Origin of the sequence: Haloarcula onubensis (assembly GCF_031624605.1) — an archaeon.
Classification (GTDB): Archaea; Halobacteriota; Halobacteria; order Halobacteriales; family Haloarculaceae; genus Haloarcula; species Haloarcula onubensis.
The window spans coordinates 109602-163972 of record NZ_JAMQOS010000002.1; the positions used below are offsets into that span (position 1 = coordinate 109602).

A 54371-nucleotide genomic window follows, 5' to 3' on the forward strand; every position below is an offset into this window, starting at 1 on the left:
ATCTCGCCTAAGCTCCGGGCGAACTTTTCGGGCCGACTGCAGGCCATGTGGGCCGTGTTCTCGATGTTCGCGTAGACGTTGTCGTGGCTGGCCATCGCGAAGACGGTCTCCTCGAGGAACGAGAAGCCGGCGTGGATGACCTCGAAGTTGAGTTCGGGGAAGGCCAGCGCCGCCTCCTCGACGTCGTCGATGCGGAAGTACTTCACCGGCGCCGTCGCGAAGGGGATGAACTTGTGGATGCCGACGGTCCCGACGTCTAAGTCGGCGGCCTTCTCCAGTACCGGCCGGACCGTGTCCTCGTTCAGTTGCAACGCGAGGTCACGGCCGTTCTGGTAGCGCGCCGGGTACAGTTTGATGCCGTCGACGTCCTTCTTCTTGGCGTAGTACTCGACCTGCTCGACGGCGTCGTCTTCGAGCGGGTTGATGTCGACTATCATCCCCATCCGGTTCGGGTTGCGCTCGCGCAGTTCGAACCCTTTCTCCCGGGAGACGTAGCCGTCCTTGAAGTAGTCGTCCAGCGGGAGCGAGTGGTACACCGAGTAGTCGATCTGACTCTCCAGGAAGAGCAGCCGTTCGAGCTCCTCTGGCTGGTGGTTCCGGTAGAAAATCTCTTCCGGGAACATGTACTCCTCTGGCATCAGCTGCTCGCCGAGCTCGTACGTCTCGTCGTCCCACCGCTGGGAGTGTGGGTGCAGGTGGTTGTCGTCTGCGTGGTTGAAGCAGTGTGACACTGCGTCTACAACCAGCTCGCCGTTCTCTAGCATACGGGTTGTTATTCAAAACTATAGCTATTAAACGTTCGGAATATGCGGGGGGTGTCGTCGTCCCGCAGTCGACTGTCGTCGCCGTCAGTCAGAGATGTCGAGACAGACGTTCTTTATCTGCGTGTAGTTGTGGATGGCCTGGGTGCCGTTCTCGCGGCCGACGCCACTGTCCTTGAAGCCCCCGAAGGGCGTCTCGTTGCCGCCGGCGAACCACTCGTTGACGTATATCTGTCCGGCGTCGACGTCCCGCGCGAACCGGTGGGCCTTCCCGAGGTCGGTCGTGACGACGCCCGCGACGAGCCCGTAGTCGACGTCGTTGGCCCGCCGGATGGCCTCGGCCTCGTCGGCGAACGTGCTCACGGTCAGCACCGGCCCGAAGACCTCCTCCTGGCAAATCCGGGCGTCCTGTGGGACGTCCGCGAACACCGTCGGCTCGACGTAGTAGCCGTCGCGGTCCAGCACGCGCCCGCCGGTCACCGGCTCGCCCAGTTCCTCGCGACCGATGTCGAAGTACTCGGCGACCTTCTCCATGTGTGTCGCCGAGGCGAGCGGCCCGACGTCGTGGTCGTCGACGCCGGGACCGATGGAGAGCTCCTCGACGGCGGCCACGAGTTTGTCGACGTAGGCGTCGCTCACGTCCTCGTGGACGACGACGCGCGAGGAGGCCGAACAGACCTGCCCGGTGTTGGTCGCGAAGATGCCCTTGATGGTCTCCGCGACGGCGACGTCGAGGTCACCGTCCTCGTAGACGACCAGCGGGCTCTTGCCGCCGAGTTCGAGGTGCGGTTCGGTCAGGTTGTCGATGGCGGCTTTCCCCACCGCACGCCCCGTGGCGGTCGACCCGGTGAAGGTGACGGACCCGATGTCGGGGTGGCCCGAGAGCGTCGCGCCGGCGGGGTCGCCCTCGCCGGGCACGACGTTGACGGCGGCCTCGGGCACGCCGTTCTCGTGTAACAGCTTCGTGAGTTCGAGCGCGCCGATGGGCGTCTCCTCCGCGGGCTTGACGACCGCCGCGTTCCCGGCCGCGAGTGCCGGTGCGACGCTTCGCGCGAACAGATAGGCCGGGACGTTCCAGGGGACGATGTGGCCCGTGACCCCCAGCGGTTCCCGAATCGTGTAGTCCACGTGGTCGTCGTCGAGCGGGATGCTCTCGCCCTCTACCTTGTCGGCGAGGCCGCCGTAGTACTCGAAGTGGCGGGCACAGCGCGCTATCTGCCCCCTCGCTTCGGAGATGGGCTTCCCGTTTTCCAGCGTCTCGATGCGGGCGAAGCGCTCTTTCTCGTCCCGGATGGCCCGGGCCACGTCGTTGAGGATGCGACACCGCTTTGCCGGGGTGTAGCCGCGCCAGGTCTCGAAGCCCTCCTGGGCCACGTCGACGGCCTCGTTCACGTCGTCCGCCGTCGCCGCCGCGACGGTGGTGAGCCGGTCGCCCGTCGCCGGGTCGAACACGTCGATTGTCTCGCCCGAAACGTCCCGTTCCGTGCCGTCTATCAGCACGCCGTACTGGTCGGCGATTGCTGCCTGCTGGTCGGTCTGCATTCTGTCTCGATTACTCTCACCAATGTGCATAATTCTTTGTGTCCGTCGGCGGCTACAGGTCGAGTCGCTCGACCGACTCGACGTGGAACTTGCGGATATCCCGCTCCGCGGTCAGGTACTCCGTAATCTCCGCTTCGAACGCCTGGACGTGGTCGGAGTAGAGGTGGTCCTCGAACAGCGACTCGTTCTCGTACACCTCACGGAAGTGGACGACAGTCGGGTCGAGGACGTCGACGGCGGCCTGGTAGGAGACGACGCCGCTGTCCTGTCGGGAGGCCTCGACGAGCGATTCGAGCAGCTCCAGGACGCGCTCGCGGTGCGCTGGCTCGACGTGCATGGTCGCGTGGAGTACGAGCATCACAGTGTACGCCTCACCGGTGAGGTATTAGAGTGTACTGGTAACGTGTATCACGGACGCCGACCCGGCGTTCAGGGCTCGACGAGTATCTTCACGTGGTCGCCGTCGTCGCCGAGCAGGGCCTCGAAGCCGCCGTCGACGATATCGTCGAGGGAGATGCGCCCGGTCACCAGCGCCCCGGGGTGGCAGTCGCCGGCGGCCAACCTGTCGACCACCGCCCCGAACTCCTCGCGGCCGCGCGGGCCGCTCAGATAGCCGTTCGAGCCGACGATGGACCGCTCGCGGACGGCGATGTCCTTCGGCACGACGTCCACCGGGGACTGTGCGATACCGACGGTGAGAATCTCGCCCCCGTGTCTCGTGCTCTCGATGGCGGCCGTGTACGTCGGCGTGACGCCGGCCGCTTCGAAGGCGACGTCGACGCCCCCGTCCGTCGCCTCGCGGACGGTCTCGACGGCGTCGCCCGCACGCGGGTCCAGCGTGACGTCCGCGCCCAGGTCCGCGGCCAGGGCGCGCCGTCCGGCCCGCGGTTCCGAGACGAATATCTCCCCGGCGCCGGCCACCCGCGCCATCTCCAGTATCGTGAGGCCGATGGGACCACAGCCGAAGACGGCGACGCTGTCCCCGGCGTCGAGCGCGGACCGGCGAACCGCGTGGAGCCCGACGGCGTACGGTTCGACGAGCGCGCCCAGTTCGACGGGGAGGTCGGGCGGGAGGCCGACGACGTTCCCCTCGGGCGCGACGACCGACTCCGCGAAGCCGCCGCTCTCCATGCCGAGGCCGATGTTGGCCACGTCCGGACAGAGATGGTGGTCGCCGGCACGACAGTACCGGCAGTCCTCGCAGACGACGGCCGGGTTGACCGTGACGGGGTCGCCGACGCTGACCGCGGTGACGTCCGCGCCGACCTCGGCGACGGTACCGCTGAACTCGTGGCCGAGCGGTACCGGCGGCGTGACGCCCGAGAGCGGGTGGGGGTCACCCGGCGCCGGGAGGAAGTCGGGGCCGTCGGCGTACTCGTGGAGGTCCGTCCCACAGATACCGGCGGCGGTCACGTCGATTCGGACCGCGTCGGCGTCGAGTGCCGGTTCGTCGACGTCGTCGACACGGACGTCGCGCTGCCCGTGCCATCGAGCGACTCTCATACCTCGGCCAACCGTCGCCGACCGCTTAACTCTGCCCACGCACTCGGCGCGGAGAGCCAGCGGCGTGTGCTCGCCGGGGTCTGGTCGGTGCGGACGGCGACCCGCCACAAATGTCAGGATTAATCATAAATACTTATTCGGTCACCCCGGGTATCGTCAGTCCGTCATGACAGCGCGATTCGACGGTCAGTCAGTACTAGTGACGGGTGCGGCATCGGGCAACGGACGCGCCATCGCTCGCAAGTTCGCCGAGGAAGGCGCCGGTGTCACCGTCAGTGACATCCAGGAAGAACCCCGAATGGGCGGCGACCCGACCCACGAGATAATCGCAGAGATGGGCCGCGAGGTACAGTTCGTCGAGTGTGACGTCAGCGACCCCGACGACCTCCACGCCGCCGTCGAGGCCCACGTGGACACCTTCGGGTCGTTGGACGTGATGGTCAACAACGCCGGCATCGACCGACAGATGCCGATTCTGGAGGCCGGGCCCGACGACTACGACATGCTCATGGACATCAACCTCCGGGGGGTGTACTTCGGCTGTCAGGCTGCGCTCGACGTCATGGCCGACCAGGACGACGGCGGGGCCATCGTCAACATGTCCTCTATCGCGGGCCTCAGGGGCATCGACAACTCCTCGCTGTACTGTACTTCCAAAGGCGGTGTGACGAACCTCACGCGGCAACTCGCGCTCGAACACGGCGAGAACGGTATCCGCGTAAACGCCATCAACCCGGGCGTCATCGAGACGGCGATGACGATGGAGGACGGCGACACCATCGACGGCCTCCTCGAAGAAACCCCGCTGGGCCGGGCCGGCCAACCGGAAGAGGTCGCCGACGGTGTGTTGTTCCTGGCCAGCGACGACGCCTCGTTCGTCACGGGGCACAATCTCGTCCTCGACGGCGGCTTCACCGTCTGAATCGTCGCTTCGTCACAGGCAGCACCCCAGCTTTTCGACGCGTCGGCTACGAGTCGAGCGGGTCGTGTCGAAACTGCCTCGCGTACGTCCGTTCTACCGCGTCGAGTCGCCGGTCGTCGCCGAAGACGGCCGGCAGTGAGTAGTCCGCCGGTTTCTCCGACCGTTCCCAGCCGAGCAACTCCGAGAGTTCGGCCTCCCGAATCGGCTGCATCGCTATCTGTGGGTCCCACTCGTCGCCGGCCTCGACGACGGACATCCTCTTCCAGTCGTAGGGCGTCTCCCCGTCGAACAGTTCGTGTTTGTACGTCTCGGCGTCGACGACCGGAACCCTGTCGACGACGTCACGCCACTTCGCGGGGTCTTTGACACACAGCGGCGCGTTGAACGTCATCATCCGCTCTCCGGGGTCGAGAGTGTGGCCGTTGCGGTAATCGTGGACCTTCGCGAGGGACCACGCTGCCTGCCACGGCGCCATGCCCGAGACCGTGGCCGTGATGTCGCCGTTGAGGACCCTCGCCAGCCCCTGTTCGCTCGCGTCGATGGTCGCGATGGGGACGTCGTGGCCGGCGTCCTTGAGCACCGAGAGGCCGCCTTCCGCCATGGAGAGGTTCTGGGCGAAGAAGCCGTCTATCTCGGGACCGTGTCTGCGAACCAGTTCCGTCATCACGTCGACTGCGGACTGTTTGACGAAGTGCCCCGCCCGGCGTTCGCCGAGCAGTTCGATGCCGGGATACTCACCCAGCGCGAGTTCGACGCCCCTGTTACGACCGAAGTTGACCGCCGTTCCGGGGTTCCCTTCGACGTGGACGAACCGCCCCTGCCCGCCCATCTCCTCGAAGAGGACCGTCGCGGCGGTGTAGGCGTGGTTGACGAAGTGCGGCGCGATGTACTGGACGTACTCCTCGCCGGCGTCGTGGGGCGTGTACCAGTCGGCGATGGTGACCCCGAGCACCGTCGGGACGCCCGCGTCGACGCACCGCTCGCTGAACTCGACCGACGACTCGTTCGTGTAGGTCTGCCCGACGATGGCGTCGACACCGCTCTCGATGGCCGCCTCGAACTGGCGGCGCTGCTTGGCTACGTCGCCGTCGTTGGCCTTGACGTCGGTCCGGTATCCGAACGCGTCCGCCGCGTTCCGGTACCCCTTCGCCCAGGAGAGCCAGTAGGAGTTGTCGAGGTCGGCCACCGTCCCCATCGCGATATCCGCGCTCCGGTCGGCCGAACTGCTCGATGCGTCGGTCTGTCGCTGCCTGGCTTCCTCGAGGGCGCGCTCTCTCGCCCGCGTCGAGATACTCTCGGCCGTCTCGTGTGCGTCGACCGCCGACTCGAGCATGTCGGCGTACTGCGTTAGCCGGGCCGAACTCTCGGTGACACTCTCCGTGGCGTCCGCCTGGGCCTCGACGGCGTCGGCCACGGAGGCGCTCTGCTCCTTGACGGCGTCGCTGAGGGCCGTCACGTCGTCGACGCTCGAGAAGATACGCTGGGCCGCGTCGGCCTGCTGTTTCGCGGCGCTGTCGATTTCCTGGATGCCGTGGTTGGTCTCCTCGATGTGGGTGGTGATGTCCGTGAGCGCCGCAAGCGCCGTCTCTATCGTCTCGGCTCCGGCCTCGACACTGCTTTGCATCCGGTCCATATCGCTCACCGCGTCGTCGGTCTGTGCCTCTATCTCGTCGACCATCTCGGCGATTCGGTCGGCCGCCGTCATCGCCTCCTCCGAGAGTTCCTGGACGTTGTTGGCGACGACGGCGAACCCCGCGCCGGCCTCACCGGCCCGTGCGGCCTCGATTTTGGCGTTCAGCGCGAGCAAGTTGGTCTGGTCCGCGACGTCCGAGATGAGGTCGACGATGTCGCCGACCTTCTGGACCTGCCCTTCGAGTTCGGCCGTCTTCGCAGCGGTCGCGTCTGTGGTCTCGCGTATCCGGTCGACCTCTTCGAGCGCCTCTTTGGCCGCGCTCTGGCCCTCCGTGCCGCGCTGGAGCGTCTCCGCTGCGGTGTCGGCTACCGTGGTCGCCGAGGCGGATATCTCCTCGATACTGGCCGACAGGGCCTCCATCTCGACGGCGACCGTCTCCAGGCGCTGTTTCTGTTCGGCGGTGTTGACGGCGATGTCTTCGGTCTGTCCACCAGCGGTGGCGCTGGCGTCTCTGACCGTCTCGGCACCGGCCGCGACGTCCGCACTCGCCTCCGTGAGGACGGTCGCCAGCCCCTGTACCTGTCCGGTCTGTCGCTCTACTTCGTCCAGCATCTCGTTGAACGACGCCGCGAGTGCAGCGATGGCTTCGTCGTCGCCCTCCACCGCGACTCGCCGCGTGAAATCACCGTTCGCACAGGCGTCCATCACCGTTCGAAGTTCGTCGAGTTCCGGGGGAAGGTCGTCGGTATCGGCGTCACGCGCTCCGACGGCACTCTCCCCTCCTGGATCGTCTGTCTCGCCGACCATACGCACAGTATTAACACTATTGTTTAAACATTTACTGCAGGTTATCGAATCTGGAAATCGGTCGGCCCGCCCGCTCACAGCGCGAACTGCCGGGGCGTCGGAAACGGAGAAACAGTGAAGGCCGATTACTTCACGACGTCTATCTTGTCGCGGTCGATAGACAGCGCGACGGCCGCGACGACCACGAGGCCGAGGATTATCTCCTGGACGAAGGAGTCGACGGCGAGCAGGTTCATCCCGTTGTTCAGGACAGCGATGACGAGCACGCCGAGGATGGTCCGGTGCGGGCCGCCCACCCCGCCGGTCAGTGCCGTCCCGCCCATGACGATGGCGGCGATACTCGGCAGCAGGTTCCCGCTCCCGATGTTCGGCGAGGCCGAGGAAATCCGGAGCGTGAGCAGGACGCCCGCGATGCCACAGAGCAGTCCCGACAGCACGAACGGGTATATCTTGTACCGGTCGACCTTCGCGCCGGCGAGTTCGACGACGCGCTCGTTCTCGCCGAGCGCGAAGCAGTACCGCCCGAACTTCGTGCGGAAGGCCAGGACGATGGTGGCGGCGTATATCAGCAGGCCCCAGAGCACGAGGTTGGGGATGCCGAAGACGTTCCCGGTGGCGATGGCGCGGATGGAGTCGTTCCGGAACGTGATGGTCGACCCGCCGGTGATTATCTTCCCGACCCCGGCCAGCACGGACAGCGTCCCCAGCGTGACGAGGAACGACGGGACCTTGAGCTTCGTGAACACCAGCCCGTTGAACAGGCCCGCGAGCATCCCGACGCCGATGGCGATGGGAATCGCCAGCAGCCCCAGTCCGTACTCGGCGATGAGGACGACCGTGGTGACGCCGGTCAGCAAGACGACCGACTCGACCGAGAGGTCGATGCTCTGCTGGAGAATGGGGAACGTTCCCGCGAGCGCGATCAGCAGCAAGGTCACGGCGTTTTTCGCGACGTTGTCTATCAGGTTGGCCTCGGTGAAAAAGCGCTCCGTCGTCACGGTGAAGATGACCACAAGGCCAAACAGCATGACGAAGGGCCCGAGGTCCTGAATCCAGTCCTGGAGGGTGCGTTGCTCTCGTTGGCTGTTTATCCACTCGCTGACACTGCTTGTACTCATCGTTATATCATCTCCTGTATCAGGTCTTCTTCCGTTGGTTTGTTGCCAGGTGAGGCGTCGAACGGTTCGGCGACGAACTGGCCCTTGGCCATCACGCCGATACGGTTCGACATCCCGATGACCTCCGGTAGTTCGTCACCGATGAAGACTATCGAGACGCCCCGCTCGGTCAGTTCTCGGCACAGTCGATACACCTCCTCTTTCGCACCCACGTCGATGCCCCGCGTGACGTTGTCCATCACGAGGACGGGCGTGTCCTGGGCGAGCCACCTGGCGATGACCACTTTCTGCTGGTTGCCGCCGCTGAGCCCGTGGACGAGCGCGTTCGGTCCCGGCGTCTTTATCGAGAGCTCCTCGATGGCGTCCGCTGTCGCCGCCTGCTCGGCGTCGAGGTCCAGCATCGGCATGCTGCCGTTCATGTCGCGAATCATCGCCAGCGACGTGTTCACCAGCACCGACTGGTACAGGAGCAGGCCCTCGGACTTCCGGTCTTTCGGGATGTAGCCGACACCGGCGTCGACCATGTCCGAGACCGACGGATTGTCGAGGTCGGTCCCGTCGACGGTAACTGTGCCCTCGGTCATCTCCAGGTCGCCGGCCAGCAGGCGACCGAACCGTTGCTTGCCCGACCCTTCGACGCCGACGATGCCGAATATCTCTCCCTCGCGCAGGGTGAACGACGCCGGGCCCACCTCGTCGCCGTGGGCGACGCTATCGACTGCCATCGCGACGTCGCCAAGCTGGGACTCCCGGCGCTGGTCCGGCACGCGGTAGTACTCGTCGGCCGTCTCCCGGCCGACCATCGCTCGCTGCAGCGAGTCCGTCGTCGCGTCCTCGACGTCTGTCACGCCGACCTGCTCGCCGTCTTTCAGCACGTAGATGCGGTCGGATATCTCCAGTACCTCGTCGAGTTCGTGCGAGACGAACACGAAGGTCGCCCGGTCCCGGAGGTCGTTGACGAGGTCGAAGAGAATCTCGCGGCCGCTCTCCTCGAGCCCGGCGGTCGGTTCGTCGAGCAGGATGACCGGGTTGTCGGACTTCTGGGAGACGTGGAACGCCTTGGCTATCTCCAGCATCTGGCGCTCGTTGAACGTGTAGTCCCGGACCAGGTCGTTGACGTCGATATCGATACCGAGGTCGTCGACGAAGGCCTGGGCGCTCTCGCGCATCTCCTCTTTCTCGAGTACGCCGAAGCGCTCTTTCTCCCGGCCGAGATAGAGGTTCTCGTACCCCCGAAGCGTGGTGATGACGTCCTGTTCCTGGTGGACCAGAGAGACACCGTAGTTGGCTGCTTCACGCGGGTTCGTGAACGTGACCGAGTCACCGTCCACGTAGAGCTGTCCCTCGTCCGCCTCGAGGACCCCCGTGAGGATGTTCAGGAGGGTGCTTTTGCCGGCCCCGTTCTCCCCGACGAGGCCGATGACCTCGCCGTGGTTGACTTCCAGTGAGACGTCCTTGAGCGCCTGGACGTGTCGGAACGATTTCGAGATACCGTCGACGCGGAAACTGTACGAGTCGCCGGCTGGCGAGTTCCTCGCCTCGTCCATCGTGCCTGTGTGTGTCTCTGAGGACATTGTTTACGTTCGGGGTTAGTTCAGTGGGTTATTCTGGAACTGGTCCTGGTAGAGCTTGGTGGCCTCTTCCTGGGCCGCGCTGTCGGTGTAGACCTCGGGCAGACTGTACCCCGATGGCTTGTCCGCGTCCTTCCAGTCGAGGACCTCCTTCATGTCCTCGAGGTTCATCGGCGCCATATCTATCTGTGGGTCCCACGAGTCCTCGCCGGCCTCGACGACGGACATCTTCTTCCAGTCGTAGGGCGTCTCGCCGTCGAAGATGGCCGAGTTGTACTCGGCGGCGTCGACGACGGGCAACCGGTCGATAGCGTCCGTCCACTGGCTCGGGTCCTTGACACAGACCGGCGCGTTGAACGACATCATCTTCTCGGCCGCGCTCAGCGTGTGGCCGTTGATGTAGTCGTGACACTTCGCGACGGACCAGCCGGCCTGCCACGGCCCCATCCCGGAGACCGTCCCGGTCATGCGGTCGTTGGCGATGGCCGCCAGCCCCGGTTCGCTGGCGTCGATACCGACGACGGGCACGTCGATGTCGTTCTCTTCGAGGATGGTGAGCCCACCCAGCGCGACGGCGTCGTTCTGCCCGAAGAACCCGTCGATGTCGTCACCGAACTGGGACACTTTGTCGTTCATGACCGACCGGGCGTCCGAGCGGATGAAGTTACCCGGCTGGCGCGCCCCGGCCATCTCGATGTCGGGGTACTCCTCCAGCGCGAGGTCCACGCCCTTGTTTCGGCCGATGTTCGGCGCGGTCCCGCGGTTCCCCTCGATGTGGACGAACTTCCCGCTGCCGCCCATCGCCTCGAACAGCATCTTCGCGCCGGTGTAGGCGTGGTTGACGAAGTGTGGCGTGAAGAACGTCACGTACTCCTCGCCGGCGTCCTGCGGGACGAACCAGTCGGCGATGGTCACTGCGAGGACGCCCGGGGTCTGGTTCTGGGCCAACGTCTCCGCCAGCGTGATGGCGGCGGCGTTGGTGTAGGTCTGTCCGACGATGAACTCCGCGCCGTTCGAGACTGCGGTGTCGAACTGCTGTTTCTGTGTCGAGACTTCCCCGTTGTTGGTCTGGACGTTGGTGTCGTAGCCGAACGCCTTGGCCGCCTCGAGGTAGCCTTTCTCCCAGCTCAGCCAGTAGGAGTTGTTTCGGTTGGCTATCGAGGCCATCGACGGCCCGCCGTCGCTGCCCGACCCGCCGGAATCGCCACCACAGCCCGCGAGCGAGCCCATGATACCGACGCCGGTCGCGCCAGCGACACGAGTCATAAACGACCGTCTGGAGTCTGAAGACTGCTGCCCTGACATGCACTTGCACATACCTATAGTCCCTATATATATGTTTTGTTAATGATGGACTTTCCGACAGATGAACTGGCGTGGCCGCCACTCGGCGACCGGCGTCCGCGGCCGATTGGGGGCCGTCTGTGTCCGATTGGGGCCCGTGTCGTGTGTTCGGTCGCGCGCTGGACTCCGCTCGCGCGTCTCCGTCAGTACATGACCTTGCCGGCGGAGACGTTGATGTCCTGGCCCGTTATCCGCTCTGCCTGCTCGGAACAGAGGTAGCCGACGAGGTCGGCGACGTCCTCGCGGTCGACGAGTTCGCCGCGGGCGGCCTCGCGTTCGACCTCACCGCGGACCTCCTCGTAGGTCTGGCCGGTCTCCTCGGCCTGGCGCTCGAAGACCCGCCTGATTCGTGGCCCGTCGACCGACCCGGGACAGACCGCGTTGACGTTGATGTTCGCGTCCCCCACCTCCGCGGCGAGGGTCCGCGTGAACCCGATGACGCCCATCTTGCTGGTCGCGTAGGGCGTCCGGTTCGGCAGGGGGCGTTTCCCCGTCACCGACGCGATGTTGACGATTCGGCCGAACGACGCGGCTCTCATGTGGGGAATGACCTCGCGGCACATCTGGAACGGGCCCTTGAGGTTGACCGCGAGTGTCTGTTCCCACTCCTCGGTGGAGACGCCCTCACAGGGTGCCGTCGGCCCGGCGATGCCGGCGTTGTTGACCAGGCATTCGATGGACCCGAACTCCTCGAGGACCCATTCGACCGTCTCCTGGACGCTCTCGCTGGAGGCGACGTTCGTTTCGAGGACCTCACAGCGCTGGCCGGTCTCTTCGACCAGTTCCGCCGTCTCCGCCATCTCCTCGCTGTCGAGGTCGGCGACGACGACTCGGGCCCCCCGGCGGGCGAGTTCTACACAGATCGACTGTCCGATACCGCGGGCGCCACCGGTGACGATCGCGGTACTATCGGGACGCATAGCGCAGAAGAGTTACACGCAGAATATAAAACTTTGCGTGACAGGCCGTCACAGGGGTGGGAAAGCCCCCTTCCACCACAAGGTCTAAATAATCGTTCCGAGTCGAATCCGACTATGCCTTACAGCGGGTACGACGACTACTTCGAGAAGAAGCTCATCATCAGCGTGGCGACGACCGGTGGCCACCACGGCAAGGACGCCAATCCGAATCTCCCCGAACAGCCCGTCGAAGTCGCACAGGACCTGGCGGCGTGTGAGGAAGCCGGTGCCTCCATCGTCCACCTCCACGCGAGAGACGAGAACGGCGAGAAGACGAAGTCCGTCGCGCGATACCAGGAGCTGCTCGACACCATCGACGAGTACTGCGACGACATCATCGTCAACTTCACCACGGGTGGTGGGGGCATCTTCTCTCGCGAGGAACGCATCGCGCCGGCGCTTGAGACCGACCCCCGCCCCGAGATGGCGACGATGGACCTCGGGCCGATGAACTTCGGACAGACCAGGACGGCCGTGAACACCCGTGAGCAAAACGAGGAGTACGCAGAACGGCTGCGGGACGCGGGCGTGAAACCCGAACTTGAGGTCTTCAACCCCGGTCACTACCCCGAGATGGAGCATCTCATCGACGAGGGACTCCTCGATACCCCGTACTGGTGTACCCTCATTCTCGGGATGCAGACCGGCACGCCGGCCCAGCCGCGCAATCTGATAAACCTCGTGGACAACCTCCCCGAGCCCGCCGAGTGGCAGGCGCTCGCGGTCGGTCGACACCAGCTCCCGCTCACGACGATGGCTATCACCATGGGCGGCCACGTTCGGGTCGGGATGGAGGACAACATCTACTACCGAAAGGGCGAACTCGCCGAGAGCAACGCCCAGTTCGTCGAACGGGCGGCCCGTATCGCCGACGAACTGAACCGACCTATCGCCGACACCGACGAGACCCGCGAGATGCTGGGTCTCTGACCGGGCCGCACTGCCACCTCGTTCTCGCTCGCGACCGCGTCGGTGAGCTGCGGTGCTGGTCGCCCAATCTATAACGATTTATCGTCCGCAAATCCTCGCCTCGCGAATCGCCCCCTCGAACCCTCGGGCTGACTGTTCTCTCGGCGGAGATTATCGTGAATATATCGAGATAAACAGACAGTCGAACGGTTTTCCTGCGGTTCTTCATGCAAACAGTCACGCTCTCGGCACTGTCCCCGAGCGCAGTACTTTATATGCTATTTCCGTATTCGGGCGGCTCTGGGTATCTACGGTTGCTTCACATCTCTCCAGTCGAGTCCGGGTCCGGGACCACGCAACTCAGACCCGTGCGTGAGACGACTTCACACACTATCTGTCCCCCAGCGGTGGATTTTATATACTGTCCATGTGGAGTGTACGCATGACCAACGACACACAGACACGAACCCTGCAGACGACGCGGACGACCCTGGAAATCGTGCGGGCGCTAGAGGAGCACGGGCCGGTGCGGGTGACCGAACTCGCCGACCGACTCGACATGGCGTCCAGTACGGTCCACAGCCATCTCGCCACGCTGGTCGGGGAAGAGTTCGTCACCAAGGACGGCGACTTCTACCGGCTGAGTCTCGAGTTCCTGCGTCTCGGCATCCACGCTCGCAACCTCCGGGACGAACACCAGGTCGTCCAGTCGTACACCGAACAACTGGCCGAGGAGACCGACTGCCGGGCCGTCTTCCTCGTCGAGGAGCACGGTCGCGGCGTCTACCTCTACACCAACTCCGGGAAACACGCCGTGTGGAGCTACTCGACGGTCGGCAAGCAGGCGCCGCTGCACGTCACGGCGAGCGGGAAGGCGATACTCGCATCGCTTCCGCGCCAGCGTGTCGACGAGATTATCGACCGGCGCGGGCTCGCGCCCGAGACCGACCAGTCGATCACCGACCGCGACGAACTGTACGCGGAACTCGACGAGATACGGGACCGCGGCTTCGCGTTCAACCGCGAGGAGCAACTCGACGGTATCAAAGCCGTCGGCGTGCCAGTCAGCGGCCCCGACGACCGCGTCATCGGGTCGTTCAGCGCCGCGAGTCCCGCAAAGCGCATGGACGACGAGTGGTTCGAGACCGAACTCCCGAACCAGGTTCTGGGCATCGCCAACGAGTTCGAACTCGAGATATCGATGCCGTGAGCGGGCGGTGACGTGACGGCCGGTTGGCGTTCTCTCACCGCCCGTCCCCAGTGCGATACCCCGAGACGACGCCCGCAAGCGTCGCTTTCGCTCTGCGGACGTACCCGCTGCGGGCACACGGACCACGGATAGTCGCTCCGGCCGCGAACACCCCGCCGTGACCTCCCTCTCTGGGACGCCACTATACCTGTCCCAGCTTGGCGGCGGGCATCTCGTCTGCCCCCTCTCAGGTTGAGACGCCCTATATCCGTCCCAGCGTGGCCTTCGACGGCGAGTCCATCGCGGTAATCATAACGCTTACCAACGGGCAATCCACAATGACAAAGTCAATGGCACCGACGCACTGCTGTAAAGTCGACCGGGTTCGCGCCGAACACGGTATCACGCCACCGGCCCGATTCGACGGGGGCCTCGATTCGTATCTCGTCGCCAGATGGACCGGCGAGGGCGAGACGGACCCGGTCGGCCTGCGGACGCTCTCGGAGTGGTTCAACAAGCAGGTGCTCAAGACGGTCTATCGCGACCACGGGCGCTCCGAATCGAGTGTCCGCCTCGATTCGGACTACGAGGCGCTCCGGGGGAACGACATCCCGGAGCACAAACTGGCGGAACTCCACTCGGAACTCGCCGACGACGGCATCGACGGCGAGGCGTTGACCGGGCAGTTCATCGGCAAGAGCACGCTCTCGCGGCACCTGAAAGACTGTCTCGACGCGACCAAGGACACGCCCGCGTCGGAAACGGAGTGGGAGATAGACCGGGTGCGCGTCGCGACCAACACGTACCGCACGCATCTGGAGTCGGCGCTGCAGTCGCTCGGGAACAAGGACCGTATCAGCGACGTCGAGGCGGCGGAGTTACAGGTTCAGTCGTACCTCTCCTGTCCGGAGTGCCCGACCCGCGTCACCGTCGAACAGGCCTACGAGCAGGGATACGTCTGTGCCGACCACCGTGACGACTAACCGCACGCCGAGACGGTCCGGTGTTTGGCGACCGATTTAAGTCACAGCCGACCAGTAATAATGTATATGTGGGAACTCGAGGTTTCAAACATCGCCGGTATTCGCGACGGCGAACCGACCGTCGAGCCCGGCATCAACGCCGTGCAGGCGAGCAACTGGCAGGGTAAGACGTCGCTCGTAACCGCGCTCAGGACAGTGCTGGGGGGCTCAGTCACGTCATCGACGCTCACCGACGGCGTAGATGCGGGTCACGTACGGCTACGGACGCCCGACGAGGAGTACGAGCGCCGCCTCCGGCGGACCGGCGGGACTGTCACGGCGGACGGTCGGCCGTATCTTACCGACGAGCGCGAGCAGGCCGTCGCCGAACTGTTCGCCTTTCTGGACGAGCGCAACCGGGTTCGGACCGCGGTCCGCGAGGGCGAGGACCTCACTCCACATCTCGTCGAACCGCTGGAACGAGAGGACATCGAAGGCCAGATTGCGCGACTGAAAGCGGAGCGAGAGACGGTCGAAGCCGAACTCGAACGCGCCCAGCAGGCGGCGGAGAAACTGCCGGCGAAGACGGACACTATCAACAGTCTCGAATCCGAACTCGCGGAGCTAGAGGCCGAGGCCGACGACCTCGAGGGGACGGCCGACGAGAGCGGTGCGCAGGCCGAACTGCGGACGGAACTCACACAGGCGCGCCGCGAACGCGAGCAGGCCAGTCAGCGCGTCAACCGGCTCGAAGGAAAAACCGAGTCGCTGGAATCGCAGATAGCGGACAAGGAGCGCGAACTGGACGCGCTGACAGTCTCCACGGCTCCCGACCTCCCCGAGACGCTGGCGGAGAAACAGTCGGCGCTCCGGGAACTCGACGGGGAAATCGAGACGCTGGAAGCGCTGTACAACGCCACGAAGCAGGTACTCGACCAGGGTCATCTCGACGTCGTCGCGGACGTCGAGCGCCGCATCGACAGCGACCATCTCACCTGCTGGGTCTGTGGCAGCGACACCACCCGCGACGACATCGAAGAGCAGATGGACGGGCTGAGCGACGCCATCTCCGACCGTCGGGAGCGACGCTCGGAGCTCCAGTCGACGGTGTCCGAACTCGAGGACAGACAGCGCGAGATAGAGCAACAGCGCCGGCGGAAACAGTCACTCGAAGACGGACTGGACGAACTCCGGACGAACCTGGCGGACTCGCGGGACGAACTCTCGGACGCGAGAGACGAACTGGCGTCGTCCAGCGAGCGCGTCGAGACGCTGGAAGCGCGAGTGCAGGAAACCGACGACCGACGACAGTCACTCGACCAGGAGATAGCGCGGACCGAGACGAAACTGGAGCGCCACCGCGAGGACCGGGACCAACTGGAGACGCAGGCCCAGCAGCGCGAACAGCTACAAGAGCGCCTCGACTCGCTCTCCGGAGAGATAGAGGACCTCCGCTCGCGGCGCGAGCGGGTAATCAGGACGGCGCGCACCGCGTTCGACGAGGCCCTCGAAGACGTCGTCGACAGGTTCAATCCGAGCTTCGAGAGCGCGCGACTGCGACACCACGTCGACCCCGACTCGGGCCGCACCGAGCAACTGGAACTGCTCATCGCCCGGGACGGGCGTGAGATATCCGTCGACGCCCTCTCGGAGGGGGAGGTCGAACTCATCGGCCTCATCGCTGCACTCGCCGGGCACGAGGCGTTCGACGTCGCCGAGCAGGTCCCGTGTATCATCCTCGACGACCTCGGTGGACTGGCCAGCGAGCACATCCACACGCTCGTCCACTATCTCAGTGCCAGAACGGAGTACCTCGTCACGACCGCCTATCCGGAGGCCGGCGAGTTCGACGGGCACGTACTCTCACCGGACGACTGGGACGTCGTCTCGGACCACGCCGACCAGCCGGCGTGACTGCGAGGGGCGGGCCGCCACCTGCCCGTCTCGGCTGTCGCTTATCAGATCCCACACTGGTGCCGCTTTCGGCGCGCTCAGCCTCGTGGCCTGCCCTCGACAGCAGGCGACGAATCCCATAACCCTCAAAATCACAGATATAATAAATATATTATGATTTCTCGAACAGACTCCGCGAAAGGCCCCCGAAGAGAGGATGCCGACAGTCGGGGTCCGCCGGACGCGTCGCGACCATTTGTCTCTACGTCCACACGCGACTGTCAGCACAGACGTTCCCCGATTATCACGCCTCAGACGGCTCCTCTCGGTGTCGTAACCTGGGAGGGCGCGACTGTCCCGGACTTTGACGTGTTACCGGTCCAGCCACCGAGTGCAACACTGCCTGATACGCAGACGTGATGCGGGTAAGCCGGCATCTCGGGCCGCGAGCGCGATGCCGACCGCCTCGGTTCGACGACTCACGGACGAACGCCCCATCGCTGTCCAGCGATGGGCGATAGAGACTCGGCCACGATAGTGTATAATAATATCTACAATACGACAGAAGTATAGGATTTTTAGAATAAGAATCCATCCCCGGACGCGGTCCTGCGTCGCGAGTTGTCTCCGAGAGAGGTGACGCCGACCGGATGTCTGCCGACGCTGCGTGAGACGTGCGGGCTGTTCTCACATCGAGTACCGGCACGGCGACACGGACAGAGCGCTGAGAGTGTCCGGAGACCGAGGATTCCAGAGATATGTCGGTTGGCGTCTCGAAGCGCTACCGCGATGCTCGCGCTCGGCGTCCGCGGCGACTGGACGGGGGCCTTCGCCGAGGCGCTACGCGGGGAGTGCGGTCCTGGGCGACACCACCTAGTCCTGTTCTTTCAGCCACTCGTCCAGCAGGTCCCTGATAGCGGCGTCGCGGTTGTCGCGGTGGTCCGCGAAGGCCTTGTCGTCGACCGCCTCCAGCAACGCCTCGTCCAGTTCGACGTCGACTTCCTCGAGGTCGAGGAACGCTTCGTCCATGGGTTTTGAGCAGGTGCTGGCCGGATAAATACCCTCGTCAGACGACCGTCTGGCGCCCGTGTGACGCCGTCGAAACGCACTCCTCGTCGGCGCCCCACCGCTCGATATGGAGCGTACACACCTCGACTTCGAGCGCTACTTCGAGGTCGTCATGGAGACCGACGAGGCCCAGGCCGCAGAGATGACAGTCGACCCCGGCCGGACTGTCGGCGGCCCGGAGAACTACCACGAAGCGAGCGACCAGTGGCTGTTCGTCGTCTCGGGGACCGGCGTCGCCACGGTCGACGGCGAGGCCGAGCGCATCGCGGCCGGTGACCTGCTGCGCATCGACGCCGGCGAGCGCCACGGTATCGAGAACGACGGCGACGAACCGCTGGAAACGGTGAACTTCTACACGCCGCCCCGATAGCGGCGGCCGACGCGGTGTCGCCGGCTCAGAGCCTGCTTCGGATACCGCCGAAGAAGACGTTGATGACGAGCACCTTCAGCAGACCGGCGGCCCCGCCACAGACCAGCGGATAGAGGATACCGGCCAGCAGTATCGCCGGCAGTAGCTGGACCGAGACGGTGCTCCCGGCGCCGGACACCGTGGCGAAGAGGGCGCCGACGACCACCAGCGGGAGATACCCCATCACGACGCTGCTCCCCGAGAAGAACCCGCCGAGGAAGCCGTCGGCCCGCTTGAACAGCGCGACCAGCCCGCCCAGACAGAACAGCAGCGCCGCCGGGATGAGCGCGTAGACGAGCGTCGAGTCGGCAAACAGTACGAGCAAGCTGAGCCCGCCCTCGGTACCGACACTGAGTTTCACCCCGTGGGCGTTGTAGAAAATCCACCCCAGTAGCCGTAGCGCGCCCGACCCGCCCTCTGGGTTCGCGTCCCGGACGATAGTCAGGAACGCGAGCAGTACCTCCCGCTTGCTCTCGTCTGCCAGCATGTCCACGGCGACCGCCTCGTTGACCGCGACGTTCTGTTGCTCCTCGGTCGCGAGGAACAGCCCCGAGATGCTCGCGAACGCGAGGACGTACGCGAGGCCGCCCAGGACGATACCGCCGACGAAACTGAGGTTCCCCCGGACGCCGTCGGTTAGCACGCGGTCGAGGACGCCCCCGCCGGTGTCGGTCGACTCCCCATACGACTCGGTTGTCGTCCCACCGTCGCCTTCTATATCAGGCACACTCTCTGATGGACGTGTTATTGTATATAATAGTAGTGGCGGCTGACAGTATTTGCTGCCTCTACGCCTCCCGATGGTCGCCGTCGTCGGGCGGCACCGCCCCGACTGCCCGCGGGACCGACGGTCCCGCTCCGTTCCGCTTCGAGGGACTTCGCTTCGCTCAGTCCCTCGCTACTGCTCGCGGGTCGTCTCCCCGCTCGCACTTCGAGACGCCTCCCTGCGGTCGGCGTCTCGCTACGCCACCCCCGCCCGCTCGTCCATCGGGTCGCGGATGTCACCGACCACCGCTTCCAGGGCGTCGGTGATAGTGAGCAGCCCGACCACGTCCCCCTCGGCGTGGACGACCGCCAGTTCCTGGCTCTCGGCCTGGAACCGGTCGATGGCGTCGCTGACGTTCGTGTCCGCGGAGACGGTCATCGGCGGCGCCGCCACGGCTTCGAGGTCGACGCCGGCGAGCAGCGCGTCGCCGGGCGGCCCCTCGCGGGCCGCTCGCAGCAGTTCGGGGACGTAGACGATACCGAGTAGCTCGTCGCTGTCGGCGCCTATCAGTGGGTAGCGGGTGTGTGGTGTCTCGGCGACCTTGCGGGCGTTCTCGGCGTCGCCATCAGCCGTCGACAGCGCGGTCACGCGCTCGGCGGGGACCATCACGTCCCGGACCTGCTGGTCGCCCGCGTGCAGCGCCGCCAGCACCTCCTCGCGGCGCTCCTCCGAGAGGTCCCCCTCCTCCAGCGTCGCGTGGAGCTTGTTGCGCAGGTCCCCGCGGCTCTCGATGACGTCCTCCTCTGTCTCGAGCCACGCGCCGGACATCTCCACGCCGAACAGCGCGAGCGTCCACTTCGCGACGCGGTCGCCGACCGCGATGAGCGGCGAGATGAGCTTCGCGAAGTAGTACAGCGGCGTCGCCCCGTAGCGACAGACGAACCGGGCGCGTTCGACGCCCAGGTACGTCGGCGTCTGCTCGCCGTGGGTGAGGTGGACGAGGTTGATGATGGCGAAGGCGATGGCGGCTCCCAGGCCGATGCCCGCCAGCCGCGACCCGGCGAAGGCGGGTTCGAACAGCGCCGCGAGCGCGGGCTCGGCGACGATACCGACGGCGATGGAGGAGGCCGTGATACCCACCTGACAGCTCGTCAGGTAGATTTCGAGGTCGCTGGTCATCTCCCAGGCCCGCTCCAGCGCCGGGTGGCCGCCGCTGACGAACTCCGATTCGGTGAACTGACGCGCGCGGGTCAGCGCGAACTCGATGGCGACGAAGAAGCCGTTGGCGAGGATGAGCGCGACCCCGGCCAGCAGCCGCAGCGCTATCTCGACCGGTTGCATAGGGTGGTGGGACTTCTGTGTCCCCACGTGAAAACCTGATGATTCGGCGACTGGACCGCGTGACAACCTGGCGATTCGGCTACTCGCAGTCGTACTCGACGCCGGTCAGCTCCTCGGAGACGGCCCAGAGTCGCTCGGCGTCGGCCTCGTCGTTCGAGGCGGCGTTCGAACGCTGGAACTCGGGCGACCCGCGCATCCGCATGAAGCCGCCGGGACCGACGTACTCGCCGCCCGTGACCTCGGGGCTGGTCGCGGCGTACAGCATCGGGAGGGCCCCGCGCTCGGCCGACTGGCCGAACAGTTTGTTGGCGACTTTCATCATCCCCATTCGCACGCTCGACCCCATCTCCCGGGGGCCGCGGAACTGCAGGTCGGTGTCGGCGTACCCCGGGTGGCAGGCGACGCTGGTGACGTCCGCGTCGGCCTCGCGGAGTCGGCGCTGGAGTTCGTAGGCAAAGAGGAGGTTCGCGAGCTTCGAGCGGCCGTAGGCGGACCACTTGCCGTACTCGCGCTCGGACTGCAAATCGTCGAAGTCCATCTCGCCGGCGGTGTGGGCCTGCGAGGACTGCGTGACGACGCGGCTCTCCCCCTCGCTCGCGCGGAGTTCGGGCAGCAGGTGGCCCGTCAGCGCGAAGTGGCCCAGGTGGTTGACGCCGAGTTGCATCTCGAAGCCGTCGGCCGTCTCCCCGCGGGGAATCGCCATCACGCCGGCGTTGTTACAGAGCACGTCGATGCCGTCGGCCTCCTCGCGCAGGCCCGCGGCGAAGGCGGCGACGCTGTCGAGGTCCGCGAGGTCACAGACGCGCACCTCCAGGTGCCCGCCCCTGACGGTCCGGCGGATATCCGTGGCGGCTTCCTCGCCGCGGGCCTCGCTACGGCAGGCCATCACCACCGTCGCGCCGGCGTCGGCGAAGGCCTTGCTCCCCTCGTAGCCCAGCCCGCTGTTGGCCCCGGTGACGACCACCGTCTCTCCGTCCATCGCCGGCATCTCGTCGACCGTCCAGCCTGACATACCCGGACGTTACACCCCACGTACAGAAAAGCCTCGCAATCTGTAGACCTTTGAGGGTCGGGCGACTACGACCCGACGATGAGCGACGTCTCGGTCACCGTCTACACCCGCGAGGACTGCCATCTCTGTGCGGAAGCCATCGACACAATCGAAGAAGTCGCCGACGAGGAGGGCGTCGCGGTCGATATGGCCCTCGTGGACGTGGACACGGACGAGGAGTTGCGCGCGGAGTACGGCGACCGGGTCCCCTACGTCCTGCTCGACGGCTCGCCGGCGTTCAAATACCGGGTGGACGAAGCCCGCTTGCGGCGGAAGCTGACTGGCTGAGAGCGGTCTACGACCGGTCGCGCTTGCCCCGCTCGACGGCCTCTCGTAGCGCCGCCGCCGCCGCCGCGGGGTCCTCGGCCTGCGTAATCGCGGTTATCACGCCCACGCCGTCAGCGCCCGCTCCCGTCACTGCGGCGGCGTTCTCGGCCGTGATGCCGCCGATTCCCACGAGAGGGAGCTCCACCGCGTCGGCTATCTCGGCCACGCGCTCGGGCCCGACGCCGTGTTCGTCCTCTGGGATGTCGTCTTTCGACCCCGTGCGGTAGACGGTCCCGACGCCCAGGTAGTCCGCGCCGGCGGCCTCGGCGGCCTCGGCGGCCGCGACGGTCGACACCGACCGGCCGACGACGGCGTCGGCGCCCAGCAGTTCCCGGGCGACCGACACCGGTAGGTCGTCGTCGCCCAGGTGGACGCCGTCGGCGTCGAGCGCCCCAGCCAGGTCCACGCGGTCGTTGACGACGAAGGCCACACCGGCCTCGCGACAGCGTTCCCGTATCTCTCGGCCCATCTCGTAGCGCTCCCGGACGGTGCGGTCCTTCTCGCGCAACTGCACGACGCCGACACCGCCCGCGATAGCGTCGTCGACGATTTCGCGGGTGGACCGTCCCGCCGACAGCGACTCGCCGGTCACCAGATACACGTCCCAGTCGGGCATGGAGGTGCTGGGGGCGGTGCGGTCCTGATTCTTGCGTTTGCTCCGAGCCGAAGCTATTACTCGGGGCGTGTCCTTTCCCCCCACGTGCGAAACTTCCAGGTCACGACAATCTGGGGCATCCCTATCAAGATCAACATCTCGCTGCTCGTCTTTCTGCCGGTGCTGGCGTGGCTCATCGGCAGCGGGACCCAAATAGAGACCTACGCGGGCATCGTCGGTGCCCTCGCCGGCACCGAACTGGACCTGTCGGTCCTGCGGGCCGGGACGACGCCGTGGCTCATCGGCACGCTCGCGGCGGTAGGGCTGTTCGTCAGCGTCACGCTGCACGAACTGGGCCACGCGTGGGCGGCGATGCGCTACGACCTCGAAGTGGAGTCCATCACGCTGTGGATTCTGGGCGGGCTGGCGAGTTTCAAGCAACTGCCCCGGGAGTGGAACCGGGAGTTCACCATCGCCGTCGCGGGGCCGATAACCAGCATCCTCACCGGCGTGGTCTGTTACGCCGGGCTGTTCGTCCTGCCCGACAGCGCGGCCGTCGCGCTGTTCGTCGTCGGCTGGCTCGCCGTCACCAACATCGTACTGGCGGTGTTCAACATGCTGCCGGCGTTCCCGATGGACGGGGGACGCGTGCTGCGGGCGCTGCTGGCCCGCTCGCGACCGTACGCCTCGGCGACCCGCATCGCCGCCCGCGTCGGGACGTACTTCGCTATCCTGTTTGCCGTCTTCGGCGTCCTCTCTTTCTCGCCACTCCTGCTCCTGCTGGCGCTGTTCATCTACGGCGCGGCCAGCGGCGAGTCACGTACCGTTGCGCTCGCGGACCTGCTTTCGGGCCTGACCGTCGGCGACATCGCCCGGTCGACGCGACTCACGGTCGAGGCCGACGCCACCGTCGAGGAACTGGTCGACCGGATGTTCGTCGAGCGGGCGACGGAGTTCACCGTCACGCGGGGCGGCGAGGTGGTCGGCGTCGTCACCGTCGCGGACTTCAAGACGCTCTCGAAGGCCCAGCGCGAGGCCGATACGGTCGCGGACCTGATGGTGACGGACCTCCCCCGACTGGCCGCCGACATGTCCGCGTTCGACGCGCTGGTCGAACTCGACACCGGCCGGGCCAGCGCCGCCCTCGTCGAGAGCCCCGACGGGACCCACGTGGTCTCCCGGGAGGACTTCTCGGCCGCGATGGAGATGCGCCGACTGACCGAGGCCGACGGCCCGTTCTGACGCCGCTACTGTTCGAACTGACACCCCACTTCGGTCGAGAACGGGGGCGATATCGGAGCCAGATATCGTCCCAACAGACATACCAGACGGATACGTCTCGACCGATACATGGAGTACGTCTATGCGGCCCTCTTGCTCGATGCGGCAGGAGACGACATCACGGAGCGGACGGTGACGGATACGCTGGAGCGTGTCGGTGTCGATGTCAACCCGGCACGGGTCGTGGCAGTGACCTCGGCGTTGCAGACCATCGACGTACCGGCGGTCGTCGACACCCTCGCGGCGGATTTCCCCGCGGACGACGGCGACGGTGTCCCTGCGTACGTCTATGCCGTCCTCCTCCTCGACGAGCAGGGGACCGAAGTCACGGGACGACGGGTGGCAGAGACGCTCGAAAGTGTCGGTGTCGACTCGGAACGGGTCGAGACGCTCGATTCAGCGGCCGAGACAATACTGGCCGACAGCCCGGCCGAGGCGACCACAGACCGCCCGACAGCGACGATTCGGTATGTGCAGACCGAACAGGAGTTCGAAATCGAATCCGGCGACACCGTCGGACGGGCCGGTGCCGACGGGCTGACGGCCACAATCACTGTCCGTGATACCGGGGAGCACATCGCAGCGATACAGATGCGGTTCGAGAAAGACGGTGACGCGTGGTATCTTATCGACTATAGTCTAAACGGGACATACGTGCAAAAGGGAGACGGATGGCAGCGAGTCCTCTGTGATGCGGGCCGGGAGCGGCTCAGCGAGCGGGACGCGGATTACACCGACCTGAACGGTGAGGCCCCGCCGGAGCTCATCCGACTGCGGGAGGGCGACTTGATTGCGCCAGTTCATCCCACGTACGGCGTCGTATTCGAGTTTCAGCCGGCGGACGGTCGTCCCTGATGGGTGGCCGAGCGCGATTTACCGCCACTCCGCGACGATGTTCCAAAGCGCCGGCTGATCGTCGGGTCGGGCGCCGCCACAACTCTGCCGGCCACGCGGAGCGGTAGCTACAACTCCCCGGCCGACACACCACGGGACGATGCAGTCGGGACTCACCGAGACGGTTTCGTCGGTCGGCGGCACGGACCCGCTGGTGCTCGGCCTGCTCGGCGGGCTGGTCATCGCCGCGATGAACCTCTTTGGCGCGTCGCTGGTGCTCGTCTGGCGGGACCCCTCCGAGCGGGCGCTCGACACGGCGCTTGGCTTCGCCGCGGGCGTGATGCTCGCCGCCGCCTTTACCAGCCTCATCCTCCCCGGTATCGAGGAGTACTCCGGCGGGAACCCGGTCCCGACGCTCGTCGGCGTCGGGCTGGGCGCGCTCTTTCTCGACCAGGCCGACCGCTTTCTCCCCCACGCCCACTACCTGCTGACCGGCAGCAAGCGCGAGGACGCCGCCGGCCCCAGCGAGTCGCTGCCGGTCGACGAGGAACGGCTCGCCGGCGTGGTCCTCTTTATCCTCGCCATCACGCTGCACAACATGCCCGAGGGGCTGGCGGTCGGCGTCGGCTTCGGCGCGGCCGCGAGCGACCCCAGCCAGCTCGGCGGCGCCATCTCGCTGATGCTCGCCATCGGCATCCAGAACGTCCCAGAGGGGCTGGCGGTGTCGGTCGCCGCCATCAACGCGGGGCTGGACCGCCGGCTGTACGCCGTCGTCACGGGGCTGCGTTCGGGGCTCGTCGAGGTGCCACTGGCCGTCCTGGGCGCGGTGGCCGTCGCGACCGTCGAGCCCCTGCTGCCGTACGCGATGGGATTTGCCGCCGGCGCGATGCTCTTTGTCATCTCCGACGAGATTATCCCCGAGACCCACGAGGGCGGCTACGAGCGGGTGGCGACGCTCGGGCTGATGGGCGGCGCCATCGTCATGCTGTATCTGGATATCGCGCTGGCGGGATAGACGGCACTCGCGTGTAGAACATCGCTCTTCCGTCGGCGTCGTAAGAGACCTGGTTACTGCCGCTTCGTTGCTCGTGGTTCACTCGTCGTCGAGGCTCACACTGGTCCCGGCCTCGGCCGACCGATAGATGCCATCGATGACGCGCTGGACGGTAAGCGCCCGCTCGACGGTGTTCTCTTCGGGCGGCTCACCGCTGACGACCGCGTCGAGGAACCGCTCGTCGCTGCCCGTCCAGCCAGTCGCCTCGAGGGAGCCCTGAATCAGTTCCGACTGCATGACGTGGTCGGTGCCCCGTTGGCTGGACTCGATCAGGTGCAGTTCCTCGCCACCCAGGTCGAGGCGCGCGCCGCCGTCGGTCCCCCGGACGAGGAACTCCTGGGTCTCGACCTGGTTGGCCGCCCAGGCGACCTCTAACGATATCGTCCGGTCGTCCGCACAGCGGATTATCGCCGTCGCGGAGTCCTCGACGTCGAAGACGGCCTCCTCGGTCGCGTCGTACCAGTCGCCGGGGTCGGCGTAGTCCTCCCGGTTACCGAACTCCGTGCGGGTGACGGCGAACACGTCCTCGACCCGCGGGAAGTCAAGCAGGTAGAGCGCGAAGTCGATGGCGTGGACGCCGATGTCGACCACTGCGCCACCACCCGAGAGCTCTTCGTTCGTGAACCACGAGCCGACGCCGGGGATGCCCCGTGAGCGGACGTAGTTCGCCTGGACGTGGGTCACGTCGCCAAAGCGGCCCGCCTCTCGGTGGCCCGTGAACACCTCCGCGGCCGTGGCGACCCGGTTGTGAAAGTTCACCGCGACGAACCCGTCGGCGTCTCGAGCGGCCCCAGCGATACGCTCCGCCGCGGCGAGGTCGTCGGCGAGCGGTTTCTCGCAGAGCACGTCGTAGCCGTGTTCGAGCGCACCGACGACCGCTTGCTCGTGGACGGCGTTAGGCGTCGAGACGACGACAGCGTCCAGGTCCTCGGCGGCGTACATCTCGGCGGCGTCCTCGTAGACCGCCGTGCCGTACGTCCGGGCGAACTCGTCGCGGCTGTCAGCGACCACGTCGGCGCCGGCGACGACTTCGTGGCCGAGTTCGGTGGCGTTCGAGGCGTGGGTCTGTCCCATGAAGCCGAGCCCGACGATACCGAGTCGGACGGCGTCGCGGTGTTCACTCATCACGCTTCCGCTGACGGAGAAGCACCCCTTCAAGTTAGTTCCCACTTTCGTTCACGTGACTGCTTTTCCACACCCTGTCACCCGACTGCCGTCACGTCCCACCAATCGGTCCGCAGTTCCTGGGCCGTCGGAGAGCCCCCGACAGCACGGTCAAGAGCAACGAGCAACTCGGAGGAGACGGTGACGGACATCTGGAGCCGTCACTTGGACAGCGGACGAGCGCCGGTGAAGCGGATTTCGGTACCGCGGCTTACAGAAACGTCGTTCTGCGAACAGTAAGGTGGCAGTCGGCCCTCAACTCACCTATGTCATCGCCCCCGTCCCGACCGCTGGTCGTCGGCGTCGTCGGGAGCCTGAACGACGGTAGCGTCACGCGCAAAGCGACCCGACACGCGCTGGCGGCCGCCCGAGAGCGCGGCGCCAACACCGAGTTGCTAGACCTGCGAGAGTACGACTTGCCCGCGTTCGACCCGAACGCCGAGCCACCGGCCGACGCCGACCGGTTGACCGACCGAATCGAGGCCGCCGACGCCGTCCTGCTGGGGACGCCGATGTACCACGGTTCCTACAGTTCCGTGCTGAAGACGGCGCTGGACTACTGTGGGTTCGACGAGTTCGAAGACACCACCGTCGGCCTGCTGGCCGTCGCCGGCGGCGGGTTCCCGCTGCCCGCGCTCTCGCATCTGCGGGAGGTCTGCCGGGCGCTGGAGGCGTGGGTACTCCCGACGCAGGCCGCCGTCACCGACTCTCACGCCATCGCGGACGACCTCCCCGAGAGCGACCGCGAGCGACTGGCGGAACTCGGCGAGGGGGCCGTCGGCTACGCCGCGCTCACGGAGCGACCGCCCGCCGGGGCCTGTGTCGTCCCCGCGGACGACTAGTCGAACGCCGTGACCGTTCCCGTCTCGTCCAGCACCGCGACCCGCTCGGCGTCGCCGGGGGCGACCGTCACCGCGAGTTCCCAGGGGTCGTCCTGCCGGACCGAGACGGCGTCGGGGTCGACGACGAAGGGGAGTTCCCACAGCCGCCGCGCCCGCACGTCGACGCCGTTGTCGGCGCAAAAGCCCTGTACTTCAGGGTGGTCGAGCAACACCGCGCCGGGCGGAACGTTGGCGTGGTAGTTGCACTGGCCGCAGTCGAAGCCGACAGTGGTGGGGTGGCCCCGGACCGCGACCGCCTTTTCGGGTGCGTCCGCCCTGACCCACGCGTCGACGCGGCCCGAGCAGACGGGACAGACGTCCGCCCCGGCCTGGCGCCAGTTCGCCCGCGCGACCCGGTCGAACGCCCGGCCCAGCTCCGCGCCCTCGCGGTCGACCAGCCCGCCGGGGTCGAACGGGTGGCGCAGGTAACGGTGCTCGCAGTCCACGCAGGCGACCCGGCCCCCCGCTATCGTCTCGTAGCTGAACGCCAGGTCGGCACCGCAGTCCAGACACGACCCCGACACCGGTTCGCGGTCGACGCCCGCCTGCTGGTGGAAGGCGCCGTCGTGGACGGCATCGACGACGCGATAGCCGGGGTAGGTCAGGGCGTACCCCCCGCTGTCGGTCTTGGCGACGAACCGGCCCTCCAACTTCGAGAGGTGGTAGTTGAACTTCCCGCTGTCGCGCTCGCCGACCCGCTCGCGCAGGGTCGAAAACGACAGCCGCCGCTCGTCCGCGCCGCCCAGTTCGCGCAGGATGGCGATGCGGAGTCCGTGGCCCACCAGTCCGAAGGCGTCCTCCGGCGAGATGTCCGACCGCTCCCTGTCGCTCATACCCGCTGTGTGTGTCGGCAGGCTAATAGCTGCTGTCGTGTCGGGTCAGTTGTAAGCCGGTCGTTCGCTGGGCGTTCCGGCGAGTAGTTACGACGGACCTTCTCAGCGGTCGTAGGGCCAGTTCGGGTCCCGGTCGAAGCTGTCGGGGTCGAGGCAGGTCTCGGCCTCCTCGGGCGCGCAGGCGCCGTACTCGCGGAAGTTCTCCCGCGCCGTCGACAGGGAGACGTGGTTGCTATCCCCGACGTAGTCGCTGTCGCCGAACTGCGTCGGGTCGTCGAGCCAGTGACAGACCGGACAGACCTCGTACGAGCCCGGTTGCCCCTCCGGCAGCGTCCGATAGCCACAACACGGGCAGTACCCCAACTCCCGCGCCGCGGGGTTGCCGGGCGTGTCGGTCGACATACCCCGTGGTATGGCACGACACATCAAAGAACTATCGGGTCGTTCAATTCTCGCGTCGCCCGACTGCGCTCACTCGGACTGGGCCGCCTCGACCTCGTCGGCGTGTTTCTCCAGTTCGGCGGCCATCTCGCGTGCCTGGTCGGCGGTCAGGGTCACCTTGTCCGCGTGGGGCTCGACGTTGTCGAGTTGCGTGTTGTCCATCTCCAGTTGCACGGAGACGTGGTCCGGGTTCTTCTTCGGCGAGGTGACGTTCAACACGGCCATCGCCTCCTCCTCGAAGCCGTGGCCTTCGACTTCGCCGTCGAGCAGGTCGAAGGTCGTGTACGCCGTGACCCGCATGATTCGGTCTACCATACCCTCGCTTTCGCCGCTCGGGCCCTAATCTCCTGCGTTCGCGTCGACACTGTCGAAGCCGACGCGGTCGGCGTCGGCGGCCGCTCGCTCGATGGCCGCGTCGAGGTCGAACTCGCGGACGAGTTCGCCGTCACGGAGCAGGGGTTCCATCAGCGACTCGGCGTCGTCGGGCCCCTCCCGGTCGGCCAGGCCGATGTGATGACCGCCGTCGGCGGTCCGGTACACCGCCTTCGTCCCGGTGAGTTTCCCGCGCTTGGCGGCCGGGTCCCCGTCGACTTCGACGAGGTCGAGCGCGAAGTCCAGCGGGTCGGCGTTCGAGACGTAACTGCCGACGCCGAAGCCGTCGGCCACGTCCCGCAGCCCTCGCAACTCGGCGGGCCCGAGTCCGCCCGAACAGAAGATGTCGACGTCCTCGTGGCCGTAGGCGTCGAGCGTCCAGCGGACCTCGCGGACGATGTGTCGGAAGTCCCCGCGGCGGGACCCGGTCGTGTCCAGGCGGACGCCGTCGAGGTCCTCGACAGCCTCGGCCGCCCGCAGCGCCTCGTCGACCTCGTCGGAGTAGGTGTCGACCAGCGCGATGCGCGGGGTCGACTCGGGGACGGCCTCGTCGAAGGCCTGCCACGCCGCCTCCTGCTCGCCGCGGCCGAAGCATATCACGAGCGCGTGGGGCATCGTCCCGCCCGCCTCGCGGCCGATGACGTCGCCGGCCGCGACGTTCGAGAAGCCGTCCATGCCGCCCAGCAGGGCCGACCGCTCGACCATCGCGCCCAGCGACGGGTGGACGTGCCGGGAGCCGAAAGACAACACCGTCGACTCGGGGGCCGCCCGCCGCGCTTCGAGCGCGCGCGTCGCTATCCCCGTCGGATGGGAGAGGAAGCCAAGCAGCGCGGTTTCGAGCCGGCAGAACTCCCGATACGGGCCCTCGATGCGCAGGACCGGGCCGCCGTCGAACAGCGTCCCCTCGGGCAGGGCGTCGGCGTCGAGCGGGCGCCCCTCCAGCAGGGCCGCGGCGTCTTGCAGCCCGGCCAGCAGGTGCCACTCGCCGGTCGGGAACTGGTCGGCCGTCACCTCCGCGACCACGTCGGGGTTCCGGCCGGCGTGGTCGAGCGACTCGACAGTGCGGTCGAAGTACGCGTCGGTCGCCCGCCCCGAGTCGATGGCCTCGGGCGGGACGATGTCGAACTCGTCGGTCATTACCGCGGCGTTCGCGCGCCGGTAGAAAAAACGAGTCGGTCGGTGGCGGCGACACTGCCGGCCGCTCGACCGGCGGAAAATTTTCCACGACACACACCGATGTTGACATATGCCGAGTCCGCCGCGCGCGTTCGGGCTCATCGTCGGCCTGACGCTGCTGGTCTCCGGCGGCGTGCTGGCCGCGGGCCAGGTCTACCGACTCAACGAGTACGAGTCGACGACCGCCACGATGGAGACGGCTCGAATCGAGACCATCGCCGCCGACGCGGCGTACTCCCCCGACGTCACGTACAGCTACACGGTCGACGGTCAACGCTACTACGGCGAGAACGTCGCCGCCGGGACGGGCATCGTCACGGGCAACCGCGAGAAACTCGACGCCGTCCTCCCGCCGTCGGCCGGGACTGTGACGGTCTACTACAACCCCGGCAGCCCCGACGACGCCTACCTGCTCCGGCGGTACAACTTCTTCCCGGGCGGGGTCTTGCTGGTCTTTGGCCTGTTCGTCCTGACGGACACGCTCACGCCGAACCTGCGCGTCGTCCGCTTTCTCAGCTCCCTGTTCCCCATCGACCTGCTCGAACGGATGCCCGGCGTCGAGCCCCGGACCGTCGCCCACGCCCCCGACGACCCGACCGCCATCCTGGAGAACCGGCAGACCTGGACCGGTCAGGGGCGAGCGCCGATTCGGGGCGGGGCCGTCCCCGCCGTCTGGCTGCTCTGTTACCTCTTGATGGCCGACCTCACCATCGCCTACTTCTGGTTCTCGGGCTGGCCGTACGACCTCTGGGGCGTCCTGACCCCGTTCGTCGTCGCCGCCGGCGTGTTGCGACTGGGCTTTGCGCGCCTGCTGGACTAGACGGTGACGCCCGTCTCCAGCGTCCGGAGTGTCTCCAGAACGGACGGGTAACGGTCGTGCGAGCGACGCACAGTGGCGGAAAATTTTCCACGATAGGCGTCTACGATGACATATGCCGAGTCAGCCGCGCATGCTCGGTCTCGTAGTCGCGCTGACGCTGCTGGTCTCCGGCGGCGTGCTGGCTACGGGCCAGTACTACCGACTCAGCGGGTACGAGTCGACGACCGCCACGGTGGAGCGGGCGCAGGTGCAACCGCAGTACGCCGACGGGGTCGACTCGGCCGACGTCGCCACGACCGCCGACCAGGGGGTCCAACAGCCCGAGTTCGGCCTCCGGGACGTGGTCTATCGGCCGAACGTCACGTACACCTACAGCGTCGACGGCGAGCGCTACACGGGCGAGAACGTCGCCTCCGGGACCGACATCGTCACCGACAACCGGTCGGACGCGGCCGCCTTCCTCCCCGTGGGCCGGGCCGGAGCGACGACGACCGTCTACTACGACCCCGCAGAGCCCGCCGACGCCCACCTGCTCCGGCGCTATAGCTTCTTCCCCGGTGGACTCTTGCTGGTCGCCGGGCTGCTCGTCCTGACGGACACGCTCACGCCGAGCCTCCGCGTCGTCCGCTTTCTCACCGAGAAGGTCCCGTTCGCCACGCTCGAACGGGTGCCCGCCGTCGAGCGGACGGCGCTGACCGACCCGTCGGACGACCCGACCGCCGTCCTCGACAGCCTGCGGACCTGGGAGGGCCGGGAGCCGCCGATTCGGGGCGGGGCCAGCCCCGCCGTCTGGGTGCTCTGTTACCTGCTCATCGCCGACCTCGCCATCGTCTACTTCGCGCTGTCGAGTCGGCCCTACGACCTCTGGGCCCTGGTCCCCGTCGTCGCCGTCGCCACGGGGTTCATGCGACTGGCGTTCCAGCGGCTGGAGCCGTAGCTCAGCCGACAGAACGGTGAATCCCGTCCAGGTCGTCGACCGTCGGGCCGTTGACGACCCGCACTGTCCGCCCCTCGCGGACGACACGGAAGGCGTCGGCGAAGGGGCCGTCGGGGACGACGTAGACGGCCGCACGCGGATTGCGGGCGTCGTGTGCCTCGACGAGCGCGCCGCGGTAGGCGACCGCGAACTCCCTGGCGTCGCGCTCGGTGTCCCAGCGGCTCTCCCAGACGTAGCCGCCGCCACCCGAGCCGTCCCGATAGGGGACCACGCGGTCCCCGGCCCACCCCTCAGAGGGCGTGCTGCGGTAGCTGTAGCGGTCGGCGTCGGTCTGGCCGTTGTGATACATCGTCGCGAAGATGGAAGCCTCGCCGACCGTGTCGCCGACGGGGTCGCGGTCGAAGCGGTCCCACTCGGCGTTCGAGCGGTCGGCGACTGTCACCGAGACGGGCCGTTCGTCCGGATAGCGCTCGGGGTGGATGACCTGCTCGGTGCTGGCGGGGTAGTCCTCGTGGAGCGCGTCGACGGCGTCCCAGCCGCCCTCGTCGTAGACGCTGTCGACGAAGGCCGGCCCGCTGACGTAGGGCTGGACGATGACGGTGAACACGCCGGGATTCCCGCCACCGCCCCCGCCGCCCCCACCGCCCCCGTCGTCGGGCGTCGAAATGCAACTCCAGCGGTTCTCGCAGCGCTGCTCGTAGGTGTTCTGGACGAGGTTCGCTTCGCCCTCGATGACGCCGTCGTGGGACAGTTGCGTGTCCTGTGTCTCGGGCGACCCGTCGAGGCCGAACTGCTGGTCCTGGAGCGCGTGGACGAGTTCGTGGGCCAGCGTCCCCCGGTCGACGACCGGCGTCTCGCTCTCGCTGACGACGACGATGCGGTCCCGGGTCGAGGAGTAGTACCCCAGCACCGAGTCGCTTCGCGTGTCGCTGATGGCCTCGTCGCTGCCCTCTGACTCGCCGACGAGCAACAGCGACTCCCACACCTGGTCGTTCCAGGGGTTCCCGCCGGGGCCGACGCTGCCGTTCGAGCGCGAGCGGTTGCGGTACTCGGCCCGCGAGATGACCTCGACGGGAACGGTCGCGGTGAACTCCCGGTCGCGGATGCGCTCGATACGGGCCATCGTCCGGGCGGTGACGGCCTCACGCTCGCTCTCGTTGAGGCCGTCGCTCGTCGTCACGTCGACGGGGTCGTCGTACCAGTAGCCGTTCTCCCAGCCGATAGTGTCGCCGCCGGGCGGTTCCTCGGGATGACCAAGGAAGGGGAGCGAACAGCCCGCGAGGGCGGCCACCAGGACCAGCGCGACCGCGAGCAGGTGGCGCCTACGCATCGTAGAGTTCGGACAGCTCGGCCTCCGTCGGGGCGTTGACCACGGTGACGGTGTCGCCTTCCACGTGGACGGCGACGGCGTCGGTGAACGGGCTCTCCTCGGCGATGACCCAGTTGCCGCCGGCGGTGCGCTCGCCGCCCCAGTGTCGGACGACTTGCTCCCACGCGGCCGCGAACCGCTCGGCCGACCGCTCGTCCGTCCAGACGGTTCGCCAGACGTAGCCCGTCTCACCGTCCTTCGCGTAGACGTGCAGCCGGCCGCCGTCCCAGCCGCTCGTCCCCGGCAGGTCGTAGTTGTACGGGTCCGCGCGGTCGGGTCGGACCCCGTCGTAGTTGAACAGCCGGGCGGGAGTGACCACGCTCGACTCGTTGTAGTCGTCGAACACCGTGTAGGCCATCCCCGCGGCGATAGCCGACGGGCCGACGGTGGCGTAGTCGGGCCGCCCGCGGTCGGCCGAGGGGCGCACCCGCTCCCAGTCGTCGCTCGGCGGGGCCGGTATCGTCACGCTGTGGGGCTCCCACTCGGGGTAGTCGGCCGGGGTGATGACCTCGCGTGTACCCTCCGGCACGTCGCCGTAGGCGTCGTTGACCGCGTCCCACCCGCCCCGGTCGCGGAGGTCGGCGACGAACGCCGTCCCGTCGGTGTAGGGGAAGTACTGCAGGTAGAAGACCCCGAGATGCAGGTCGCCGCCCCCACCGCCGCCACCGCCCGACTGCCCGGCCGTGACACACGACCAGTTCGCGCCACAGCGGTCGACGTAGGCCAGTTCGGTGGTGCGCGCGTCGCCCTCGAACAGGGCGTTGCGCCCCTGGACACCGTCGCGCGTGCTGGCGTCGCTCTCGATGTCGAACGTCTGGTCCTGGAGCGCGTGGACGAGTTCGTGACCCAGCGTCCGCTCCCCGATGCGGGGCGTCTCCGAGTTCGTGACGATGACGATTTCGTCTCTCGCCGGGCTGTAGTAGCCGAGGACGCTGTCGCCGCGCGCGCGCTCCTGTGTCTCGATGGAGCCGTTGCCCTCGCCGACGAGGAACAGCGCCTCGAACTTCGCGTTGTCGAAGGTCCGGAGCGCGTCGCCGTAGTTGCCGTTTCCGCTCCGGTCCCGGTAGGCCGCCCGCGAGACGGTCGAGACGGGGACGCTCGACTCGAACTCCAGCCCGCGGACGTACTCGACGCGGGCCATCGACCGGTTGACGACGGCCGATAGCTCGGTGTCGTTCAGCCCGTCGCCGTTGTCCACGGCCAGGGACTCGTTGTGCCAGTAGCCGTTCTCCCAGCCGAGACAGTCACTCGCCGGGTCCGGACGGTCGCCGGACGCCCCCTCGGGGACGACGCAGTCGGTCCCCGCGTCGGCGTTCGCCTGCCGGAGTTCCAGCGTGGTGACTTCGCCGGGCGTGTCGGTCCCGGACGGTGGCGTCCCCTCAGTCCCCACGCCCAATCCCTGACAGCCCGCGAGCAGGAGCACCACGGCACAGCAGACGACCGCGAACTCACGTCGCATTAGCGGACTCTGGGGGGGCACGGTGAAAAGTCGAACGCCCAAACGTTCGTAGGCGTCGCGGTCGAAGGTTCAGATATGCAGCTGGACCCGACACAGACGGCCCTCGTGGTCGTCGATATGCAGAACGGTTTCTGCCACCCGGAGGGGAGCCTCCACGCGCCGGAGAGCGAGGCCGTCATCGAGGCCGTCACCGACCTGGTCGAGCGGGCCCGCGACGCCGGCGCGAGCGTCGTCTACACCCGCGACGTCCACCCGCCCGAACAGTTCGACGACGCCCACTACTACGACGAGTTCGACCGCTGGGGCGAACACGTCGTCGAGGGCTCCTGGGAGGCCGAACTCGTCGACGAACTCGACCCCCGCGAGGACGAACTCGTCGTCGAGAAACACACCTACGACGCCTTCCACGAGACGCAACTCGACGGCTGGCTCTCCGCCCGCGGTATCAAGGACCTCCTCGTCTGCGGGACGCTCGCGAACGTCTGCGTGTTGCATACGGCCTCCAGCGCGGGGCTACGCGACTACCGTCCCATACTCGTCGCGGACGCCATCGGCTACATCGAGGAGGCCCACCACGAGTACGCGCTCGACCACGCCGACTGGCTGTTCGGCGAGGTGGCCACGCGCGAGGACATCCAGTTCGACTGAGTCACGACCGTTAGTCGCGGCTGACACTCACCGTCACCGACTCGCCGACCGCGAGGTCGACCCCCTCGCCGACCAGTTTCACGCCGGCCTCGTCCCGGGAACAGAACAGCGCCACGCCGGTGACGGGGTCGCCGTTCGCCAGGACCGTCACGTCGTCCCACGCGACTGTGCGGCCATCGGCCACGCCGACCCGGCGCCCCGCCAGCCGCGCCGTCCCGCTCTCGCCCCCGAGCAGCCCGCCCCAGTCGTAGTGGGGGAGCCCGCCGTCGAGGACGCCCGCCCCGGCTACCGACTCGCCCCCGCCGTCGCCCGCCGCCAGCCCGACGAACCGCTCGCCCGGCGCGGGATGGGTCGGGCTGTCAAGCCGCGCCCACGTCTCGCCCGTGTCGACGACCGTGCCCGTGCCGTCCCACGCCAGCGGTTCGACCTCGACACCCGCCTCGACGGGCAGGGAGCCGGCCGCCCGGTAGGGGTTGGCGTCGGGCGCGCGAAAGCCCAGGTGGATGTGGTTCGGGACCCACGGCGCGAAAAAGCCCGCCCGGACGAGTGCCCCGAGGTCGTCGCCGACGGCGACGCGCTCCCCGGCCTCGACGGCCGGTTTCACGTGGAGCAGGCGGGCGACGTGGTCGCCGGTGTCGACCAGCATCAGGTAGTCGTGCTCGGCGGCGTAGGCTTTCGGCGGCGCTCGCACCGTCTTCGTGTCGAGTACTTCGCCGGCGACCGGCGCGGGTGCGCGGTCGCCCTCGGGGTAGAGGTCGATGGCACACCCCTCGTCGTGGGCCGCGAAGGGGGAGTTGTACAGCGAGAACCGGTAGTACTGCGCCAGGACTCCCCGCGGGACGGTGACGGCCATTGCCGCCGCTTGGGACCCGGCGACGATGTGCCTGTCGTCCGAGGGTTCACAAGCGGTGCCGGGACCAGGGCCGCGTATGACCTGAGCAACACCGCGACGGGGACAGCGGGAGCGCGACACCCCCCGTCGCGAATCGTCGTGTCGCCTGTTCGCCCCGACACGCCCACCGGTCACGCCGTCCGCCACAGCGCGACGACACCGGCCACCAGCGCCACGCTTCCGCCGACGAGCAGCGCCGGCCGGTAGCCCACGCGACTGCCGGCGGCGGCGAACGCGACCGGCCCCACAGTCGCGCCCAGCGAGACGACGCTCGTCCGCAGGCCGAACACGCCGGCGCGGTAGCGCGCGGGCGCCATCGCGCTGACGAGGCCGTCGATGGCCGGCAACACCGCGCCCTGGCCGGCCCCGACGATGAGCGACCCCGCGGCGACGACCAGCGGCCCCGGGGCCAGCCACACTGTCAGGAGTCCGACGCCGTAGGCGCAGTAGCCGGCGGCGACGAGTCGGGCCGGCGCGAGCCGCGCCGCCAGCCGACCGCCGGCGAGCGCGACGGCGGCCGTCGACAGCGCCGCGGCCGAGAGGATGACCCCGATGGCAAGCGACGACTGCCCGAACGTCTCGGCGAGCAGGAACGGGACGGCGGTGAGCACGCCGCCGAACAGGAGAACGTAGGCGGTAAAGGTGGCGCCGAAGACGGCCGTCGCGGTCCGACCGGGGAGCGTCCCGACGCTGTTGCGGAGGTACGACAGCCCGTTCTCGCGGTCGGCGGGGGCGGACGCCCCGAGCCCGTACAGCGCCCACAGCGCCACCGGAATCCCCACCGCGTACAGGAGAAAGGGCGTCTGCCAGGAGCGCGCCCCCAGTGTCCCGCCCAGCAGCGGATACACCGCCGCGCCGATGGAGATGGCCGCGGCGTTGGCCCCGAGCGCGGCGGTCCGTTCGGCGCCCTCGAAGGCGTCGCCCAGCAGCGTCACGCTGAGGCTGAAGACGCCGCTGGCGGCGACGCCCTGCATGGCCCGCAAGAGTAGTATCGACTCGAATGTCGTCACCGCGGCCACCGCCGTGCCACACAGCGCGTACAGCGCGAGGCTCCCGACCAGGACGGGGCGCCGGCCGTAGCGGTCGGCCAGCGCCCCGGCGACCGGCGAGAGCGCGATGCCCGGCAGCGTGTACGCCGTGATGACGAGGCTGGCGCCTTCGTCGCCGACACCGACCACCTCGGCGATGGCCGGCAACAGCGGGCTGACGAGCGTGACCCCGAGGACGCCGACGAGCGTGCTCGCGAGCGCGATTCGGAGCACTGTCGAGCCCCACGGCACGCGGCCGGTCGCTGTCGTCGTCACGGGTCGACCCTCGCCCGGGGCGGGGAAACCGCTACCGCTCTGGCACAGCGGCTATGTCCGCTCGCGCCCTACGCCGGCTATGCGACTCCTCCGGGGGCGGGCGAGCGACCACGAACGCGACCACGAGCGGACGCGTCAGATGGTCGAACGGGTCGCCGACGACGCCGAGCCCGCCCTCCGGGTCTGGACCCCACACCGGCAGGTCGCGTTTGGCCGCCGGGACCGGCGCGCCGAGGGCTACGACCGAGCCCGCGCGGCGGCCAGCGAGCGGGGCTATGTCGTCCTCGAACGCGAGGTCGGCGGCCGCGCCGTCGCCTACACCGGCTCGACGGTGGCGTTCGCGCTCGCTGAGCCGACGACCGACGAGGATATCGGCGACCGGTACGACCGCGTGAGCGGCGCGGTCCGGCGCGCACTCGCCGCCGTCGGCGTCGCCGCCCGCGACGGCGAACCGCCCGACTCGTTCTGTCCCGGCGCCCACTCGCTGCAGGCCGACGGGAAACTCGTCGGCATCGCGCAGCGCGTTCACCGGGACGCCGCCCTGACCGCCGGTGTCGTCGTCGTGCGGGACCACGACGCCATCGGCGACGTGCTCGCGCCGGTGTACGAGGCACTCGCCGTCCCGTTCGACCCGGCCTCCGTGGGGAGTGTGGCCCGGGCCGGCGGGGACACGGCGGGGCTGGTCGACGCGCTGGCGACCGAACTCGTCGGCTCCCGACCCGTCACCGCCCGCGACCGTATCCGGGACACTTAGGAGTTCGCCCGGCCGATGGTGGGTATGCTCATCCGCAACGCCACACTCCCCGACGGCCGGCAACGGGACGTCCGGGTGCGCGGCGAGACCATCGCCCAGGTCGGCCGGGACCTCGCGGCGGACGAGGCGGCGACTATCGACGTCACCGGGAAACGGCTGTTCCCGGGGATGATAGACGCACACGTCCACTTCCGCCAGCCGGGCTACCCCCACAAGGAGACGTGGGCGACGGGCTCCCGCGCAGCGGCCGCGGGCGGCGTGACCTGCGTCGTCGACCAGCCAAACACCGACCCGCCGACCGTCGACGGCGCGGCCTTCGACGCGAAGGCCGACTTCGCCGCCGACTCTGTCGTCGACTGGGGTATCAACGGCGGCGTCACGGCCGACTGGGACCCGGAGAGCCTCTTCGAGCGGCGGCTGTTCGCACTCGGCGAGGTGTTCCTGGCGGACTCGACCGGCGATATGGGTATCGAGCGCGACCTGTTCGAGGACGCGCTCGCGGCGGCCACCGACGCCGGTGTCACGGTGACGGTCCACGCCGAGGACGCCGACTACTTCAACGAGGACGCGACGGTCCGCGAGGACGCCGACGCCTGGAGCGCCTACCGCACCGCCGAGGCCGAAGCGCGCGCCGTCCGTCGCGCCTGCGAGGCCGCCGGACAGGTCGGTGCCCGCATCCACATTGCCCACACCTCGACGCCGGAGGGCATCGACATCGCCGCCGACGCGGGGATGACGACGGAGGTTACGCCCCATCACCTCCTGCTCTCGCGCCGGGACCTGCGGGACCTGGACACCTACGGCCGGATGAACCCGCCCTTGCGCCGCGAGAAGCGCCGTCGCGAGGTCTACGAGCGGGTCGCCGACGGCACCGTCGACATGATTGCGACCGACCACGCGCCCCACACCGTCGCGGAGAAGGACGCGAGCATCTGGGACGCTCCCTCGGGGGTGCCGGGCGTCGAGACGGCGCTGCCGCTCTTGCTCGCGGAGGCGGCCGACCCCGACACCGACCTCGGCTACGAGCGGGTGCGGGACCTGACTGCGACGAATCCGGCAGCCGTCTTCGGCATCCCCCAGAAAGGCGCCATCGAACCGGGCAAGGACGCCGACCTCGTGCTGGTCGACACCACCGAGACGACCGGGATTCGGGCCGACGACCGCCACACCGACTGCGGCTGGACGCCCTTCGAGGGGTTCGACGCCGTCTTCCCCGAGTGGACGATGGTCCGTGGGACCACTGTCTTCGAACGTGACCCCGACGGAGACGTCTTCTACGACCATGCGGGCGAGAACGTCCGCGACGCCGACGGCGAACTGGTCGAGTGACCCAGCGACGGCTGGCGGTCGGCGGCCGTGATGTGCTCGGCGTTCGCTGACGCTTACTCGGGCTCGACCGTCTCTTCCGGTTCCTCGTCTTTCTCCAGCCGGTACGCCGGAACCGGGAGGAGAACGCCGAAAACGAGTCGGTAGACGGCGACCCCGACGCCGCCGCCGGTCAGCGCCGCGGCGCCGATGACGCTGGTCGGGGCCGACAACACGAAGACGAAGCCGGCGCCGACGGCGACGGTCGCGAGGAAGGCCGCCACCGTGGCGACTTCGGGGTAGACGCCCGGCACCACGTCGTGTTCCGCGAGCGACACTGCGGCGGCGATGAGCGCGCCGATAGTTCCGGCGACAACGGGGACCGCCAGCACAGCTTCGAGCCCCCCGCTGAACAGGCCGGTCCCGAGCATGATGGCCGCCAGGAACAGGTCGGATTTCAGGACTGGGACGTCCTCACTTCTCATCGACACCGAACTCGTGGCCACACTCGGGGCAACACACCTCGTCGTGGCGCAGCGCCGCCGAGTGTTCGCGCACTTCGCGCATCACGGTCGAGATGCGGTCCTCGGCCTCCATCTCGTCCTCGACGGCGAGGTCGACACCCTCGACCTCAAGCAGGAACTTCGCGACCTCCGTCGACTCGTACATCACGTCGTCGAGTTCCTCGGCGGTGAAGAAATCGGACATCGCGCCATAGAGGAATGTCGCACCGGCCTTGCGGACCTTCTCCTCGAAGGACGCGCGGGCCTGGTTGACCGCCTGGGGGGTGTAGGTGTCGGTCATGAACGGCACGAGTTCCGGGAGGTTCTCGCCGATTTTCGTCATCTCGACGCCGGTCTCGGTCCGGAAGTCGGCACAGAGGCGGGCGATGGCCCACTCGCGGGCGGTGATGTAGCTCCGCTCGCGCAGGAACTCGTTGGCCCGGTCGTAGGTCCCGCTCTCGATTTTCGTGAAGCGCTCGTACTTCCGGACGTCCTCGGGGACGGCGGCGTCCGTCGGCTGTGGCTCCCCACCCGTCTCGTCGACCTCGTCCTCCGTCTCGTCGGGCTCGTGGGGCGAGACGACCCGTGTCGGCTCGTCGTCTTCCGGCGGCGGTGTCATGGCCGTCTGTGTGTGCCCGCGGCGAAAAAGCGTATCGCCCGACCAGGCCGACGGCGGGCCCGGGAACGTATCACACGGCCTGCAGGACGTGCCACAGGGATTTTTGACAGATGACGGGAATGGCCCTACATGGACATTCTGCTCGGTGTTGGCGGGAGTGAGTTATCGTACCACGCGCTGGAGGAGACCGTCGACCGCGCACAGGCGACCGGTGACGAACTGACCGTCGCAATCTTCCACAACGAGGAAGTGAGCGCCGACACCGACGAGATACAGGACCGGGTCGAGGCGACGCTGACCGAGACTGACTTCGACGCGACGATACGCCGCCTGGAGGGCGACTCTCCGGGGAGCGAACTCGTCGCGCTGGCCGAGAGCGAGCGGTTCGACCGCATCGTCCTCGGCGGCGGCGAGCGCTCGACGCTCGGCAAGATACAACTGGGCTCTATCGTCGAGTTCGTCCTCTTGAACTCCCAGACGCCGGTGACCCTTATCCGATGACGCGCGCCTACCCGGACGAACCGGCCGACGAGTTCCCGGGACCGCCCCGGACTGTCAGCGACCGCGAGGACCGCGATGTGGAGATTCTGGCGGCCGACATGGCCGAGCACGACAGCGTCCTCGAGATGTACCTCTCTTTCGACCCGGCCGACCGAGCCCAGGGTATCCCGCCGGCCCGCGAGGACGCCATCGAGGACTGGCTCGAGACTATCCTCGGCGAGGACACGCTGAACGTCGTCGCGGTCCACGAGGGTAGCGTCGTCGGCCACGCGACGCTGGTGCCGGACCGCCACGGCGAGTACGAACTCGCCATCTTCGTCCTGCAGGCGTTCCAGGGGGCCGGTATCGGCACCAACCTCGTCGAGACGCTGCTGGGGCTGGCCCAGTCCCGGGGGCTCGAGAAGGTGTGGCTGACCGTCGAGCGGTGGAACGACCCCGCCGTCGCGCTGTACCGGAAGGTCGGCTTCGAGACGACCGGCGCCGAGAGCTTCGAGATAGAGATGAGTATCCGGCTCTAGACCGAGAGCACGGGCTGGCTGGCGTATTCGAGCACGTAGGTCGCGGCCCGGCCGACGGCGTCGTCGCTGCTCGCCGCCCGCGGGATGACCAGGAAGTCCGCCTCGACGGCTTCGGCCACGTCGAGGACGACGCTGCCGGGGTTTTGCAGCAGCCGTTTCTGGGAGAAGGCCGTCGCCGTCGAGGTGTCGAGGCGCACGTCGTGGTCCAGTTCGTGTGACCGCTGGCGCACCCGCTCCGTGAACTCCCGGTGGTCCTGTGCGACCGACTCGGCGTCGACGGTCCCCCTGTCGATGTCCCGCCGGAGCCGTTCGTCGAGCACGAACAGGAGGTGGAGCCCGGCGCCGTACCGCTCGGCGATGGCGGTCGCGTACTCCGCGGCTTGCTCGGACCGGTCGCTCCCGTCGACCGGGACCAGCACGAGGTCGATGTCCATCACCACTGTCTGTGACCGGCCCGGGCAAAAAGCCACCCCATCGCCGCCACCGCTGATGGGCGGGCTTTTTGACGGTCGGCCGACCAACGGTAGGTATGTTCGACACGGTGGTCATCGCGACGGACGGCTCCGGCAGCGCACAGCGGGCCGTCGAAGCCGCCCTCGACCTCGCGGGGAAGTTCGACGCGACCGTCCACGCGCTGTACGTCGTCGATTCGGGTGAAGTCGAGTCGACACCCGAGGACGTTCGCGACGTGCTGGAGCGGGCGCTTGCGACGACCGGCGGCCGGGCGCTTACCTTCGTCCGGGAGGCGGCGACGACCGGCGGCGAGACCGAGGCCGACGTCGTCACTGCCGTCCGCGAGGGCGACCCGGCCCCGGAGATTCGGGCCTACGCGGACGAGGTCGATGCCGACCTCATCGCGACCGGGACGCGCGGTCGCCACGGCGACCACGGCTTCCTGCTGGGCAGCGTGGCCGAGGCGGTCGTCCGCTCGGCGCCGATGCCCGTGCTGTCGGTCCGCCAACTCGAGGGCGAGGCAAACCCCGAGCGCGAGGCGGTCTGAGGCGCAGCGCCGTCGTGCTCCCGGCGTCAGTAGGACGCCGGGACCGCCGAAGCCGCACGTCGTTCGTCTTCACGCTCGACGAGCGCTGGACCGCCAGCGAGTCACTGCGCTCCTCGCCGTGTTCCAGGTTTCGGTGAAACCTGGACCGCCGGACTCATTGCCGCTGACTGGCACGTGAGACCATGGACGACTGGCTCATCGACGACGACCGACTCTCTATCGGCCGCAAATCAGTCCTGCCCGGGGAGGGCTTTTTCTACCCCGACTCCTTCGAGGAGGAGAAACGGGAGGCCGAGGCCGCGGAGACGCTCGCCGGCGCGGGCGTCGCGGTCATCGCCGACCCCGACGCCGACGGCCTGGCCTGTACGGCGCTGGTCCGCGAGGCCCACGGCGAGGGGGCCCTCCTCCCCGCCGGGCCCCACAACCTCCAGGAGGCGCTCGCGTGGGCCGCCGAGTACGCCGAGTCCGACGCGACCGTCTACGTCTGTGACCTCTGTCCCGACAGCGCCGAGGACCTGGGCGCGCTCGACGACCTCGTCGCCCGCGTCGAACACGTCGCGTGGTTCGACCACCACCAGTGGGACGAGGACCTCGGTGCCGTCGTCGACGACGCGGGCGTGGAGCGGACCGTGGGCGACAGCGAGGAAGTCTGTACCGCCGACGTGGCACTGGCCGAACTCGACCACGACTTCGACGAGCGGTGGGCCGACCTCGCCGCCGTCACGCGGGACCACGACCTCTGGATTCGCGACGACGAGCGCAGCGACGACCTCGCGGACTTCTCGTACTGGGCCGAACCCGAGGAGTACATCGAGGCCGTCGGCGAACACGGTCCCGACCTCTCGCCGGCGGTACAGGAGTTTCTCGCCGAGAAGCGCGTCGAGAAGGAGGCGCTCATCGAGAAGGCCGTCGAGCGCGCCGAGTTGCGCGAGGTCGGCGAGTGGACCGTCGGCGTGACCTACGGCCGCTGCTCGCAAAACGAGGTCGCCGAGGCCCTGCGCGAGAAAGGCGCCGACGCCGCCGTCGTCGTCAAACCCGCCGGCTCTGCGTCGATTCGGGGCACCGAGAACTTCGAGCGTGCCCACGAGGTCGCCCGGCAGGTCAACGGCGGCGGCCACCCGAAAGCCGCGGGCTGCAAGCCCGACATCTACGACGACATGATGGACTACGCCCACCACTGGACGACACAGGGCGCGGTCGCCAAGCAGGCCATCGTGGACGCGTTCAAGCGCCTCCCCGACGAAGACGACGAAGGCGTGGATACGGAGCAGTAGACCCTCACACCCGGCGGTCGTGAGCGGCGCGAGCGACCGACTTTTTTCGCCCACGTTTTTCGAGGAGCGGTGGTCGAGCATGGCGAGACCACCCGACGATGAAAAAGGTGGGTGTGACGTGTTCAAGCGCCTCCCCGACGAAGACGACGAAGGCGTGGATACGGAGCAGTAGACCCTCACACCCGGCGGTCGTGAGCGACTCGGAACCACCCAGTTCGGCCAGCGAGACGTGACCGACAGTACAGCAAAGTACCAGCCTACTAAATGTCCACGTATGCCACTGGGTGGGCTGGCGGTCTCGACCGGCATCATGCTCGTCGGTGCCGGCGTCTTCGTCCTCGGCTATCCGGAGCAACTGGTCGACGTGTGGGTCGACGGCAGCGACTCCGAGGACAGACCCGCCGGTATCACGGCCCGTCGGTGGGTCCAGCTTCGCGGCGCGCTCGCGGCTGCCGTCGGCGTCGCCCTCATCGTCGTCGGCTTCGCGTCGATGTTCTGACCCGGCACAACGCTGAAAGGCTCGCCGCTCGACGGTCGAACCGATGTCGACGGTCCTCAATCGGCTGGTTTCCGACGGGCTGAATCCCGTCGGCGCGGTCACCAACGCCGCCGTCGTGGCCGCGACCATCTACGTGATAGACGGCTCGCTCGGCTACGCCGTGGCGGTGGCCGCCGGGTTCCTCGCGCTGCACCTCGCGACGGATATCGCGGAGGCAGTCGTCGGTGAGTACGCGGGTAACGCGCTGTTCGGCCTCCTGATTCTGTTCGCCGCGGGCTACGTGACCACGCTGACCGCGCCGCTGTGGCTCCTCGTCGGCGGGGCGGCTGTCGGCGGCTGGTTCCTCCTCGACGGCGTCCAGCACCTCCGACACGGCGCCAGCCGCGAGGAGGTCGGCGTCCCCTATCGCCACGACGGAAGCGTCCTGACCGGGCTGCCGACGGCGCTGCTCGCCCGGTTGCTGGCGCCGTTTCGGCTGTAGCTACCCCTCGACGACCCACTTATCGGAGTAGCGCTCGCCGCAGGCACAGACCGCGTAGGCGTGGACGACGTCGCCCTCGGCGTAGATACCGCCGACCTCCTCGTTCTGTGCTTCCGCGAACGCGAAGACGAACTTCGTCGTGTGGTTCTCCTCGGGTTCCTCTTCGGCGACGGGGCAGTTGGCGTCGGTGCAGTCGTCGTGGACCTCGCCCTCCGTTTTCATGGCCTCCTGGGCCAGCCCCATCGGGTCGATACCGGTCGCCGACTGGAAGGCGCTGCGGCCCCGGTCGCCCGGTAACACCAGCACTATGCCGTCGTCGACCGGGTCGGCGTAGTCGGCCAGCGCCTCGGGGTTCGAGACGGCGTCCTCGTGGAGGAAAAAGAGCACGTCGTCGACGCGCTCGCCAGCCAGGAACTCCGTGTGCTTGCTCATACGCGAGGGAGTCGGCGGCTGCCCAAAAGTCACCCGCTCTGGCTCGCCCCCACAGTTTTGCCCCGAGCGCCGGAATCCTCGACCATGCCCGACTACAGCGAGTACGTCACCGACATCGTCCACGAGCCGACCCAGACCGAGGGGACGGGCTTTGACCTCACCGTCGCCGAGGTACACGAAGTCGTCGCGCCCGGCCGCATCGACTTCGGCGGCGGCGAACTCGAACCGGCCACCACCGTGGCCCACGAGACGACCAAGCGCGACCCCGACGACGACTACGCGTGGTGGGACCTCGGCGCGGGCCAATTCCTCGTCGAATTCAACGAGTCGCTCACCGGCGAGGCGACGGTCACCGTCCAGCCCCGGACCGAACTGCTCGAACGCGGGGCGACCCACCCCACCCTCCACGTCGCGGAACTGCCGCGGGTCCCGCTGTCGGTCGGCGGTGCCGGGCTGAAACTGAAGGAGAACGCTCGCGTCAGCACCGTCGTCGCCGTCGACCAGTAGGCGACGACGGCCGTCGGTTCAGTCGTCGGCGGCGGCGAAGCCGCCCGACGCCGCCGCGTCCGTGACGCCGACCGACACCGGTTTCAGACTGTCGGCGGCGCGGGACAGCGACTCGGAGGCGGCCCGCTGGTTCTCGCCCCACTGCGCCGTCGACACCTGAAGGTCGTCGATGGCACGGTTCAGCTCCTGGACGCTGCTGCTCAGTCCGTTCGCCGAGCTGGACAGCGCCGTCAACGTGGTTCCGAGGGTTTTGCGGTCGGCGGTGGTCTCTCTCGTCATCGTAGTAACTAATCGTAGCTACAGGTGTGTGTCGGTGGTACCTAACTAGTGAGTGTTCGTGGCAACCGAGGGGCATTATCAGCCATGCCATCTCCGTCTCCGGCACTCGCGCGGACGGTTCGATGCGTTTTTGACGCGCGATGGACTGGACTGACGTATGGCTGAATTCACGGTCGCCGTCTCCGACCCGGAGAGCGGCCACACGTATCAGGTCGAGGTCGACGGACAGGACGCAAACCGCTTCATCGGACGCGAGCTCGGCGACGAGGTCGACGGCGGCGCCGTCGGCCTCGACGGCTACACGCTCGAACTGACCGGCGGTAGCGACACCGCCGGCCGACCGATGCGACCGGACGTCCGCGGCGTCGGCACGAAGTCCATCATGTCCGACGGCGGCATCGGCTTCGAGCCCACCACCGACGGCGAGCGAAAGCGCATCACCATCCGCGGCCGCGAGGTCAGCGACGAGACGCGCCAGATAAACGCCACGGTCGTCGGACGCGGCAGCGAGGACGTCGACGCGCTGCTGGGCGACGAGGAGTGAGGGCCCGTCGTAGACGAGTCCGGGACCGCGCGGCCGTCGGCGCGTCCCGACACGCCCACTATCCCCTATGAGTGAACGCGTCCCCAGCGACCACGACGCGGTCGACACCCACCGCGTCTCCATCGAGTCCGTCGGCCGCACCGACCGACCACGCGTCGTCCTCCCCGACGTCGGTCTGCACGACGGCGACGTCGTCACGCTGACGCTGGACGGCGACGACTACGAGGCCCTCGTCGAGACCAGTCTCGACGGCGACCTCGTCGTCACACACGTCGCAGACAACCGCCGACTGGCCCGTGAGCGCGACGGCGAGAACCGCCTCGCGGAGTGGGTCACCGACGCCGCCGTCTCCGTCGACGGGTCGGCCCACTTCGACGTCGTCACCGAGGGCCACCAGTACGGCCTGCGGACGCCCGGCAAACGGGTGGTCTACACCGCGACGGACGCGCCGGACGCGTCGCTGTCGGACATCGCCAGCGACCTGGACGGCTAGCCCGGACCGGACCCGGCGGCGTCGGGCCCGGTTTTTCCAGATGATACTCGCGCGAAACTCTCAATATCCGGGCCGCTGTAGCACGGGTACCGTGTCGGAATCCGTCATCGCGGACTTCGTCGGTCAGTTCAACTCGGAGGTAGCCAGTCGCAGCGAGCCCATCAAGGGGCGCGTGGTCCTCTCCCAGAAGCGACTGGTGCTGGCCGCGGGCGAGGACGACAAGCTGACGATTCCGCTGGAGAACGTCTTCGACATCGCTATCGGCCAGGTGCCGCCGGACCTGGGCGATTTCTTCCAGTCGACGGTGACCATCGCCTTCGAGCGAAACGGGAAACGGCTCGTCGCCGGCATCGAGGCCGGCGACGAGAAGATAGAGAAGTTCGGCACCGTCCTTTTCAAGGCCATCATCAACGGGACCCCGACCACCGTCCGGGAACGGGCCCGCGTCGGCGGCCGCGTCACCGACGAGGGGTTCAAGCGGGCGAGCCTCTTTCTCAAGCCCGGCTCCGTCGAGTTCCGCCGCGACGACGGGAGCTTCGTCGTCGAACTCCAGACCGTCTCCGACTTCGAGCGCACCACCCGGGAGATAAACGGCGCCGACCGGCCCGTGCTCGTGGTCCGCCACATGATGGACGGCACCGCCGTCACGACGGAGGCCGCGCTGGGGACCAGCCGGAAGATGTCCATCCTCGGGCGCTATCTGCGCCGGGAGTACTCCGAACTCATGGAACAGCTCCGCAAAATCGAGCTCACCAAGGGCAAGAAGGAGGTGCTCGTCGCCATCTACTCCACCGGCGACATGGACGGGATGCCCCTCGCGTCGATTCTCGGCAAGGACTCCTCGGAGGTGTCGATGCTGTTGCAGGACTTGGCGGAGGACGGCCTCATCCAGGACGGCGCCGACGGGCCGACGCTCACCCCGACCGGGCAGGTCGTCGCGAGCCGGCACCTGGAGGACGTCAACGCCTAAATTTTTACTTCGGAGGGTCGCCTCCGGCGACCCCCACTCGCAAAAATTTAGTACAAAAAGGCCGGATTCGCGGCACGCCGCGAATCCGGTGAACCGGCTCGCTTCGCTCGCCGGACGCTTGCTTCGCCAGCCTGCCCTTCCCCGGGTCGCTCACGGGCGGCTTCGCCGCCCGTTAGCTTGGGAGACCACCGGTCTCCTGGTGTCGCACGGAGGCGACTCCCGGCCAACTGCGCCGCTACGTCCCCGCAGCATCGGCGACCAGTTCAGCCGCCAGCCGCGCGGCCTCGGCACCTGTCTCGCCCAGTACATACGTGATGGGTTCGATGCCGAAGGCGCCGCGGTGGTAGAGCACGTCGGGGACAGCGCCGCGGGCTTCGAACCGCTCGACGAGTCGCTCGCCCCGGTTCTCGTAACCGGCCTCGAACGCCAGTCGGTCGAGGCTGCGCGATTCGGCCGCGGCCAGGATAGCGTCGTCGGTGGCGAGGTTGACGGCGCCGCGCCGCTCACTGTCGACGGCCATCGCAGAGAGAACCGTGGTCGCGACGTGTTCGGAGGCGCCGAACTCGGGGTTTGCGGGCACCTCGACGCGGCCGCCCATCTCGTAGATGCGGCCCGGAATCGCGGCCACGTCCGCTATTTCGGCGGCGTCCGGGAGTGCGGTCCCGACGTTGGTGCCGACGTTCGGGACGGCGGCGGCGACGCCGGGACTGGTCGCGAGGACGCGAGCGGCCTCGCGCACGTCGTCGAGCACTGCGCGCTCGGTCCGGAGTTCCGGGTTCGCGCCCCGGACACAGAGGTCACAGCCCAGCCCCGCCAGCCCGGGCATCGCCTCTTCGTGGAGTTCACAGACGGGCCCGCGGTCCTCGAAGGCCCGGACGAGTTCCAGCACCTCGGCCAGGGCGTCGTAGCCGTCCATCTCGCCGCTCGCCAGCCCTCCGGCGACCCGCTCGACCGTCGCCTCGGTCCGCGGGTGGTCGGCGATGCGTGGCTCCAGGTCCGGGTCGCCGCTGACGTACGCGGAGACGGCCGCCTGCGTCACGCCGAGGTGACCGGCCACCGCCTCCTGTGTCAGCCCGCGGTCGGCGAGTTCGCGGGCGAGCAGGGCACGCAGCGTCGGCAACACGTCCTCGACGACGATCTCGCTTGGCAGCCGGAGCGACATACCCCGCCGTTCGGGGAGCGATGGCTTATATTGTCGGCCGCCGGGCGGCGTATAAGCGGATTGTATCACTAGCTTATATTACGCTGGGCCGCCCAGCCACTCACATGGGTTTCACCGACGAACTGGCCGACATCGGCGACCCGATCTGGGACGCCGTCGTCGCCCACCCGATGGTCGAACGGCTGGGCGAGGGGACCCTCGACGAGGCGCCCTTCCGCTACTGGGTCCGACAGGACTACGTCTATCTCGTCGAGTACGCCCGCGTCTTCGCGCTGGGGGCGGCCAACTCACCGGACCTCGAACGAATGGGCACCTTCGCCGAACTGCTGGAGTCGACCATCAACACGGAGATGGACCTCCACCGGGCCTACGCCGCCGACTTCGACATCAGCGAGGCCGAACTCGAAGCCACCGAGCCGTCACCGACCACCCGGGCGTACACGGACTTTCTCGTCCGCACGGCGGCGACTGGCACCTTCGGCGACCTGGTGGCCGCCCTGCTCCCGTGCATGTGGGGGTTCAACGAGACGGCCCGGCGGCTGGACGAGCGGGGCCGCCCCGACCACGAGGGCTACAGCGAGTGGATCGGAATGTACGCCGGCGAGGAGTTTACCGAACTGACCGAGTGGTGCAAGAGCCTGCTGGACGACGTGGCCGCCGCCGCCACAGCGGCCGAGCGCGAGCGCTACCGCGATATCTTCGAGACCTCGGCCCGCTACGAGTATCGCTTCTGGGACGCCGCCTGGCGCGAGGAGGGGTGGGCGGTATGACCGCCATCCGCGACCGAGTGGCCGTCGTCGGGGGTGAGCAGTCGTGGTAAGCACCACGCTCGCGCTGGCTCTCACAGTCGCCACGCTGGTGGCCTTCGCCGCGCTGGGAATCCGATACAGTCGCCGCGGCACCGATTCGACGGACGACTTCCTCACCGCGCGCAACTCGATGGGGCCGGGCCGGACCACGGCGACGCTCGTGGCCTCCTCGATGGGCGTCTGGATACTGCTGTCGGCGCCGGAAGCCGGTGCGGGCTTCGGTATCGCCGCCGCCGTCGGCTACGGTGTCGGGACCGCCGTCCCCATGTTCGCCTACTCGAAGCTCGGCCCCCGCGTGCGCGAACTGCTCCCCGAGGGCCACTCCCTGACCGAGTACGCCCACGCCCGCTACGGGTCGGCGATGTACGGCTTCGTCGTCCTCGTGAGCGCGCTGTACATGTTCGTCTTCGTCGCCGCCGAGTTGACGGGCATCGCGGCCGCGCTCTCGCTGGTCGCGGGTGTCCCGCAGTGGCAAACCGCCGTCCTCGTCGGCGGCTTCGTCCTCCTCTATACGGGCTATGGCGGCCTGCGCGCGACCATCGTCACCGACACCGTCCAGGCCGTCCTCGTCGTCCCGCTGCTGGCGCTCGTCGTCGGCGGCGTCGTCCTCGCGGTCGGCGGGCCGGGCGCCGCCGCCTCGGACGTCGCCACAACCAGTCCGACGCTGCTGGACCCGACGGGCGCCGCCGGCCTCCAGTTCGGCCTCGCGCTCGCCGTCGCCATCTTCGGTGCGGAGATGGTCAACCAGACCTGGTGGCAACGCGTCTACGCGAGCCGTGACAGCGAGACGGTCGCGGGCGGCTTCCGCAACGCCACCGTCCTCAACGGCGCTATCGTGGTCGTCGCCGCCTTGCTGGGTACCGTCGCCGTCGGTCAGGGCGGCGTCGTCACCGACGTGACCAGTCCGGCCTACAACGCCGACGTGGCCTTCTTCGTCCTCGTCGAGAGCGCCTTCGGCGAGGCCGTCTTGCTCGCGGTGGTCCTGCTCGCGCTCCTGCTCGTCGTCAGCTCCGTCGACTCGCTGTTCTCGGCGCTGGCCAGCCTCGTGACCGCCGACCTCCCCCGTCTCCTCTCGGACCCGGACGACCGAACACTGCGGCTGGGCGCGCGCCTGCTCACGCTCGTCGTCGCCGTCGCGGCCATCTACGTCAGCCTCCGTGCCCGAAGCGTCCTCCGCCTCTTTTTCTTCGCGGACCTGCTGGGCGCCGCCGTCGCCGTGCCGCTGCTGTACGGCCTCTACTCGCGGCGGCTCACCGGCCGGGGCGCGCTCGTCAGCAGCGTCGCCGGACTGGGCGTCGGACTGGCCTTTTTCCCGGACTTCCGCGGGGTGTTGACGGCGATTCCGGTCGCCGGCGACCTGCTCCCAGCCGCCGACCCGCTGTATCTCACCGCCTTTGGCGGCGCTGTCGTCGTCTCGACGGTCGCGACGCTCGTCGTCGCGCGGCTCTCCTCGGCCGATTTCGACTTCGACCGGCTCGCCGATGCCGGGACGGTCACGGTGACCGATGGCGGCGCTGAGTCGAGTGACTGACCGCCGGTGGCGTTGCCTACTGGTCGGCGATAGCGTCCCCGGCGATAGAGCGCCCGCGGGCCTCCAGTTGCACCTCGCGGCGGGTTCGCACGGGCTCTAAGATGTCGGCCTCCATCAACCGGTCGTAGACGTCCTCTACCTCCTCGATGTCCATGTCGACGAAGTCGGGAATCTTGAACGGCGAGATGCCCGAGTACAGCGCCATCAGCACCTGCGTCTCCGCCGAGGAGAGGTCGACGTCGTCGGCGGCGTTGCGCTGCTCGCCCTGCCTGACGAGCCCGCCGATAAGGGAGACGTGGTGGGGCGACCCGCTGATGTGGGTCTCGACGCTGGTGCCGTCGATGGTGTGTTCGACCTCGAGCAGCGGCCGCTCTTTCCCGCGAATCTCCTTCTGTTTCTGCTCGACGGTGCCCACGTCGTCGATGTCCAACTCGACGAAGGTACCACTGGAGATGGCGATGTTGACGGTGTCTTCCTGCTCCTCGTCGAGTTTGAAGCGGGCCTTCTCCCAGGTGGCCTCGGTGACGACGCCGCCTTTCAGCGCCGGGTGTTTCACCAGCACGACTATCTGGTCCAGCAGCGTGCTGTAGAGCTCCTGTTCGAACGCCTCGCTTGTCTGTGGGGAGACGAGCCAGACGTTCTGCCCGGCCTGCAGTTTGACGTAGCCGTCGACCTGTGCGAGTTGCTGGTTCATCTGGCTGGCGGTGACGCTGGTCACCTTCGACAGCGCGATGGTGCGCTTGCCCTGGTTGGTCGCCAGCACCAGCCGTTTGTTCGACAGCAGGACGCGGCCGGGTAGCCACTCGATGTCGTTGCGCTTGCGCCCGTCCTTGACCACCTGGACGAACTTCCCCTTCGTGTCGACCAGTGCGTGTTCCCCGCTCATCTACCCAGAGTACCTCCTATTTGCTCTCATCCGTCTTAATCGACTCGGCCGACCCCCCGGTCATATCCTGCCTCCCAGTTTCGAAATCGCGGAGAAGGCCTTCTTCCGGACGATGTCGTGTTCGGTCTCGTCGATGAGTTTATCCAGCGTCTTCCGGGTGCGCTCGCCGCCGACCTTCCCGAGCGTGAAGATGGCCTGGCCCTTCACCTGCGGGCCGACGCCGTCGTCCTCGACGAGTTTCAGCAGCCGGCGCTCGACCATGTTGTCCTCGCCGCCCAGTTCGGCGAGGCTGGTCGCGGCGAACTGCCGCAGCATCTGGTCGTCGTCCCGCAGGGCCTCGACGAGCGAGTCGATGACGCGTCCGCGGCCGTCCTCGCCGGCGACGCGGCCGAGCAGCCAGGCAGTGTTGCGCCGCTGGGCGGCCTGGGTACTCTCCTCTAAGATTTCGACCAGCGGGACGACGACGCTCTGGTCGTCCTCGCTCGACAGTTTCTCGACGACGGTGTCGCGGATGTCGTGGCTCCGGTCGCTCGGGACGTTCGACAGCAACTCGATGAGCGAGTACACCGCCGTCCGCCGGACGGCCGGCGAGTCGTCCGAGAGCGCCTCGACGAGGTAGTCGACCGGTCGGTCGTTCTCGAAGTTGCCGAACGCGCCGACGGCGATGCGCCGGACCTGCTCGTTGTCGTCCTCGTACATCGGCAACAGGGTCTGTAGCGCCTGCCGGTTCCCGATGTTGCCCAGCGCCTCGGCGGCCTCCCGACGCACCGCGCCTTTCGGGTCCGAGAGCAGCGATTCGAGCGGACCGGTCGCCCGCGAGTCACCTATCTTCCCGGCCGAGCGGGCTGCTCGGGCCCGCACCCGAGGGTCCGAGTCCTCGAATCGCTCGGTGAGCTTCGGGACGCTGTCGGCCTGCTCCAGTCGCCCGAGCCCGTTGGCGGCGGCCATCCGCAGTTCGGGGACGTCCGAATCCAGCGCCTGCATGAACGCCTTGGCTTTCACCCAGTCGGCGGCGTCGGCAGCGAGGTCGACGCCGGCCATACTCCCGATGAGTTGCTCGATGGCGTCACCCCCCAGTTCGTCCAGCGAGTCGATGGCCGCCGCGGTCACCGCGTCGCTGTCGCTCTCGGCGGCCCCGACAAGCGCGTTGACCACGTCCCGGCGGTCGTCGTGGTCCGGGAAGTTCCCGAGTAACTGTGCGGCCCGGAGCTGTACCCGCTCTTTCTCGC

59 protein-coding genes (2 of these 59 cut by a window edge) are annotated in these 54371 nt (G+C 67.9%); 28 read left to right on the forward strand and 31 right to left on the reverse strand.

All coding sequences use genetic code 11. The features are described 5' to 3' along the window. The 4 genes from NDI86_RS07290 to NDI86_RS07305 all read right to left on the reverse strand — a co-directional run. Window positions 1-764, reverse strand: partial view of an amidohydrolase family protein gene (locus tag NDI86_RS07290; RefSeq protein ID WP_310899754.1) — the 5' portion only. Its footprint begins 346 nt before the window's first position; the window shows 764 of its 1110 coding nt (coding positions 1-764); it begins with the start codon at window positions 762-764; its stop codon lies beyond the left edge, outside the window. A gap of 84 nt (window positions 765-848) precedes the next feature. Continuing rightward, on the reverse strand, window positions 849-2303 hold the full coding sequence (locus NDI86_RS07295; protein ID WP_310899755.1) for an aldehyde dehydrogenase family protein: 1455 nt from the start codon (window positions 2301-2303) through the stop codon (window positions 849-851). 52 nt (window positions 2304-2355) lie between these two features. After that, window positions 2356-2661, reverse strand: a complete 306-nt coding sequence (locus NDI86_RS07300; RefSeq protein WP_310899756.1) for a putative quinol monooxygenase — start codon at window positions 2659-2661, stop codon at window positions 2356-2358. A gap of 71 nt (window positions 2662-2732) precedes the next feature. After that, window positions 2733-3806, reverse strand: a complete 1074-nt coding sequence (locus NDI86_RS07305; RefSeq protein WP_310899757.1) for a 2,3-butanediol dehydrogenase — start codon at window positions 3804-3806, stop codon at window positions 2733-2735. A 166-nt stretch (window positions 3807-3972) separates the two neighbouring features. On the opposite strand from NDI86_RS07305, the gene NDI86_RS07310 reads away from it, so the two are divergent. Beyond that, window positions 3973-4728 (forward strand): SDR family NAD(P)-dependent oxidoreductase, encoded by a 756-nt coding sequence (locus tag NDI86_RS07310; RefSeq protein ID WP_310899758.1) that lies wholly within the window; start codon window positions 3973-3975, stop codon window positions 4726-4728. A gap of 46 nt (window positions 4729-4774) precedes the next feature. Here the strand turns inward: NDI86_RS07310 and NDI86_RS07315 are convergent, their stop codons facing one another. The 5 genes from NDI86_RS07315 to NDI86_RS07335 all read right to left on the reverse strand — a co-directional run bounded on the left by NDI86_RS07315 (window position 4775) and on the right by NDI86_RS07335 (window position 12121). Further along, window positions 4775-7168, reverse strand: a complete 2394-nt coding sequence (locus tag NDI86_RS07315) for a methyl-accepting chemotaxis protein (RefSeq protein ID WP_310899759.1) — start codon at window positions 7166-7168, stop codon at window positions 4775-4777. Between the two features lie 125 nt (window positions 7169-7293). Then, complete coding sequence (locus tag NDI86_RS07320) at window positions 7294-8196, reverse strand: ABC transporter permease (protein WP_417936256.1); 903 nt, start codon at window positions 8194-8196, stop codon at window positions 7294-7296. Between the two features lie 92 nt (window positions 8197-8288). After that, window positions 8289-9860 (reverse strand): sugar ABC transporter ATP-binding protein, encoded by a 1572-nt coding sequence (locus NDI86_RS07325; RefSeq protein ID WP_310899761.1) that lies wholly within the window; start codon window positions 9858-9860, stop codon window positions 8289-8291. A 15-nt stretch (window positions 9861-9875) separates the two neighbouring features. Then, the gene (locus NDI86_RS07330; RefSeq protein ID WP_310899762.1) at window positions 9876-11123 is read right to left on the reverse strand and encodes a sugar ABC transporter substrate-binding protein; all 1248 of its coding nucleotides are present in this window, start codon (window positions 11121-11123) and stop codon (window positions 9876-9878) included. Between the two features lie 221 nt (window positions 11124-11344). Further along, entirely contained in the window at window positions 11345-12121 is a 777-nt protein-coding gene (locus NDI86_RS07335) for an SDR family NAD(P)-dependent oxidoreductase (RefSeq protein ID WP_310899763.1), read from the reverse strand. A gap of 114 nt (window positions 12122-12235) precedes the next feature. Between NDI86_RS07335 and NDI86_RS07340 the strand changes: the two genes are divergently transcribed. From NDI86_RS07340 to NDI86_RS07355, 4 genes are all read left to right on the forward strand, one after another. After that, window positions 12236-13090 carry a beta-keto acid cleavage family enzyme gene (locus NDI86_RS07340; protein WP_310899764.1) on the forward strand — a complete coding sequence of 285 codons (855 nt, stop codon included), beginning with the start codon at window positions 12236-12238 and terminating at the stop codon, window positions 13088-13090. A gap of 421 nt (window positions 13091-13511) precedes the next feature. Continuing rightward, window positions 13512-14279: an IclR family transcriptional regulator gene (locus tag NDI86_RS07345; RefSeq protein WP_310899765.1), complete on the forward strand. Its 768-nt coding sequence runs from the start codon at window positions 13512-13514 to the stop codon at window positions 14277-14279. 329 nt (window positions 14280-14608) lie between these two features. Beyond that, a complete protein-coding gene (gene rdfA, locus NDI86_RS07350; protein WP_310899766.1) occupies window positions 14609-15241 on the forward strand; it encodes a rod-determining factor RdfA in 633 nt (210 codons plus the stop codon). 66 nt (window positions 15242-15307) lie between these two features. Next, the gene (locus NDI86_RS07355) at window positions 15308-17134 is read left to right on the forward strand and encodes an archaea-specific SMC-related protein (protein ID WP_310899767.1); all 1827 of its coding nucleotides are present in this window, start codon (window positions 15308-15310) and stop codon (window positions 17132-17134) included. Window positions 17135-17986: 852 nt separating this feature from the next. Here NDI86_RS07355 and NDI86_RS07360 read toward each other — a convergent pair. Then, window positions 17987-18142 carry a ribbon-helix-helix protein, CopG family gene (locus NDI86_RS07360; protein ID WP_310899768.1) on the reverse strand — a complete coding sequence of 52 codons (156 nt, stop codon included), beginning with the start codon at window positions 18140-18142 and terminating at the stop codon, window positions 17987-17989. Window positions 18143-18248: 106 nt separating this feature from the next. On the opposite strand from NDI86_RS07360, the gene NDI86_RS07365 reads away from it, so the two are divergent. Next, a complete protein-coding gene (locus NDI86_RS07365; protein WP_310899769.1) occupies window positions 18249-18551 on the forward strand; it encodes a cupin domain-containing protein in 303 nt (100 codons plus the stop codon). Between the two features lie 25 nt (window positions 18552-18576). On the opposite strand, the gene NDI86_RS07370 is transcribed toward NDI86_RS07365, so the two are convergent. The 3 genes from NDI86_RS07370 to NDI86_RS07380 all read right to left on the reverse strand — a co-directional run bounded on the left by NDI86_RS07370 (window position 18577) and on the right by NDI86_RS07380 (window position 21649). Beyond that, window positions 18577-19317, reverse strand: a complete 741-nt coding sequence (locus NDI86_RS07370) for a DUF7978 family protein (RefSeq protein WP_310899770.1) — start codon at window positions 19315-19317, stop codon at window positions 18577-18579. Window positions 19318-19551: 234 nt separating this feature from the next. Further along, window positions 19552-20637 (reverse strand): hemolysin family protein, encoded by a 1086-nt coding sequence (locus tag NDI86_RS07375; protein WP_310899771.1) that lies wholly within the window; start codon window positions 20635-20637, stop codon window positions 19552-19554. Between the two features lie 79 nt (window positions 20638-20716). Then, the gene (locus NDI86_RS07380; protein WP_310899772.1) at window positions 20717-21649 is read right to left on the reverse strand and encodes an oxidoreductase; all 933 of its coding nucleotides are present in this window, start codon (window positions 21647-21649) and stop codon (window positions 20717-20719) included. 78 nt (window positions 21650-21727) lie between these two features. Here NDI86_RS07380 and NDI86_RS07385 point away from each other — a divergent pair, with 78 nt between their 5' ends. Next, a complete protein-coding gene (locus tag NDI86_RS07385) occupies window positions 21728-21976 on the forward strand; it encodes a glutaredoxin family protein (protein ID WP_310899773.1) in 249 nt (82 codons plus the stop codon). A gap of 7 nt (window positions 21977-21983) precedes the next feature. Here the strand turns inward: NDI86_RS07385 and thiE are convergent, their stop codons facing one another. After that, complete coding sequence (thiE, locus tag NDI86_RS07390; protein ID WP_310899774.1) at window positions 21984-22631, reverse strand: thiamine phosphate synthase; 648 nt, start codon at window positions 22629-22631, stop codon at window positions 21984-21986. An 84-nt stretch (window positions 22632-22715) separates the two neighbouring features. Between thiE and NDI86_RS07395 the strand changes: the two genes are divergently transcribed. The 3 genes from NDI86_RS07395 to NDI86_RS07405 all read left to right on the forward strand — a co-directional run bounded on the left by NDI86_RS07395 (window position 22716) and on the right by NDI86_RS07405 (window position 25740). After that, entirely contained in the window at window positions 22716-23852 is a 1137-nt protein-coding gene (locus NDI86_RS07395) for a site-2 protease family protein (protein ID WP_310899775.1), read from the forward strand. Between the two features lie 108 nt (window positions 23853-23960). Further along, a complete protein-coding gene (locus NDI86_RS07400; RefSeq protein WP_310899776.1) occupies window positions 23961-24746 on the forward strand; it encodes a hypothetical protein in 786 nt (261 codons plus the stop codon). A gap of 139 nt (window positions 24747-24885) precedes the next feature. Next, a complete protein-coding gene (locus tag NDI86_RS07405; protein ID WP_310899777.1) occupies window positions 24886-25740 on the forward strand; it encodes a ZIP family metal transporter in 855 nt (284 codons plus the stop codon). A 78-nt stretch (window positions 25741-25818) separates the two neighbouring features. On the opposite strand, the gene NDI86_RS07410 is transcribed toward NDI86_RS07405, so the two are convergent. Beyond that, window positions 25819-26904 (reverse strand): Gfo/Idh/MocA family protein, encoded by a 1086-nt coding sequence (locus NDI86_RS07410; protein ID WP_310899778.1) that lies wholly within the window; start codon window positions 26902-26904, stop codon window positions 25819-25821. A gap of 305 nt (window positions 26905-27209) precedes the next feature. Here NDI86_RS07410 and NDI86_RS07415 point away from each other — a divergent pair, with 305 nt between their 5' ends. Continuing rightward, window positions 27210-27785 (forward strand): NADPH-dependent FMN reductase, encoded by a 576-nt coding sequence (locus tag NDI86_RS07415; protein WP_310899779.1) that lies wholly within the window; start codon window positions 27210-27212, stop codon window positions 27783-27785. On the opposite strand, the gene NDI86_RS07420 is transcribed toward NDI86_RS07415, so the two are convergent. The 4 genes from NDI86_RS07420 to NDI86_RS07435 form a co-directional block, all read right to left on the reverse strand. Continuing rightward, the gene (locus NDI86_RS07420) at window positions 27782-28657 is read right to left on the reverse strand and encodes a DUF7351 domain-containing protein (RefSeq protein WP_310899780.1); all 876 of its coding nucleotides are present in this window, start codon (window positions 28655-28657) and stop codon (window positions 27782-27784) included. The genes NDI86_RS07415 and NDI86_RS07420 overlap by 4 nt on opposite strands. 102 nt (window positions 28658-28759) lie before the next feature. Next, window positions 28760-29059: a CPCC family cysteine-rich protein gene (locus NDI86_RS07425; RefSeq protein WP_310899781.1), complete on the reverse strand. Its 300-nt coding sequence runs from the start codon at window positions 29057-29059 to the stop codon at window positions 28760-28762. A 69-nt stretch (window positions 29060-29128) separates the two neighbouring features. Then, window positions 29129-29413: a DUF6360 family protein gene (locus NDI86_RS07430; protein ID WP_310899782.1), complete on the reverse strand. Its 285-nt coding sequence runs from the start codon at window positions 29411-29413 to the stop codon at window positions 29129-29131. A gap of 24 nt (window positions 29414-29437) precedes the next feature. Then, window positions 29438-30607 (reverse strand): nicotinate phosphoribosyltransferase, encoded by a 1170-nt coding sequence (locus NDI86_RS07435; RefSeq protein ID WP_310899783.1) that lies wholly within the window; start codon window positions 30605-30607, stop codon window positions 29438-29440. A gap of 109 nt (window positions 30608-30716) precedes the next feature. On the opposite strand from NDI86_RS07435, the gene NDI86_RS07440 reads away from it, so the two are divergent. Together NDI86_RS07440 and NDI86_RS07445 are read left to right on the forward strand one after the other, a co-directional pair. Next, window positions 30717-31466, forward strand: a complete 750-nt coding sequence (locus tag NDI86_RS07440) for a DUF3592 domain-containing protein (RefSeq protein ID WP_310899784.1) — start codon at window positions 30717-30719, stop codon at window positions 31464-31466. 130 nt (window positions 31467-31596) lie between these two features. After that, on the forward strand, window positions 31597-32403 hold the full coding sequence (locus NDI86_RS07445) for a DUF3592 domain-containing protein (protein ID WP_310899785.1): 807 nt from the start codon (window positions 31597-31599) through the stop codon (window positions 32401-32403). A gap of 1 nt (window position 32404) precedes the next feature. Here the strand turns inward: NDI86_RS07445 and NDI86_RS07450 are convergent, their stop codons facing one another. After that, window positions 32405-33733 carry an Hvo_1808 family surface protein gene (locus tag NDI86_RS07450; protein WP_310899786.1) on the reverse strand — a complete coding sequence of 443 codons (1329 nt, stop codon included), beginning with the start codon at window positions 33731-33733 and terminating at the stop codon, window positions 32405-32407. After that, window positions 33726-35231: an Hvo_1808 family surface protein gene (locus tag NDI86_RS07455; RefSeq protein WP_310899787.1), complete on the reverse strand. Its 1506-nt coding sequence runs from the start codon at window positions 35229-35231 to the stop codon at window positions 33726-33728. Before NDI86_RS07455 ends, NDI86_RS07450 begins: the two co-directional genes overlap by 8 nt. Window positions 35232-35306: 75 nt before the next feature. Here NDI86_RS07455 and NDI86_RS07460 point away from each other — a divergent pair, with 75 nt between their 5' ends. Next, window positions 35307-35879: a cysteine hydrolase family protein gene (locus tag NDI86_RS07460; protein ID WP_310899788.1), complete on the forward strand. Its 573-nt coding sequence runs from the start codon at window positions 35307-35309 to the stop codon at window positions 35877-35879. 10 nt (window positions 35880-35889) lie between these two features. On the opposite strand, the gene NDI86_RS07465 is transcribed toward NDI86_RS07460, so the two are convergent. Together NDI86_RS07465 and NDI86_RS07470 are read right to left on the reverse strand one after the other, a co-directional pair. After that, a complete protein-coding gene (locus NDI86_RS07465; RefSeq protein WP_310899789.1) occupies window positions 35890-36732 on the reverse strand; it encodes a DUF8155 domain-containing protein in 843 nt (280 codons plus the stop codon). A gap of 170 nt (window positions 36733-36902) precedes the next feature. Continuing rightward, window positions 36903-38075 (reverse strand): MFS transporter, encoded by a 1173-nt coding sequence (locus tag NDI86_RS07470; RefSeq protein WP_310899790.1) that lies wholly within the window; start codon window positions 38073-38075, stop codon window positions 36903-36905. Window positions 38076-38154: 79 nt separating this feature from the next. On the opposite strand from NDI86_RS07470, the gene NDI86_RS07475 reads away from it, so the two are divergent. Both NDI86_RS07475 and NDI86_RS07480 read left to right on the forward strand, forming a co-directional pair. Then, window positions 38155-38829: a lipoate--protein ligase family protein gene (locus NDI86_RS07475; protein ID WP_310899791.1), complete on the forward strand. Its 675-nt coding sequence runs from the start codon at window positions 38155-38157 to the stop codon at window positions 38827-38829. A 24-nt stretch (window positions 38830-38853) separates the two neighbouring features. Next, complete coding sequence (locus NDI86_RS07480; RefSeq protein WP_310899792.1) at window positions 38854-40158, forward strand: dihydroorotase; 1305 nt, start codon at window positions 38854-38856, stop codon at window positions 40156-40158. Window positions 40159-40211: 53 nt separating this feature from the next. Here the strand turns inward: NDI86_RS07480 and NDI86_RS07485 are convergent, their stop codons facing one another. Further along, the gene (locus tag NDI86_RS07485) at window positions 40212-40619 is read right to left on the reverse strand and encodes a hypothetical protein (protein ID WP_310899793.1); all 408 of its coding nucleotides are present in this window, start codon (window positions 40617-40619) and stop codon (window positions 40212-40214) included. Further along, window positions 40609-41256, reverse strand: a complete 648-nt coding sequence (locus NDI86_RS07490; RefSeq protein ID WP_310899794.1) for a DUF5806 family protein — start codon at window positions 41254-41256, stop codon at window positions 40609-40611. Before NDI86_RS07490 ends, NDI86_RS07485 begins: the two co-directional genes overlap by 11 nt. A gap of 129 nt (window positions 41257-41385) precedes the next feature. On the opposite strand from NDI86_RS07490, the gene NDI86_RS07495 reads away from it, so the two are divergent. Further along, window positions 41386-41757 (forward strand): universal stress protein, encoded by a 372-nt coding sequence (locus NDI86_RS07495; RefSeq protein ID WP_310899795.1) that lies wholly within the window; start codon window positions 41386-41388, stop codon window positions 41755-41757. Continuing rightward, complete coding sequence (locus tag NDI86_RS07500; RefSeq protein WP_310899796.1) at window positions 41754-42275, forward strand: GNAT family N-acetyltransferase; 522 nt, start codon at window positions 41754-41756, stop codon at window positions 42273-42275. Before NDI86_RS07495 ends, NDI86_RS07500 begins: the two co-directional genes overlap by 4 nt. Here NDI86_RS07500 and NDI86_RS07505 read toward each other — a convergent pair. Then, on the reverse strand, window positions 42272-42709 hold the full coding sequence (locus NDI86_RS07505; RefSeq protein WP_310899797.1) for a universal stress protein: 438 nt from the start codon (window positions 42707-42709) through the stop codon (window positions 42272-42274). The two genes, NDI86_RS07500 and NDI86_RS07505, sit on opposite strands and share 4 nt — an antisense overlap. 95 nt (window positions 42710-42804) lie before the next feature. On the opposite strand from NDI86_RS07505, the gene NDI86_RS07510 reads away from it, so the two are divergent. The 4 genes from NDI86_RS07510 to NDI86_RS07525 all read left to right on the forward strand — a co-directional run bounded on the left by NDI86_RS07510 (window position 42805) and on the right by NDI86_RS07525 (window position 45529). Next, window positions 42805-43275, forward strand: a complete 471-nt coding sequence (locus NDI86_RS07510; RefSeq protein ID WP_310899798.1) for a universal stress protein — start codon at window positions 42805-42807, stop codon at window positions 43273-43275. A 182-nt stretch (window positions 43276-43457) separates the two neighbouring features. Next, a complete protein-coding gene (locus tag NDI86_RS07515) occupies window positions 43458-44549 on the forward strand; it encodes a DHH family phosphoesterase (RefSeq protein ID WP_310899799.1) in 1092 nt (363 codons plus the stop codon). A gap of 274 nt (window positions 44550-44823) precedes the next feature. After that, the gene (locus tag NDI86_RS07520; protein ID WP_310899800.1) at window positions 44824-45048 is read left to right on the forward strand and encodes a hypothetical protein; all 225 of its coding nucleotides are present in this window, start codon (window positions 44824-44826) and stop codon (window positions 45046-45048) included. A 43-nt stretch (window positions 45049-45091) separates the two neighbouring features. Beyond that, on the forward strand, window positions 45092-45529 hold the full coding sequence (locus tag NDI86_RS07525) for a hypothetical protein (RefSeq protein WP_310899801.1): 438 nt from the start codon (window positions 45092-45094) through the stop codon (window positions 45527-45529). Here NDI86_RS07525 and NDI86_RS07530 read toward each other — a convergent pair whose 3' ends face one another. Then, entirely contained in the window at window positions 45530-45961 is a 432-nt protein-coding gene (locus NDI86_RS07530; protein ID WP_310899802.1) for a DUF5807 family protein, read from the reverse strand. It abuts the gene before it with no gap. Between the two features lie 84 nt (window positions 45962-46045). Here NDI86_RS07530 and NDI86_RS07535 point away from each other — a divergent pair, with 84 nt between their 5' ends. Further along, a complete protein-coding gene (locus tag NDI86_RS07535) occupies window positions 46046-46468 on the forward strand; it encodes a dCTP deaminase/dUTPase family protein (protein ID WP_310899803.1) in 423 nt (140 codons plus the stop codon). A gap of 18 nt (window positions 46469-46486) precedes the next feature. Here NDI86_RS07535 and NDI86_RS07540 read toward each other — a convergent pair whose 3' ends face one another. Then, window positions 46487-46747, reverse strand: a complete 261-nt coding sequence (locus NDI86_RS07540; protein WP_310899804.1) for a hypothetical protein — start codon at window positions 46745-46747, stop codon at window positions 46487-46489. A gap of 157 nt (window positions 46748-46904) precedes the next feature. On the opposite strand from NDI86_RS07540, the gene NDI86_RS07545 reads away from it, so the two are divergent. From NDI86_RS07545 to NDI86_RS07555, 3 genes are all read left to right on the forward strand, one after another. After that, complete coding sequence (locus tag NDI86_RS07545; protein WP_310899805.1) at window positions 46905-47291, forward strand: 30S ribosomal protein S6e; 387 nt, start codon at window positions 46905-46907, stop codon at window positions 47289-47291. Window positions 47292-47358: 67 nt separating this feature from the next. After that, on the forward strand, window positions 47359-47784 hold the full coding sequence (locus NDI86_RS07550; protein WP_310899806.1) for a DUF7112 family protein: 426 nt from the start codon (window positions 47359-47361) through the stop codon (window positions 47782-47784). A 91-nt stretch (window positions 47785-47875) separates the two neighbouring features. Beyond that, the gene (locus NDI86_RS07555) at window positions 47876-48754 is read left to right on the forward strand and encodes a CheF family chemotaxis protein (protein ID WP_310899807.1); all 879 of its coding nucleotides are present in this window, start codon (window positions 47876-47878) and stop codon (window positions 48752-48754) included. 235 nt (window positions 48755-48989) lie between these two features. Here NDI86_RS07555 and NDI86_RS07560 read toward each other — a convergent pair whose 3' ends face one another. Next, the gene (locus NDI86_RS07560; RefSeq protein WP_310899808.1) at window positions 48990-49916 is read right to left on the reverse strand and encodes a thiamine-phosphate synthase family protein; all 927 of its coding nucleotides are present in this window, start codon (window positions 49914-49916) and stop codon (window positions 48990-48992) included. A 104-nt stretch (window positions 49917-50020) separates the two neighbouring features. Here NDI86_RS07560 and tenA point away from each other — a divergent pair, with 104 nt between their 5' ends. Then, window positions 50021-50686 (forward strand): thiaminase II, encoded by a 666-nt coding sequence (tenA, locus tag NDI86_RS07565; protein ID WP_310899809.1) that lies wholly within the window; start codon window positions 50021-50023, stop codon window positions 50684-50686. Window positions 50687-50729: 43 nt separating this feature from the next. Further along, window positions 50730-52256 carry a sodium:solute symporter family transporter gene (locus NDI86_RS07570; protein ID WP_310899810.1) on the forward strand — a complete coding sequence of 509 codons (1527 nt, stop codon included), beginning with the start codon at window positions 50730-50732 and terminating at the stop codon, window positions 52254-52256. Window positions 52257-52272: 16 nt separating this feature from the next. Here NDI86_RS07570 and NDI86_RS07575 read toward each other — a convergent pair whose 3' ends face one another. Together NDI86_RS07575 and NDI86_RS07580 are read right to left on the reverse strand one after the other, a co-directional pair. Beyond that, complete coding sequence (locus tag NDI86_RS07575; protein ID WP_310899811.1) at window positions 52273-53142, reverse strand: CheF family chemotaxis protein; 870 nt, start codon at window positions 53140-53142, stop codon at window positions 52273-52275. Window positions 53143-53202: 60 nt separating this feature from the next. Continuing rightward, window positions 53203-54371 carry the 3' portion of a HEAT repeat domain-containing protein gene (locus NDI86_RS07580; protein WP_310899812.1) on the reverse strand. The gene runs 64 nt beyond the window's last position, so 1169 of the gene's 1233 nt are visible here — the last part of the coding sequence; the start codon falls outside the window, past its right edge; the stop codon is at window positions 53203-53205.

Bases quoted from the DNA above. Each gene is read 5' to 3' on its own strand.
- NDI86_RS07295 (WP_310899755.1), bottom strand. From the start codon at position 2,303: ATGCAGACCGACCAGCAGGCAGCAATCGCCGACCAGTACGGCGTGCTG.
- NDI86_RS07300 (WP_310899756.1), bottom strand. From the start codon at position 2,661: ATGCTCGTACTCCACGCGACCATGCACGTCGAGCCAGCGCACCGCGAG.
- NDI86_RS07305 (WP_310899757.1), bottom strand. From the start codon at position 3,806: ATGAGAGTCGCTCGATGGCACGGGCAGCGCGACGTCCGTGTCGACGAC.
- NDI86_RS07310 (WP_310899758.1), top strand. From the start codon at position 3,973: ATGACAGCGCGATTCGACGGTCAGTCAGTACTAGTGACGGGTGCGGCA.
- NDI86_RS07315 (WP_310899759.1), bottom strand. From the start codon at position 7,168: ATGGTCGGCGAGACAGACGATCCAGGAGGGGAGAGTGCCGTCGGAGCG.
- NDI86_RS07320 (WP_417936256.1), bottom strand. From the start codon at position 8,196: ATGCTGTTTGGCCTTGTGGTCATCTTCACCGTGACGACGGAGCGCTTT.
- NDI86_RS07325 (WP_310899761.1), bottom strand. From the start codon at position 9,860: ATGTCCTCAGAGACACACACAGGCACGATGGACGAGGCGAGGAACTCG.
- NDI86_RS07330 (WP_310899762.1), bottom strand. From the start codon at position 11,123: ATGACTCGTGTCGCTGGCGCGACCGGCGTCGGTATCATGGGCTCGCTC.
- NDI86_RS07335 (WP_310899763.1), bottom strand. From the start codon at position 12,121: ATGCGTCCCGATAGTACCGCGATCGTCACCGGTGGCGCCCGCGGTATC.
- NDI86_RS07340 (WP_310899764.1), top strand. From the start codon at position 12,236: ATGCCTTACAGCGGGTACGACGACTACTTCGAGAAGAAGCTCATCATC.
- NDI86_RS07345 (WP_310899765.1), top strand. From the start codon at position 13,512: ATGACCAACGACACACAGACACGAACCCTGCAGACGACGCGGACGACC.
- rdfA (WP_310899766.1), top strand. From the start codon at position 14,609: ATGGCACCGACGCACTGCTGTAAAGTCGACCGGGTTCGCGCCGAACAC.
- NDI86_RS07355 (WP_310899767.1), top strand. From the start codon at position 15,308: ATGTGGGAACTCGAGGTTTCAAACATCGCCGGTATTCGCGACGGCGAA.
- NDI86_RS07360 (WP_310899768.1), bottom strand. From the start codon at position 18,142: ATGGACGAAGCGTTCCTCGACCTCGAGGAAGTCGACGTCGAACTGGAC.
- NDI86_RS07365 (WP_310899769.1), top strand. From the start codon at position 18,249: ATGGAGCGTACACACCTCGACTTCGAGCGCTACTTCGAGGTCGTCATG.
- NDI86_RS07375 (WP_310899771.1), bottom strand. From the start codon at position 20,637: ATGCAACCGGTCGAGATAGCGCTGCGGCTGCTGGCCGGGGTCGCGCTC.
- NDI86_RS07380 (WP_310899772.1), bottom strand. From the start codon at position 21,649: ATGTCAGGCTGGACGGTCGACGAGATGCCGGCGATGGACGGAGAGACG.
- NDI86_RS07385 (WP_310899773.1), top strand. From the start codon at position 21,728: ATGAGCGACGTCTCGGTCACCGTCTACACCCGCGAGGACTGCCATCTC.
- thiE (WP_310899774.1), bottom strand. From the start codon at position 22,631: ATGCCCGACTGGGACGTGTATCTGGTGACCGGCGAGTCGCTGTCGGCG.
- NDI86_RS07400 (WP_310899776.1), top strand. From the start codon at position 23,961: ATGGAGTACGTCTATGCGGCCCTCTTGCTCGATGCGGCAGGAGACGAC.
- NDI86_RS07405 (WP_310899777.1), top strand. From the start codon at position 24,886: ATGCAGTCGGGACTCACCGAGACGGTTTCGTCGGTCGGCGGCACGGAC.
- NDI86_RS07410 (WP_310899778.1), bottom strand. From the start codon at position 26,904: ATGAGTGAACACCGCGACGCCGTCCGACTCGGTATCGTCGGGCTCGGC.
- NDI86_RS07415 (WP_310899779.1), top strand. From the start codon at position 27,210: ATGTCATCGCCCCCGTCCCGACCGCTGGTCGTCGGCGTCGTCGGGAGC.
- NDI86_RS07420 (WP_310899780.1), bottom strand. From the start codon at position 28,657: ATGAGCGACAGGGAGCGGTCGGACATCTCGCCGGAGGACGCCTTCGGA.
- NDI86_RS07425 (WP_310899781.1), bottom strand. From the start codon at position 29,059: ATGTCGACCGACACGCCCGGCAACCCCGCGGCGCGGGAGTTGGGGTAC.
- NDI86_RS07430 (WP_310899782.1), bottom strand. From the start codon at position 29,413: ATGGTAGACCGAATCATGCGGGTCACGGCGTACACGACCTTCGACCTG.
- NDI86_RS07435 (WP_310899783.1), bottom strand. From the start codon at position 30,607: ATGACCGACGAGTTCGACATCGTCCCGCCCGAGGCCATCGACTCGGGG.
- NDI86_RS07440 (WP_310899784.1), top strand. From the start codon at position 30,717: ATGCCGAGTCCGCCGCGCGCGTTCGGGCTCATCGTCGGCCTGACGCTG.
- NDI86_RS07445 (WP_310899785.1), top strand. From the start codon at position 31,597: ATGCTCGGTCTCGTAGTCGCGCTGACGCTGCTGGTCTCCGGCGGCGTG.
- NDI86_RS07450 (WP_310899786.1), bottom strand. From the start codon at position 33,733: ATGCGTAGGCGCCACCTGCTCGCGGTCGCGCTGGTCCTGGTGGCCGCC.
- NDI86_RS07455 (WP_310899787.1), bottom strand. From the start codon at position 35,231: ATGCGACGTGAGTTCGCGGTCGTCTGCTGTGCCGTGGTGCTCCTGCTC.
- NDI86_RS07460 (WP_310899788.1), top strand. From the start codon at position 35,307: ATGCAGCTGGACCCGACACAGACGGCCCTCGTGGTCGTCGATATGCAG.
- NDI86_RS07465 (WP_310899789.1), bottom strand. From the start codon at position 36,732: ATGGCCGTCACCGTCCCGCGGGGAGTCCTGGCGCAGTACTACCGGTTC.
- NDI86_RS07475 (WP_310899791.1), top strand. From the start codon at position 38,155: ATGCGACTCCTCCGGGGGCGGGCGAGCGACCACGAACGCGACCACGAG.
- NDI86_RS07480 (WP_310899792.1), top strand. From the start codon at position 38,854: ATGCTCATCCGCAACGCCACACTCCCCGACGGCCGGCAACGGGACGTC.
- NDI86_RS07485 (WP_310899793.1), bottom strand. From the start codon at position 40,619: ATGAGAAGTGAGGACGTCCCAGTCCTGAAATCCGACCTGTTCCTGGCG.
- NDI86_RS07490 (WP_310899794.1), bottom strand. From the start codon at position 41,256: ATGACACCGCCGCCGGAAGACGACGAGCCGACACGGGTCGTCTCGCCC.
- NDI86_RS07495 (WP_310899795.1), top strand. From the start codon at position 41,386: ATGGACATTCTGCTCGGTGTTGGCGGGAGTGAGTTATCGTACCACGCG.
- NDI86_RS07500 (WP_310899796.1), top strand. From the start codon at position 41,754: ATGACGCGCGCCTACCCGGACGAACCGGCCGACGAGTTCCCGGGACCG.
- NDI86_RS07505 (WP_310899797.1), bottom strand. From the start codon at position 42,709: ATGGACATCGACCTCGTGCTGGTCCCGGTCGACGGGAGCGACCGGTCC.
- NDI86_RS07510 (WP_310899798.1), top strand. From the start codon at position 42,805: ATGTTCGACACGGTGGTCATCGCGACGGACGGCTCCGGCAGCGCACAG.
- NDI86_RS07515 (WP_310899799.1), top strand. From the start codon at position 43,458: ATGGACGACTGGCTCATCGACGACGACCGACTCTCTATCGGCCGCAAA.
- NDI86_RS07520 (WP_310899800.1), top strand. From the start codon at position 44,824: ATGCCACTGGGTGGGCTGGCGGTCTCGACCGGCATCATGCTCGTCGGT.
- NDI86_RS07525 (WP_310899801.1), top strand. From the start codon at position 45,092: ATGTCGACGGTCCTCAATCGGCTGGTTTCCGACGGGCTGAATCCCGTC.
- NDI86_RS07530 (WP_310899802.1), bottom strand. From the start codon at position 45,961: ATGAGCAAGCACACGGAGTTCCTGGCTGGCGAGCGCGTCGACGACGTG.
- NDI86_RS07535 (WP_310899803.1), top strand. From the start codon at position 46,046: ATGCCCGACTACAGCGAGTACGTCACCGACATCGTCCACGAGCCGACC.
- NDI86_RS07540 (WP_310899804.1), bottom strand. From the start codon at position 46,747: ATGACGAGAGAGACCACCGCCGACCGCAAAACCCTCGGAACCACGTTG.
- NDI86_RS07545 (WP_310899805.1), top strand. From the start codon at position 46,905: ATGGCTGAATTCACGGTCGCCGTCTCCGACCCGGAGAGCGGCCACACG.
- NDI86_RS07550 (WP_310899806.1), top strand. From the start codon at position 47,359: ATGAGTGAACGCGTCCCCAGCGACCACGACGCGGTCGACACCCACCGC.
- NDI86_RS07560 (WP_310899808.1), bottom strand. From the start codon at position 49,916: ATGTCGCTCCGGCTGCCAAGCGAGATCGTCGTCGAGGACGTGTTGCCG.
- tenA (WP_310899809.1), top strand. From the start codon at position 50,021: ATGGGTTTCACCGACGAACTGGCCGACATCGGCGACCCGATCTGGGAC.
- NDI86_RS07575 (WP_310899811.1), bottom strand. From the start codon at position 53,142: ATGAGCGGGGAACACGCACTGGTCGACACGAAGGGGAAGTTCGTCCAG.